This is a genomic window from Allobosea sp. FG18 (genome assembly GCF_057809495.1).
On record NZ_JBMDKB010000002.1, the window covers coordinates 275,531 to 331,273 of the forward strand.

At 67.3% G+C, this 55,743-nt stretch carries 54 protein-coding genes and 1 tRNA gene (2 of these 55 only partly in view); 29 read left to right on the top strand and 26 right to left on the bottom strand.

Features of this window, described 5'->3' with window-relative positions; translation table 11 throughout:
* The 6 genes in view from ACODTJ_RS03505 to ACODTJ_RS03530 are tightly spaced (at most 26 nt apart) and all read right to left on the bottom strand, a layout consistent with a single transcriptional unit that may run on beyond the window.
* Window positions 1–160, bottom strand: the 5' portion of a protein-coding gene (locus ACODTJ_RS03505) for a hypothetical protein (protein WP_454655843.1). 134 nt of this gene lie to the left of the window's left edge; the window shows 160 of its 294 coding nt (coding positions 1–160); its start codon is at window positions 158–160; its stop codon lies beyond the left edge, outside the window.
* The gene (locus ACODTJ_RS03510; RefSeq protein ID WP_454655844.1) at window positions 157–435 is read right to left on the bottom strand and encodes a copper-binding protein; all 279 of its coding nucleotides are present in this window, start codon (window positions 433–435) and stop codon (window positions 157–159) included. Before ACODTJ_RS03510 ends, ACODTJ_RS03505 begins: the two co-directional genes overlap by 4 nt.
* 25 nt (window positions 436–460) lie before the next feature.
* Window positions 461–943: a cupredoxin domain-containing protein gene (locus ACODTJ_RS03515; protein ID WP_454655845.1), complete on the bottom strand. Its 483-nt coding sequence runs from the start codon at window positions 941–943 to the stop codon at window positions 461–463.
* Between the two features lie 26 nt (window positions 944–969).
* Window positions 970–2,406: a multicopper oxidase family protein gene (locus ACODTJ_RS03520; protein WP_454655846.1), complete on the bottom strand. Its 1,437-nt coding sequence runs from the start codon at window positions 2,404–2,406 to the stop codon at window positions 970–972.
* A gap of 14 nt (window positions 2,407–2,420) precedes the next feature.
* Entirely contained in the window at window positions 2,421–3,947 is a 1,527-nt protein-coding gene (locus tag ACODTJ_RS03525; protein ID WP_454655847.1) for a TolC family protein, read from the bottom strand.
* Window positions 3,944–4,162, bottom strand: a complete 219-nt coding sequence (locus ACODTJ_RS03530; RefSeq protein ID WP_454655848.1) for a hypothetical protein — start codon at window positions 4,160–4,162, stop codon at window positions 3,944–3,946. The genes ACODTJ_RS03525 and ACODTJ_RS03530 overlap by 4 nt, the downstream gene beginning before the upstream one ends.
* A 178-nt stretch (window positions 4,163–4,340) precedes the next feature.
* Between ACODTJ_RS03530 and ACODTJ_RS03535 the strand changes: the two genes are divergently transcribed.
* The 9 genes from ACODTJ_RS03535 (at window position 4,341) to ACODTJ_RS03575 (ending at window position 14,993) form a co-directional block, all read left to right on the top strand.
* The gene (locus ACODTJ_RS03535; RefSeq protein ID WP_454655849.1) at window positions 4,341–5,105 is read left to right on the top strand and encodes a response regulator; all 765 of its coding nucleotides are present in this window, start codon (window positions 4,341–4,343) and stop codon (window positions 5,103–5,105) included.
* On the top strand, window positions 5,102–6,484 hold the full coding sequence (locus ACODTJ_RS03540; protein ID WP_454655850.1) for an ATP-binding protein: 1,383 nt from the start codon (window positions 5,102–5,104) through the stop codon (window positions 6,482–6,484). The genes ACODTJ_RS03535 and ACODTJ_RS03540 overlap by 4 nt, the downstream gene beginning before the upstream one ends.
* Before the next feature lie 64 nt (window positions 6,485–6,548).
* The gene (locus ACODTJ_RS03545; RefSeq protein ID WP_454655851.1) at window positions 6,549–7,448 is read left to right on the top strand and encodes a LysR substrate-binding domain-containing protein; all 900 of its coding nucleotides are present in this window, start codon (window positions 6,549–6,551) and stop codon (window positions 7,446–7,448) included.
* A 106-nt stretch (window positions 7,449–7,554) separates the two neighbouring features.
* Complete coding sequence (locus ACODTJ_RS03550; RefSeq protein WP_454655852.1) at window positions 7,555–8,526, top strand: ABC transporter permease; 972 nt, start codon at window positions 7,555–7,557, stop codon at window positions 8,524–8,526.
* Complete coding sequence (locus ACODTJ_RS03555) at window positions 8,526–9,446, top strand: ABC transporter permease (RefSeq protein ID WP_454655853.1); 921 nt, start codon at window positions 8,526–8,528, stop codon at window positions 9,444–9,446. The genes ACODTJ_RS03550 and ACODTJ_RS03555 overlap by 1 nt, the downstream gene beginning before the upstream one ends.
* A 3-nt stretch (window positions 9,447–9,449) precedes the next feature.
* Window positions 9,450–10,421 (top strand): ABC transporter ATP-binding protein, encoded by a 972-nt coding sequence (locus ACODTJ_RS03560; protein WP_454655854.1) that lies wholly within the window; start codon window positions 9,450–9,452, stop codon window positions 10,419–10,421.
* Entirely contained in the window at window positions 10,418–11,443 is a 1,026-nt protein-coding gene (locus tag ACODTJ_RS03565; protein WP_488847560.1) for an ABC transporter ATP-binding protein, read from the top strand. The genes ACODTJ_RS03560 and ACODTJ_RS03565 overlap by 4 nt, the downstream gene beginning before the upstream one ends.
* A gap of 14 nt (window positions 11,444–11,457) precedes the next feature.
* On the top strand, window positions 11,458–13,065 hold the full coding sequence (locus tag ACODTJ_RS03570) for an ABC transporter substrate-binding protein (protein WP_454655856.1): 1,608 nt from the start codon (window positions 11,458–11,460) through the stop codon (window positions 13,063–13,065).
* A gap of 11 nt (window positions 13,066–13,076) precedes the next feature.
* Window positions 13,077–14,993: a CocE/NonD family hydrolase gene (locus ACODTJ_RS03575; RefSeq protein WP_454655857.1), complete on the top strand. Its 1,917-nt coding sequence runs from the start codon at window positions 13,077–13,079 to the stop codon at window positions 14,991–14,993.
* An 83-nt stretch (window positions 14,994–15,076) separates the two neighbouring features.
* Here ACODTJ_RS03575 and ACODTJ_RS03580 read toward each other — a convergent pair whose 3' ends face one another.
* Window positions 15,077–15,820, bottom strand: coding sequence for a creatininase family protein (locus tag ACODTJ_RS03580; protein ID WP_454655858.1), 744 nt, complete (start codon window positions 15,818–15,820; stop codon window positions 15,077–15,079).
* 106 nt (window positions 15,821–15,926) lie between these two features.
* Here ACODTJ_RS03580 and ACODTJ_RS03585 point away from each other — a divergent pair, with 106 nt between their 5' ends.
* Window positions 15,927–16,076: a hypothetical protein gene (locus ACODTJ_RS03585; protein ID WP_488847562.1), complete on the top strand. Its 150-nt coding sequence runs from the start codon at window positions 15,927–15,929 to the stop codon at window positions 16,074–16,076.
* A gap of 57 nt (window positions 16,077–16,133) precedes the next feature.
* Here the strand turns inward: ACODTJ_RS03585 and ACODTJ_RS03590 are convergent.
* The 3 genes from ACODTJ_RS03590 to mnmA all read right to left on the bottom strand — a co-directional run bounded on the left by ACODTJ_RS03590 (window position 16,134) and on the right by mnmA (window position 18,161).
* Window positions 16,134–16,210, bottom strand: a tRNA-Met gene (locus ACODTJ_RS03590).
* A gap of 67 nt (window positions 16,211–16,277) precedes the next feature.
* A complete protein-coding gene (locus ACODTJ_RS03595) occupies window positions 16,278–16,934 on the bottom strand; it encodes a class I SAM-dependent methyltransferase (protein ID WP_454655859.1) in 657 nt (218 codons plus the stop codon).
* A 39-nt stretch (window positions 16,935–16,973) separates the two neighbouring features.
* Complete coding sequence (gene mnmA / locus ACODTJ_RS03600; protein WP_454655860.1) at window positions 16,974–18,161, bottom strand: tRNA 2-thiouridine(34) synthase MnmA; 1,188 nt, start codon at window positions 18,159–18,161, stop codon at window positions 16,974–16,976.
* A 252-nt stretch (window positions 18,162–18,413) separates the two neighbouring features.
* On the opposite strand from mnmA, the gene ACODTJ_RS03605 reads away from it, so the two are divergent.
* The 8 genes from ACODTJ_RS03605 (at window position 18,414) to flbD (ending at window position 26,407) form a co-directional block, all read left to right on the top strand.
* A complete protein-coding gene (locus ACODTJ_RS03605; RefSeq protein ID WP_454655861.1) occupies window positions 18,414–19,892 on the top strand; it encodes a flagellar hook-length control protein FliK in 1,479 nt (492 codons plus the stop codon).
* 15 nt (window positions 19,893–19,907) lie between these two features.
* A complete protein-coding gene (locus tag ACODTJ_RS03610; RefSeq protein WP_454655862.1) occupies window positions 19,908–20,570 on the top strand; it encodes a flagellar hook assembly protein FlgD in 663 nt (220 codons plus the stop codon).
* A gap of 107 nt (window positions 20,571–20,677) precedes the next feature.
* Window positions 20,678–20,953 (top strand): CtrA inhibitor SciP, encoded by a 276-nt coding sequence (gene sciP, locus ACODTJ_RS03615; protein WP_038359348.1) that lies wholly within the window; start codon window positions 20,678–20,680, stop codon window positions 20,951–20,953.
* Between the two features lie 302 nt (window positions 20,954–21,255).
* Window positions 21,256–22,953, top strand: coding sequence for a flagellar basal-body MS-ring/collar protein FliF (gene fliF, locus ACODTJ_RS03620; RefSeq protein WP_488847568.1), 1,698 nt, complete (start codon window positions 21,256–21,258; stop codon window positions 22,951–22,953).
* A gap of 104 nt (window positions 22,954–23,057) precedes the next feature.
* A complete protein-coding gene (gene fliG / locus ACODTJ_RS03625; RefSeq protein ID WP_454658954.1) occupies window positions 23,058–24,047 on the top strand; it encodes a flagellar motor switch protein FliG in 990 nt (329 codons plus the stop codon).
* Between the two features lies 1 nt (window position 24,048).
* Window positions 24,049–24,639, top strand: coding sequence for a FliH/SctL family protein (locus ACODTJ_RS03630; protein WP_454655864.1), 591 nt, complete (start codon window positions 24,049–24,051; stop codon window positions 24,637–24,639).
* Between the two features lie 11 nt (window positions 24,640–24,650).
* On the top strand, window positions 24,651–25,001 hold the full coding sequence (fliN, locus tag ACODTJ_RS03635) for a flagellar motor switch protein FliN (RefSeq protein ID WP_454655865.1): 351 nt from the start codon (window positions 24,651–24,653) through the stop codon (window positions 24,999–25,001).
* Window positions 25,002–25,042: 41 nt separating this feature from the next.
* On the top strand, window positions 25,043–26,407 hold the full coding sequence (gene flbD, locus ACODTJ_RS03640; protein WP_488847572.1) for a sigma-54-dependent transcriptional regulator FlbD: 1,365 nt from the start codon (window positions 25,043–25,045) through the stop codon (window positions 26,405–26,407).
* A gap of 12 nt (window positions 26,408–26,419) precedes the next feature.
* Here flbD and ACODTJ_RS03645 read toward each other — a convergent pair whose 3' ends face one another.
* Entirely contained in the window at window positions 26,420–26,734 is a 315-nt protein-coding gene (locus tag ACODTJ_RS03645; protein WP_454655866.1) for a hypothetical protein, read from the bottom strand.
* 397 nt (window positions 26,735–27,131) lie between these two features.
* Here ACODTJ_RS03645 and flhA point away from each other — a divergent pair, with 397 nt between their 5' ends.
* Together flhA and ACODTJ_RS03655 are read left to right on the top strand one after the other, a co-directional pair.
* Complete coding sequence (gene flhA / locus ACODTJ_RS03650; protein WP_454655867.1) at window positions 27,132–29,261, top strand: flagellar biosynthesis protein FlhA; 2,130 nt, start codon at window positions 27,132–27,134, stop codon at window positions 29,259–29,261.
* A 79-nt stretch (window positions 29,262–29,340) separates the two neighbouring features.
* Window positions 29,341–30,228 (top strand): DMT family transporter, encoded by an 888-nt coding sequence (locus tag ACODTJ_RS03655; RefSeq protein ID WP_488847576.1) that lies wholly within the window; start codon window positions 29,341–29,343, stop codon window positions 30,226–30,228.
* Between the two features lie 57 nt (window positions 30,229–30,285).
* Here the strand turns inward: ACODTJ_RS03655 and ACODTJ_RS03660 are convergent, their stop codons facing one another.
* Together ACODTJ_RS03660 and copM are read right to left on the bottom strand one after the other, a co-directional pair.
* Complete coding sequence (locus ACODTJ_RS03660; RefSeq protein ID WP_454655869.1) at window positions 30,286–31,323, bottom strand: lysylphosphatidylglycerol synthase transmembrane domain-containing protein; 1,038 nt, start codon at window positions 31,321–31,323, stop codon at window positions 30,286–30,288.
* A gap of 157 nt (window positions 31,324–31,480) precedes the next feature.
* Window positions 31,481–31,867, bottom strand: coding sequence for a CopM family metallochaperone (gene copM / locus ACODTJ_RS03665; protein ID WP_454655870.1), 387 nt, complete (start codon window positions 31,865–31,867; stop codon window positions 31,481–31,483).
* 196 nt (window positions 31,868–32,063) lie between these two features.
* Here copM and ACODTJ_RS03670 point away from each other — a divergent pair, with 196 nt between their 5' ends.
* Window positions 32,064–32,678 carry a GNAT family N-acetyltransferase gene (locus ACODTJ_RS03670; RefSeq protein WP_454655871.1) on the top strand — a complete coding sequence of 205 codons (615 nt, stop codon included), beginning with the start codon at window positions 32,064–32,066 and terminating at the stop codon, window positions 32,676–32,678.
* Window positions 32,679–32,733: 55 nt separating this feature from the next.
* On the opposite strand, the gene fliJ is transcribed toward ACODTJ_RS03670, so the two are convergent.
* On the bottom strand, window positions 32,734–33,138 hold the full coding sequence (fliJ, locus tag ACODTJ_RS03675) for a flagellar export protein FliJ (protein ID WP_047574070.1): 405 nt from the start codon (window positions 33,136–33,138) through the stop codon (window positions 32,734–32,736).
* A 234-nt stretch (window positions 33,139–33,372) separates the two neighbouring features.
* Here fliJ and ACODTJ_RS03680 point away from each other — a divergent pair, with 234 nt between their 5' ends.
* Window positions 33,373–34,578, top strand: coding sequence for an MFS transporter (locus ACODTJ_RS03680; RefSeq protein WP_488847580.1), 1,206 nt, complete (start codon window positions 33,373–33,375; stop codon window positions 34,576–34,578).
* Between the two features lie 7 nt (window positions 34,579–34,585).
* Here ACODTJ_RS03680 and ACODTJ_RS03685 read toward each other — a convergent pair whose 3' ends face one another.
* Window positions 34,586–34,939: a DUF1304 domain-containing protein gene (locus ACODTJ_RS03685; RefSeq protein WP_454655873.1), complete on the bottom strand. Its 354-nt coding sequence runs from the start codon at window positions 34,937–34,939 to the stop codon at window positions 34,586–34,588.
* 36 nt (window positions 34,940–34,975) lie between these two features.
* Window positions 34,976–36,322, bottom strand: coding sequence for a flagellar protein export ATPase FliI (gene fliI, locus ACODTJ_RS03690; protein WP_454655874.1), 1,347 nt, complete (start codon window positions 36,320–36,322; stop codon window positions 34,976–34,978).
* A 435-nt stretch (window positions 36,323–36,757) separates the two neighbouring features.
* Here fliI and ctrA point away from each other — a divergent pair, with 435 nt between their 5' ends.
* Window positions 36,758–37,459 (top strand): response regulator transcription factor CtrA, encoded by a 702-nt coding sequence (gene ctrA, locus ACODTJ_RS03695; protein WP_038359314.1) that lies wholly within the window; start codon window positions 36,758–36,760, stop codon window positions 37,457–37,459.
* Window positions 37,460–37,772: 313 nt separating this feature from the next.
* Here ctrA and ACODTJ_RS03700 read toward each other — a convergent pair whose 3' ends face one another.
* The 6 genes from ACODTJ_RS03700 to chpT all read right to left on the bottom strand — a co-directional run bounded on the left by ACODTJ_RS03700 (window position 37,773) and on the right by chpT (window position 44,141).
* Window positions 37,773–38,666 carry a CheR family methyltransferase gene (locus tag ACODTJ_RS03700; protein WP_454655875.1) on the bottom strand — a complete coding sequence of 298 codons (894 nt, stop codon included), beginning with the start codon at window positions 38,664–38,666 and terminating at the stop codon, window positions 37,773–37,775.
* Window positions 38,663–39,784, bottom strand: coding sequence for a chemotaxis-specific protein-glutamate methyltransferase CheB (gene cheB / locus ACODTJ_RS03705; protein WP_488847583.1), 1,122 nt, complete (start codon window positions 39,782–39,784; stop codon window positions 38,663–38,665). The genes ACODTJ_RS03700 and cheB overlap by 4 nt, the downstream gene beginning before the upstream one ends.
* A gap of 97 nt (window positions 39,785–39,881) precedes the next feature.
* Window positions 39,882–40,247 (bottom strand): response regulator, encoded by a 366-nt coding sequence (locus tag ACODTJ_RS03710; protein WP_038359309.1) that lies wholly within the window; start codon window positions 40,245–40,247, stop codon window positions 39,882–39,884.
* Between the two features lie 30 nt (window positions 40,248–40,277).
* Window positions 40,278–40,778: a chemotaxis protein CheW gene (locus tag ACODTJ_RS03715; protein ID WP_454655877.1), complete on the bottom strand. Its 501-nt coding sequence runs from the start codon at window positions 40,776–40,778 to the stop codon at window positions 40,278–40,280.
* Window positions 40,775–43,405 carry a chemotaxis protein CheW gene (locus ACODTJ_RS03720; protein WP_454655878.1) on the bottom strand — a complete coding sequence of 877 codons (2,631 nt, stop codon included), beginning with the start codon at window positions 43,403–43,405 and terminating at the stop codon, window positions 40,775–40,777. Before ACODTJ_RS03720 ends, ACODTJ_RS03715 begins: the two co-directional genes overlap by 4 nt.
* Before the next feature lie 94 nt (window positions 43,406–43,499).
* Window positions 43,500–44,141, bottom strand: a complete 642-nt coding sequence (gene chpT, locus ACODTJ_RS03725) for a histidine phosphotransferase ChpT (RefSeq protein WP_454655879.1) — start codon at window positions 44,139–44,141, stop codon at window positions 43,500–43,502.
* A gap of 126 nt (window positions 44,142–44,267) precedes the next feature.
* Between chpT and ACODTJ_RS03730 the strand changes: the two genes are divergently transcribed.
* A complete protein-coding gene (locus ACODTJ_RS03730; RefSeq protein ID WP_454655880.1) occupies window positions 44,268–45,101 on the top strand; it encodes a 3'(2'),5'-bisphosphate nucleotidase CysQ family protein in 834 nt (277 codons plus the stop codon).
* A gap of 11 nt (window positions 45,102–45,112) precedes the next feature.
* On the opposite strand, the gene ACODTJ_RS03735 is transcribed toward ACODTJ_RS03730, so the two are convergent.
* A complete protein-coding gene (locus ACODTJ_RS03735; protein WP_454655881.1) occupies window positions 45,113–45,658 on the bottom strand; it encodes a YHS domain-containing (seleno)protein in 546 nt (181 codons plus the stop codon).
* A gap of 360 nt (window positions 45,659–46,018) precedes the next feature.
* Between ACODTJ_RS03735 and ACODTJ_RS03740 the strand changes: the two genes are divergently transcribed.
* From ACODTJ_RS03740 to ACODTJ_RS03755, 4 genes are all read left to right on the top strand, one after another.
* Entirely contained in the window at window positions 46,019–46,540 is a 522-nt protein-coding gene (locus tag ACODTJ_RS03740) for a DUF1134 domain-containing protein (protein ID WP_454658955.1), read from the top strand.
* Between the two features lie 115 nt (window positions 46,541–46,655).
* The gene (locus ACODTJ_RS03745; RefSeq protein WP_454655882.1) at window positions 46,656–47,900 is read left to right on the top strand and encodes a coiled-coil domain-containing protein; all 1,245 of its coding nucleotides are present in this window, start codon (window positions 46,656–46,658) and stop codon (window positions 47,898–47,900) included.
* Between the two features lie 124 nt (window positions 47,901–48,024).
* Window positions 48,025–48,963 (top strand): sugar kinase, encoded by a 939-nt coding sequence (locus ACODTJ_RS03750; RefSeq protein ID WP_454655883.1) that lies wholly within the window; start codon window positions 48,025–48,027, stop codon window positions 48,961–48,963.
* On the top strand, window positions 48,963–49,823 hold the full coding sequence (locus ACODTJ_RS03755; RefSeq protein ID WP_454655884.1) for a TIGR01459 family HAD-type hydrolase: 861 nt from the start codon (window positions 48,963–48,965) through the stop codon (window positions 49,821–49,823). The genes ACODTJ_RS03750 and ACODTJ_RS03755 overlap by 1 nt, the downstream gene beginning before the upstream one ends.
* A 9-nt stretch (window positions 49,824–49,832) precedes the next feature.
* Here the strand turns inward: ACODTJ_RS03755 and ACODTJ_RS03760 are convergent, their stop codons facing one another.
* From ACODTJ_RS03760 to ribA, 3 genes are all read right to left on the bottom strand, one after another.
* Entirely contained in the window at window positions 49,833–51,362 is a 1,530-nt protein-coding gene (locus tag ACODTJ_RS03760) for an MFS transporter (protein ID WP_454655885.1), read from the bottom strand.
* Window positions 51,363–51,463: 101 nt separating this feature from the next.
* Complete coding sequence (locus tag ACODTJ_RS03765; RefSeq protein ID WP_488847590.1) at window positions 51,464–53,827, bottom strand: glycosyltransferase family protein; 2,364 nt, start codon at window positions 53,825–53,827, stop codon at window positions 51,464–51,466.
* A gap of 31 nt (window positions 53,828–53,858) precedes the next feature.
* Window positions 53,859–54,986, bottom strand: a complete 1,128-nt coding sequence (ribA, locus tag ACODTJ_RS03770; protein WP_454655887.1) for a GTP cyclohydrolase II RibA — start codon at window positions 54,984–54,986, stop codon at window positions 53,859–53,861.
* Window positions 54,987–55,241: 255 nt separating this feature from the next.
* Here ribA and ACODTJ_RS03775 point away from each other — a divergent pair, with 255 nt between their 5' ends.
* Window positions 55,242–55,743 carry the 5' portion of a cytochrome b gene (locus ACODTJ_RS03775; protein WP_454655888.1) on the top strand. 62 nt of this gene lie beyond the right edge of the window, so only the first 502 of its 564 coding nucleotides appear in the window; it begins with the start codon at window positions 55,242–55,244; the stop codon falls past the right edge of the window.

Sequence of the window (55,743 nt, forward strand, 5' to 3'; positions counted from 1 at the left end):
CGATCCGCGGCTCGAGGCAGCCCAGGTCGAGCAGGACCTTTTGCAGATCGCCATCGGAGGCCAGGGCCGCGGTGCCGGCCGCCAGCCCCCCGAGGATAACCGGAATGGTGTGGGCGAGGCGGGCACGCCGGACGCGCCCGTCTCGTCCGGGTGGCGTCATTTGGCGGGCTGGAGCTTGGTGACGGTGAGCTGGCCGTTGACGCGGTCGACGTCGAACTTGACCTTGGTCCCAGCTTTGAGACCCTTGAGCATGGCCGGGTCGCCGGCGCGGAACACCATGGTCATGGCATCCATGTCGAGATTCTTGATCGGGCCGTGATTGATGGTGAGCTTGCCCTGGGCCTCGTCGATCTTGGTGACGGTGCCGTTGACGGACTGGGCGGCGGCCGGCAGCGCGGCAACGAGGAAGGCGAGGGTGGCGGCGGTCTTCAGCATGGCGGGTTCCTTTCGCTGAAATCGTTCACTTGACGATGATCTTGCCGGTCATGCCGGCTTCCCGATGGCCGGGGATGAGGCAGGAGAAGTCGAACTCGCCCGCCTTGGTGAAGGCCCAGACGATCTCGCCGGTCTTCTTCGGCGCGAGCCGCTTGGCGTTCGGATCGTCATGCTCCATGTCGGGGTTCTTCTGCATCTCGACGGCGTGCTTGAGGTTCTCCTCCAGCGTGGCCAGCACCAGCTCATGATCGAGTTCGCCGTTGTTGCGCAGCTGGAAGCGGATCTGCTCGCCGCGGCGGATCTCCAGCCGGTCCGGGATGAAGGCCATCTTGCCGTCGCGCTCGCTCATCACGACCTGGACGATGCGGGCCGGCTTCTTCGGATCGCCCGCCTTGCCATAGGCGGTCTCGTCGCCGTGGCCATGGCCGGCGCCGCCGGGACCCGCCAAGGCTGCGCCGACTGAGAGGATGACCGCAATCGCGGCGAGCTTGGATGCTGCTATGCCCATGAGGCTCTCCTGGCCGAAGTGGCGTGTCAGTGGTTGGAATGCGGTTTCTTGGTCGCGGGGCGGGGCTTGCCGTCCGGCCCTGGGCTCGGCTTGCGCGGGTCCTTGGCGCGCCATTCCGCGGCCTTGACGCCGCTGTCGGGCGAGATCGCGCGCGGCGCTTCGCCGAGCTTCGCGCCCTTGAGCTCGTAGGCGACGGTCCCCTCGGGATGCTTGAACCAGCCGGGGTCCTTGTAGTCGCCCTTCGCCAGGTCATCGCGGACTTTCACGACCGAGAACATGCCGCCCATCTCGACGGGGCCGAACTGGGCGAAGCCGGTCATCATCGGCAAGGTATTGTCGGGCAAGGGCATCTCCATCGATCCCATCTCGCCCATGCCGTTGGAGCCCATCGGCATGTAGCCTGGCGCGATCTTGGCGATGCGTTTCGCCAGATCCTTCTTGTCCACGCCGATATAGTTCTTCACCGAATGCCCCATCGCATTCATCGTGTGATGCGACTTGTGGCAGTGGATCGCCCAGTCGCCCGGCTCGTCGGCGACGAAATCGAAGGCGCGCATCTGGCCGACGGCGACATCGATCGAGACCTCGTCCCAGGCCGCCGCCGGATCGACCCAGCCGCCATCGGTGCAGGAGACCTTGAACTCGTAGCCGTGCATGTGGACAGGGTGGTTGGTCATGGTCAGGTTGCCGAAGCGGATCCGGACCTTGTCGTTCAGGCCGACGACGAAAGGATCGATGCCCGGGAACACGCGGCTGTTCCAGCACCACATGTTGAACTCGGTCATCTCCGCGACGCGCGGCACATAGGAGCCGGGCTCGATGTCGAAGGCATTGAGCAGGAAAACGAAATCGCGGTCGACGCGGCGGAAGGCCGGGTCCTTCGGATGGACGACGAAGAAGCCCATCATACCCATCGCCATCTGGACCATCTCGTCCGAATGCGGGTGGTACATGAAGGTGCCGGAGCGCCGGAGCACGAACTCGTAGACGAAGGTCTTGCCCGAGGGGATATGCGGCTGCGTCAGCCCGCCGACGCCGTCCATGCCGTTTGGCAGACGCTGGCCGTGCCAATGCACGGCCGTGCTCTCCGGCAGCTTGTTGGTGACGTAGATGCGAACCTTGTCGCCCTCGACCGCTTCGATCGTCGGCCCCGGCGACTGGCCGTTATAGCCCCAGAGATAGGCCTTCATGCCGGGTGCGAGTTCGCGCACCACCGGCTCGGCGACGAGATGGAATTCCTTCCAGTCGCCGTTCATCCGCCAGGGCAGCGACCAGCCGTTGAGGGTCGCGACCGGCTGGTAATCCGGCCCGGTGGTCGGCACGAGCGGCGCCTGCGTCGTAGCCTCCGTCATGGTCGGCGCTTCCGGCACCGCGGCGAAGGCGCTGCGGCCCGAGACCGCTGCAGCGCCGGCCAGTACCAGCCCGGACGAGCCGATGAAGCCTCTGCGGGAAAGAGATGTCATGTCCGTCAGCTCCTTCAGTGGCCAGCGCCGCCGGCATCGCCGCCGCCAGCCGCCGCCACGGTGGCCGAGCCGCCGCCCGCGCTGCCGCCGCCGATCAGTGCGTGCTTGAAATCGGTGTGGGCGATCCAGAAATCGCGGCGGGCATTGATCGCGGCGACGTTCGAGAGGATGCGGCTGCGCGCATCCGCGATCAGGTCCGTGACGTCGTTGAGCATGCCGCTGTATTGCAGCAGTGACTGCTCCTGGATGATCTTGCGCAGCGGCAGGACATTGGTCTGATACTGGCGCGTGATGTCGTAATTGGCGCGGTAGGCGGTGTAGGCCTCGCGGGCTTCCGAGCGGATATTCACCGCCTTCTCGGCCAGCTTGTTGGCGGCCTGCATGTAGGTCTGCTCGGCGAGCGCGACCTTGGACTGGCCGAAATCGTAGATCGGGATGTCGATCTCCAGCTCCAGCGTGCGGCTGCGGCTGGATTCGCGCTCGACATGGCCGTGGTCGTTGATGCTGCGGCTACGATCATAGGTGCGGCGGCCGAGCAGATCGACATCGTCGACGAAGCGCGTCGCCTGGGTAAGGCCCAGCGACTTGGCGAGCGTGTCGAGCTCTGCCCGCGCGATCCGGAGGTCGACGCGTTTGCGCAAGGCCTCGGCCTCGATCGCCTTGACCGATTGCAGGCGCGGCAAGGGCGGCAGGTTGCCGACCCGGAACTTCAGGTCGTCGCCCCAGAGCCCGAGCTGGCGGACGAGGCGCTCGCGCTCCTGGCGCTGCTGCTGGCGGGCCTGCGCGAGCTGCACGGTCAGTTCCGCCTCGAAAGCGAATTCGCGGGCCTGGTCGATCTTGTTGACGCCGCCGGATTCGCCCAGCCGCTTGAACAGTTCGGACGCCGCATCGGCGGAGCTTTTCGCCTCCTGATAGAACGCGACCTGCGCATTGGCGGCGGCCGCGCGATAGTACTGGCGGCGCGTGTCGGCTGCGAGCTTCAGCACGGTCTCGGCCGTCCGCATCTGTGCGGTCTGGAAGCGGTCGCGGGCGATCTCGGCCCGTGCCGGCAGGGTCGCGAGCGCCAGCAGGCTGCCGACGATCTGGCGCTCGATCTCGAGCTCGAAGCGGCCGGAGAGCTTGGAAATGCCGAAGCGCGGGTTGGGCGGGAGGCTCGCCGCGACCATCTGCGCTTCGGCCATGCCGAGCTCGTTGAAGGCAGCCTGCAAGCCGCGGTTGTTGAGCAGCGCGACCTGCACGGCGGCATCCGCCGTCAGCGGCTTGCGCAGGAGCTGGTCGACGCGTCCCTTGGCGGTGAGAGCCGCCTGATCATCGCCGATCTTGGTCACGTCCTTGCCGATATCGGCATAGGTCGCGCTCTGGATCGCGCTCATGCCGCCATCGGCGGAGAAGCCTGCGCAGCCGCCCAGCAATGCGGTGGCGCCGGCAAGCAGGGTCCAGCGCAGCAGGCGGCTAGCCTTCGGAACAGGAGATGAGGTCAAGGCCGATCCCTGGATGGTGGCGCCCGAGGACGCGGCGAGAGGATTGTTCGGCAGCGTCATGATTTCGGCCCGACCCGGCGGTTGAGATCGCGCCAGTCCCTGGGCTCGGCCGGGCGGAAGCTGGCGGCGCCGTCCGTCACGCTGCGATAGGCGAGCGCGGGAACGCGGACATTCGGATCGGCCGGCCGGGCCAGATGGTCTGGAACGGCGGCGACCGAGCAGGCACCGAGTGCCAGACCGATCGCCCCCAGGAACGGCAGCTTCACCAAGCTCACGACTCACGGCTCCCCTGTTGCGGTGAAGCAGGGGTAGCAACGCCGATCCGCGGGCGTCCGTTACAAATTGTTTCAAAGCGATGCGGGCAGCCGGGCCGCGCACGCGCTATGGTCGGTTCGCACAGAGGAGAGCCGGCGCTCGCACGGCATGGTGATGTCGGGAAACGCAGAACACGAGATGGATCAGGCGCCTGTCGTGCCGATCGCCGACGATCACGGCCATATCCTGGTGGTGGACGACGATCCGCAGATCAGGCTCCTCGTCGCGCGCTTCCTGCAGCGGCACGGTTACCAGGTGACCGGCGCGCCGGATGGCCGGGCCATGATGGAGGCGCTGGCGCATAGCGCTATCGACCTGATCGTGCTCGACCTGATGCTGCCCGGCCGTTCGGGCGTCGAATTGTGCCGCGACGTGCGCGCGACTTCCCATGTCCCGATCGTGATGCTGACGGCCCGCAGTGAGGAGAGCGACCGCATCACCGGCCTCGAAGGCGGGGCGGATGATTATGTGACCAAGCCGTTCAGTCCGCGCGAATTGCTGGCCCGCATCCGGGCCTTGCTGCGCCGGGCACGGGCGGGGCAGGGCGCGGCCGTCTCGCAGGCGAGCACGCTCGTCACCTTCGACGGCTGGCGCATGGACCTTCGACGCCGCGAACTGCAATCGCCGGCCGGAACATTGATCGATCTCTCGACCGGCGAGTTCGACCTGCTCGTCGCCTTCGTCGAACATGCCAACCGCGTGCTGTCGCGCGAGGCGCTGATGCAATTCGCCAAGGCCCGGATGAGCGACGATCCGTTCGACCGGACGATCGACGTTCAGATCAGCCGCCTGCGCCGCAAGCTCGATGCCGATGCCAGCGGCGGCCAGTTGATCAAGACGGTGCGTGGCGCGGGCTACATGTTCGCCTCCACGATTGGGCATGACGAAGGACTGACCGCTTGACGAGGCTGCCCGGACGTTTCTGGCCCGATACCGTGGCAAGTCGCGCGATCCTGATCCTGGTCGCGGCGTTGCTCGCTTTCCACGTGCTTGGCTACTGGGCTTTCCGCGTCGGCGTCGAAAACTTCGCCTCTGCCGGGCGCGACGGCGGCCTCGCCGAGCGCATCGTCTCGATCAAGCGCGCCATCGCCAGCATCCCGGATGGTGCGGAGCGGGACCGCGTCGCGCATGATTTGTCGAGCGCGAGCCTCGAAGTCCATTGGAGCAAGGTCAGCCTCGTCCTCGGCAATGTGCCGGCGACCGAGCGGACGCGCGAGATGGAAGCGCGGTTGAAGCAGTTCGCTCCCGATCTCGCGGCCGAGTCCTTCCGTGTCGGACTGGCCGATGACGGCGGGACCGTGACCGACCGGCACCTGATGCTGGTCTCGATCCGGCTCGAAGACGGGAGCTGGGTCAATTTCTCGTCGTCGACGCTTGGCGCCGCGCAGCATCTCGACTGGAACCTGACCGCGATCATGATCTGCTTCGCCGTCGGGATCGTCGTGGTCGCGCTGCTGCTGCTGCGCTGGGCGACCCGGCCGCTGCGCGACCTCGCTCTGGCGGCAGAGCGCTTCAGCCTCGATCAGGTGCCGCAGCTCCTGCCGGAAGACGGCCCGGCCGAGGTCCGCCGCGCCGCGCGCGCCTTCAACACCATGCGCGAGCGCATCCAGCGCCTCGTCGCCGAGCGCATGCAGGCGATGGCCGCGGTCTCGCACGACCTGCGCACGCCGATCACCCGGCTTCGTTTGCGCTCCGAGCTGCTCGACGACGACGCGACGCGGCGCCTGATCGATGCCGATCTCAGCGAGATGGAGGAGATGATCGATTCGACGCTGGAATATCTGCGCGCCGGCGTGTCGAGCGAGGCGGCCCGGCCGATCGACCTCGCCTCTGTCGTCGAGACCATCGTCGACGAGCATCTCGACCAGGGGCATGAGGTCAGCCTGTCGGGCCTGAATTCGGCCCCGATCCTGGGCCGCGTCCTGCCGCTGAAGCGGGCCTTCTCGAACGTCATCGGCAATGCGGTCAAATACGGCGCGGCGGCGGCGGTCCGCATCGCGGAGACCGGGGGGCAGGTCGTGGTCACGATCGAGGACGAGGGACCGGGCATCCCGCTGGCCGACATGGAGCGCGCCTTCCTGCCCTTCGTGCGGCTGGAAGAGTCACGCGGACGCGAGACCGGGGGCTCCGGGCTCGGCCTCACCATCGCCCGGGCCGTCGTCGGATCGCATGAGGGGAGCGTCGTGCTGGAGAACCGAGCGGAGGGCGGCCTTCGCGTCACGGTCTCCCTGCCGCGGCTCGGTCGCCCGGCGCCGGAAAGAAGTGTTGGCGGGGAGGGGTGATCCGATATTGGATCATGCCATTGGTCGATGACCTGGTACCGACACATCGCGAGACTTCTGATCGATGAAGATACGGCAGATCGAAATCTTCCGCGCCGTCATGGCCGGCGGCTCTACCACTGCCGGTGCCGTTACGCTCGGCCTGTCGCAATCGGCGGTCAGCCGGCAGCTCACGCAGCTTGAGGAGGAGCTGGGCTTCGAGCTGTTCGAGCGCAGCAACGGCCGCCTGCTGCCGCGGCCGGAGGCCTTCGCGCTGATGGACGAGGTCGGTGAACTGGCCTCGCTCGTCGCGCGGCTGAAACGCTATACCGAGGACCTGCGGGCCGGGACTGTCGGCCAGCGCTTCCTCAAGGTAGCCGTGCCGCATTCCTTCATCGCGACCGTGATGCCGGAGGTGATCGAGACCTATCTGGCGGAGCGCCATGACGCCTCGATCGAGCTGATCGGGGGGCATTACGATGCGATCGAGCAGATGGTGCTGGCGCGCGTCGCCGATCTCGGCTTCGTCAGCCTGCCGCCGCGCAACAAGGGCTTCGAGGCCCGCGAGATCGTGCACTCCGAGTCGGTCTGCATCATGCCCGCCGGACACCCGCTGGCCGACCGACCGAACCTGACGCCGCGCGACCTGTCGGGACATCACCTGATCATGCTCGGCCGCCAGCGGCCGGCGCGCCTCGCCTTCGAGCGTCAGTTGCGGCGGGCGGGCGTCTTCCCGATCGTGCGCATCGAGGTGCATTCGGTCGAGGCCACTTGCGGGCTCGTCGCCCGCGGGCTCGGCGTCGCCGTGGTGCCCGAGTTGATCGCCGGGCTCTACCGGCACCTGCCGATCGCGCAGCGTCCGTTCAGCCCCTGCATCCACGGTGCCTACGGCATCGTCACGCTGAAGGGGGCACCGTTGTCGCGCTCGGCGGAAGCCTTCACCGAGATCCTGAAGAGTCGGCTGGAGGCGCAGGGCAGCACATAGCCCGATGCGCTTTGCGCATAAGGTTGCGGGGGCTTCCGGCGCCGCTCATGGTCGGCGCGACAGGTGAACGGCGATCACGCCGCCCTGCCGTAGCCGGGAGCCATCGATGACCGTCTTCGTCATTCGACGATTGATGCAGAGCCTGCTGGTGCTGGCGGCGACCGCCGTCATCGTCTTCGTCGGGGTCTATGCCATCGGCGATCCCGCGGAGATGCTGATCGCGCCCGACGCCACCCCGGCCGAACGGGCCCAGGTCGAGGCCTCGCTCGGCCTCGACAAGCCGCTGCCGGTGCAGTTCCTCGCCTTTCTCGGCAATGCGCTCAAGGGCGATCTCGGTCGCTCCTTCGTCTTCAACCAGCCTTCGATCTCGCTGATCCTCGAGCGCCTGCCGGCGACGCTGGAGTTGGCGCTGGTCGCGATCCTGATCGCGCTCGTCATCGGCATCCCGCTCGGGCTGATCGCCGGTCTGAAGCCGCGCTCCGTCGTCGACGAGACGATCATGACCGGCTCGATCCTCGGCTTCAGCCTGCCGAATTTCTGGCAGGGCATGATGCTGGTGATGATCTTCTCGGTCTGGCTGGGCTGGCTGCCCTCCAGCGGGCGCGGGCCGACCGGGCAGATCCTCGGCATCGAGACCAGCTTCGCCTCCTGGGAGGGCATCCGCCACCTGATCCTGCCGGCGACCAACCTCGCCTTGTTCAAGCTCTCGCTGGTGATCCGGCTGACGCGGACCGGCGTGCGCGAGACCATGCCGCTCGACTTCGTCAAGTTCGCCCGCGCCAAGGGGCTGACCGAACGCCGGGTCGTACTCGTGCATGTGCTGAAGACGATCATGATCCCGCTCGTCACCGTGATCGGCATGGAGATCGGTTCGCTGATCGCCTTTGGCGTCGTCACCGAGACGATCTTCGCCTGGCCCGGTGTCGGCAAGCTCCTGATCGACTCGATCATGCGGCTCGACCGGCCGGTGGTGGTCGCCTACCTGCTCGTCGTCGTCAGCCTCTTCATCGTGCTCAATTTCGCGGTCGACGTGCTCTACTCGATCCTGGATCCGCGCATCCGGCTGGGGCGCAACTGATGGCTCTTGCGAAACCCGCCCTGTTCGCGGCCTTGCGCCCCGATGCCGACAGCCTGCTGGCGCGCTCGCTCGCCGGCATCCTGAAGAGCCCGAAGGCGACGATCGCCGCCGTCGTCTGCATCCTGCTGATCCTGACCGCCGTGTTCGGTCCGGCGCTGGCCCCGCAGGACCCCTACGACCTCTCGACGCTCGACATCATGGACTCGAAGCTGCCGCCCGGCGCGGAGAGCATGAGCGGTGCGACCTACTGGTTCGGCACCGACGTACAGGGCCGCGACATGCTCTCGGCCATGATCTACGGCCTCAGGACCTCGCTCTTCGTCGGCGTCCTCGCCGGTCTCGTCGCGCTCGTCGTTGGCACGGTGCTCGGCCTCTCGGCCGCCTATTTCGGCGGGCGCGTCGACACCGTGATCATGCGGCTGGTCGACCTGATGCTGGGCTTTCCGACCCTGCTCGTCGCGCTGATGCTGCTCGCCATCCTCGGGCAGGGCGTCGGCAAGGTGATCTTCGCGCTGGTGCTGGTGCAATGGGCGATGTTCGCCCGCGCCGTCCGCGCCGCGGCCCTGGTCGAGAAGGGCAAGGACTATATCGAGGCGGCCAAGATGCTGGGCCTGTCGCGGCCGCGCATGCTCTTCGGCCATCTCCTGCCGAACTGCCTTTCGCCGCTCATCGTCATCGGCACGCTCCAGGTCGCGAATGCGATCTCGGCCGAGGCGACGCTGTCCTTCCTCGGCATCGGCCTGCCGATCACCCAGCCCTCGCTCGGGCTGCTGATCGCCAACGGCTATCAGGTGCTGCTCTCCGGCCAGTACTGGATCAGCGTCTATCCCGGGCTCTTGCTGCTCACCCTCGTCTTCAGCATCAACATCGTCGGCGACCGGCTGCGCGAGGTGCTGAACCCCCGTCTCGCGGAGCGCTGAGCCATGACCCCGGTGCTCGTCGTCGAGAATCTCGAAACCCAGTTCGCCAGTTCGGCCGGCCTCGTCCGCGCCGTGGATGGCGTCTCCTTCAGCGTCGATCGTGGCGAAATCCTCGGACTTGTCGGCGAGTCCGGCTCGGGCAAGTCGATCACCGGCTTCTCGATCCTCGGGCTGATCGAGCCGCCCGGGCGGGTCGCGGGCGGGCGCATCCTGTTCCAGGGCGAGGATCTCGTCGGGCTCCCGACCGAGCGGCTCAGGCGCCTGCGCGGCAAGAAGATCGCGATGATCTTCCAGGACCCGATGATGACGCTCAACCCGGTGCTCTCGATCGAGACGCAGATGGTCGAGGCGGTGCTCGCCCATGACACGGTCTCGCGGGAGGAGGCGCGGGTGCGCTCCCGCGATGCGCTCGGCCTCGTCGGCATTCCCTCGCCCGAGGAACGCCTGAAGGCCTATCCGCACCAGTTCTCGGGCGGCATGCGCCAGCGCGTCGCCATCGCGATCGCGCTGCTGCACAAGCCCGACCTGATCATCGCCGACGAGCCGACGACCGCGCTCGACGTCACCATCCAGGGCCAGATCCTGTTCGAGGTGCGCCGGCTGGCGAGCGAATTCGGCATGGCGCTGATCTGGATCAGCCATGATCTCGGCGTCGTCGCCAGCCTCGCCGACCGGATCGCGGTGATGTATGCCGGCCGCATCGTCGAGACCGGCGCCACCGACGATGTGCTCGACCGGCCGGCCCATCCCTATACGCGCGGCCTGATGGAGGCGCTGCCGGCCAATGCGGCACGCGGCGAGCGGCTGCATCCGATCCCCGGCCTCTCGCCTTCGCCATTGGCCCGGCCCGCCGGATGCGCCTTCCGGACACGCTGCTTCGCTGCGAGCGAAGTCTGCCAGCAGGAACCCAAGCCGCAGGGCGTGAGCCACAGCTTCCGCTGCCACCACCCGCTCTTGCCCGGAGTCGCAGCATGACCGGAGCCCTGATCGAAGGACGCGGTCTCGTCCGGCGCTTTTCGCGCGGCCTCGACGCGGCGGAGAAGCTAGCCCGTGTCCTCGGCGCGAACATCTCCGAGGAAACCGTCCATGCCGTCGAAGGTGTCGACATCGCCATCCGGCAGGGCGAGGTTCTCGGCCTCGTCGGCGAATCCGGTTGCGGCAAGTCCACGCTCGGCCGCCTGCTGGCAGGGTTGCTGCCGCTGACCGAAGGCACCTTGCTCTGGCAGGGCAAGGACGTCGCCTCGCTCTCGCGCAGCGAGGCGCTGGAGATGCGGCTCGCCGTGCAGGTGATCTTTCAGGACCCGATGTCCTCGCTCAATCCGCGCAAGCGTGTGGTCGACCTCGTCGGCGAGGCACCGCGGGTGCATGGCCTCGTCCGGGCCGGCGAGGTCGACGATTATGTCGCCGAGTTGCTCGAGAAGGTCGGCCTCGATCCCTCCTATCGCAAGCGCTACCCGCATCAGTTCTCCGGCGGCCAGCGCCAGCGCATCGGCATCGCCCGGGCGCTCGCGGTCAAGCCGCGGCTGATCGTCTGCGACGAGTCGGTCTCGGCCCTCGACGTCTCGATCCAGGCCCAGGTCATCAACCTGTTCATGGATCTGCGCGAGGAGCTCGGCCTGACCTATCTCTTCATCAGCCACGATCTCAGCGTGGTGAAGCATATCAGCGACCGGGTCGCGATCATGTATCTCGGCCGCGTGGTCGAGACCGCGCCGGCCGATGCCTTCTTCGCCGCGCCGAACCATCCCTATACCACCGCCCTGCTACGCGAATTGCCCTCGGTGAAGGAGCGCCGGCGCGCCTTCACCCCGATCCGCGGCGAAATTCCCTCGCCGCTGCACCCGCCCTCCGGCTGCGCCTTCCATCCGCGCTGCCCGCGCATCTTCACGCCCTGCGCCCAGGCGCGGCCGCCTCTCGAACCGATCGCTGAGGGACATCTCAGCGCCTGCCATCTCAATGCCGCCGCCGTATCGCTCACGGCCGGCGGCAGCGCCTGAAGAGGAGACACCGCATGACCTCCAAGCTTCGCACGACCGCCAAGCCCCGCCTCACCGCGCTCCTGCCCTTGCTGGCCAGCGCCGCCTGGCTCGGCATCGCAGGCCTCGCCAACGCCGCCGACCTCGTCATCGGCACGGCGAGCGAGCCCTCGGCGATGGACCCGCTGTTCTCCCGCACCGGGCCGAACCAGAACATCGCCATGCAGATCTTCGACCGGCTGGTCGAGACCGACGCGCATCTGCGCATGCAGCCCAGCCTGGCCGAGAGCTGGGCGGTGGTCGACCCGACGACCTGGCGGATCAACCTGCGCAAGGATGCCCGCTTCCAGAGCGGCAAGCCGGTCACCGCCGATGATGTCGCCTTCTCGCTGGAGCGCGCCCGCAACGTTCCCAACAGCCCGGCGCCGTTCTCCAACAACGTCTCGGGCGTGATCTCGGCCAAGCCGGTCGACGCCACGACGCTGGAGGTGAAGACCGAGGCGCCGACGCCAGACCTGATGGAGCGGATCGGCTTCGTCTACATCCTCGAGCGCGCCTCCGCCGAGGGCAAGACGCTGCAGGACTACAACAAGGGCGACGGGCTCGTCGGCTCCGGCCCCTACAAGTTCAAGGAATGGGTGCCGGGCGACCGCGTCATCCTGACACGCAACGAGGGCTACTGGGGGCCGAAGCCAGCCTTCGAGACGGTGACGATCCGCTTCATCGCCAATGACGCGGCCCGCGTCGCGGCGCTGCGCTCGGGCGCGGTCGACCTGATCGACGGCGTGCCGCCGGCCGACCTGCCGGTGCTGGAGAAGACGGCGGGGATCAAGGTGCATGCGATCCCCTCGGCCCGGCTGATCTATCTCGCCCTCGACACCGCGCGCGAGGAAAGCCCCTTCGTCACCGACAAGGATGGCAAGCCGCTGAAGCCCAATCCGCTGCGGGACCTGCGGGTGCGGCAGGCGCTGGCCAAGCTGATCAACGTGCCGGCGATCGTCGAGCGACTGCTCAACGGAGCGGGCGTGCCGGCCGGCCAACTCGTGCCTGAGGGCGTCGCCGGTTTCGATCCCGCGCTCAAGCCGGTCGTCAATGACCTTGCCGGCGCCAAGGCCCTGCTGCAGCAGGCCGGGCTGAAGGACGGCTTCGGTATCACCATCCACTCCTCGAACGACCGTTTTGCCGGCGACAAGGACATCGCCCAGGCGATCGGCCAGATGTTTTCGCGCGGCGGCATCAAGGTGAACGGCGTGATGACGCAGCCCTATAACGTCTATGCCAGCGCCGCGAGCCGGCAGAGCTTCTCCGCCTTCATCTTCTCGCTGGGCACGACGACCCCGACCGCGGGGCCGGGCATGCGCAACCTGTTCATGACCGCGGATTCGAAGGCCGGCACCGGCGGCTTCAACCGGGCGCGCTATTCCAACCCGGCCTTCGACAAGGCGCTCGCCGAGGCGCTGACACAGTTCGACGAAAGCAAGCGGATCGCCGGCATCCAGGCCGCAGCCCGCACTGTCTTCGCCGACCTGCCGGTGATTCCGCTCTACTGGCAGAAGATCGCCTGGGCCTCGAAGGCCAACATCACCTTTGAGGCCAACATGGCCGAGGACACCACCGCGGCGCGGGCGGGGCTGGCGAAGTGAGCCCGCAATCGATGAAGGCCGTGAGCCCGGCCCCTGCCCCGGAAAGCGGCCATGACATCGTCACGCTGAAGGACGTCATGGTGACGATGCGCGACGGCGTTCGGCTGGCCACGGATGTCTATCTGCCGGCGCAAAATGGGCAGGCGCTTCCCGGTCCTTTCCCGGTCGTGATGGAGCGCACGCCCTATGGCAAGGCGGAGCGCTCGCGCTCCGAGATTGGCCGCGGCGAGGCCAAGCCGATGGCTCGCGCCGACGTCGCCGCGCATTTCGTCCACGCCGGCTACGCGGTGGTCTATCAGGATTGCCGCGGTCGCTATGGCTCGGAAGGCGAATTCGTCAAATACGTCTCCGATGCCGAGGATGGCTACGACACCTGCGCCTGGATCGTCGCGCAGCCCTGGTGCAACGGCCGGATCGGCACGATGGGCCTGTCCTATGCCGCCCATACCCAGGCGGCGCTGGCCTCGCTGACCCCCCCCGGTCTCGCCTGCATGATCCTCGATTCCGGCGGCTTCTCGAACGCCTTCTCGTGCGGTATCCGCCAAGGCGGCGCCTTTGAATTGAAGCAGGCGACCTGGGCCTATAACCGGGCGCAGGAAAGCCCGGATGCGCTCGCCGACCCCGTCGTCGCCGCCGGGCTCGCGGCGGAGGACCTGCATGCCTGGTTCCGCGTGATGCCGTGGAGCGAGGGGCGCTCGCCGGTGCGCTGGGTGCCGGAATACGAGACCTATCTGCTCGACCAATGGCGCGCCGGCACCTTCGGCCCGGAATGGAAACGGCCGGGCCTCTGGCTGGAGGGCTTCTACGACGCCGTGCCCGACATCCCGATCCTGCTGATGTCGAGCTGGTACGACGTCTATGTGAAGACGACCTTCGACAATTTCGCGGGGCTCGGTGCCTCCGGTCGTCGGCATCTCAACGTCATCATGGGGGCCGGCCTGCACGGCAACCGCCAGTCGACCTTCGCCGGCGACACGTCCTTCGGCGAGGCCGCGCCCTTCGACGGCAATGTCGGCACGAACTGGCTCGATTTCCGCAAGCGCTGGTTCGATCGCTGGCTCCGGGACGAGCCCAACGGACTGGAGGCCGACCCGACCTTACGCCTGTTTCTGATGGGCGGCGGCTCGGGCGAGAGGGATGCCGACGGGCGCCTCATCCAGGGCGGACGCTGGATCCAGACCTCGCACTGGCCGCTGCCGGATACCGACCAGCAGGACTGGTACATTCACGGCAATGGCCGGCTCTCGCGCGACGCGCCGGCTGTCGATGCCGCACCCCTGACCTATGATTTCGATCCGGCCGATCCCGTGCCGACCATCGGCGGCGCGCTGACCAGCGGCCAGCCGATCTTCGAGGGCGGCGGCTTCGACCAGCGCGAGGGGCCGCGCTTCTTCGGCTCGCGCGATGCCGGCATGCCCTTGATCGCCCGGCGCGACGTGCTCGCCTTCGAAAGCCTGCCGCTGGAGGAGGACATGGCGGTGATCGGGCCGATCACGGTCGAGCTCTGGGTCGCCTCCGACGCGCCCGACACGGATTTCACCGCCAAGCTGGTCGATATGCACCCGCCGTCCGCTGATTATCCGACCGGATTCGCGCTCAACCTGACCGACGGCATCTTCCGCTGCCGCTATCGCAAGTCCTGGGAAAAGCCGGAGCCGATCGAGCCGGAGGTCCCGTTCCGGATCACCATCGAACCTTTCGCGACGGCGGCGTTGTTCAAGGCCGGGCACCGGATCAGGCTCGACATCTCTTCGTCGAACTTTCCGAAATTCGACGTGAACCCCAATACGTTTGACCCGGAAGGGCAGGGGCGCCGGCGGCAGATCGCCCGCAACACGGTGTTCTGCGACGGCGCGCGCGCCTCCCGCATCGTCATTCCGGTCGTGCCGGTGGCTTCGCTGTCGAATCTGGCAGGCGTTGCAGGCTGATCGAGAGCCGCCTGCCGGCTGCATCTGAACGGCCCGGCGCTTCCTCGCGCCGCCGGGCCGCGTGTTTGGCTATGGCTCGTGGCTCAGGCCATGAATGTACGATAGGCGTCGGCCATGTCCTCGACGGCAGCGGCAAACAGCCTTTCACCGTGCTGCGGTGTCGATAACGACGGATCGGAGCCGATCCGGCCATCGGGGTAGCGCCTGCGATAGTCAAAGCAGTCGAAGAACGAGGTGCTGGCGGGCGCGACCTTGGGCGACATCTGGGCCTGCTTGATCGCTTCCGGGTGGTAGAACTGCGCGAGCGAAACCTCGGCCGCCGTCGCATGCGAGCCATTGACGCCGGGATAGAGCTCGTCCGCGATGGCGGTCGCGCGGGTTCCGCCCGACCACATCACCATTCGGCAGCGTATCGGGGAAGGCTTGCCGTTCGGCTGGAGTGACAGCGACGTGTAGACCTCATCGAACGCAGCCGTGACGGTCGCGATATTGCCGCCGTGTCCGTTGATGAAAAAGAAGCGCTCAAATCCATTGCGGGCCAGGGAGCGTACGATGTCGCCCACCATGGCGATCATCGTCGATGGGCGCAGCGTCACGGAGCCCGCGAAGCCCAGATGATGCTGCGACATGCCATAGGCGAGCGTCGGAGCGACCATCGCGCCAATCTTGTCGCCCACGCCCTTGGCGATGAACTCGGCGTCGAGATGATCCGTTCCGATCAGGCCGTTGGGGCCGTGCTGTTCTGTGGAGCCAACGGGGACGATAATGCCGCGCGATGTCTGCAAGTATTCTTCGACTTCGTGCCAGGTAGCGAGAGCCAGTTGCATGACCCAGTTTCTCCAACGCCGCGGAATGACTCCGCCGATCCGGGTTCAAAACTAGGAAGCGGGAAAGTCGAGGGTCAACCGCCTGCGCGTACCTGACGGCTATGCATTGGCCGAGGCGGCGGTCGTCGCGCTGCATCCCGCTGCGGTGGAAGACGATCGCTGTGATCTCTACGCGCTGCCGCAGCGGATCGGAGCCATGCAAGCGATCATGGCAAGGAGGCGCGCCGTGGATTCCGCGCGCTCGTTTCAGACATGATCGTTTGAGTAAGAGGTCGGCTCTCGGCCAACCCGTCGCCGCCCATGCCGGGGGAAATGGTAGCGGGAGAGGGACTTGAACCCCCGACACGCGGATTATGATTCCGCTGCTCTAACCAGCTGAGCTACCCCGCCACAGGGCCGAGGCCGGCAGAGCCGGCTCGTCTTCGAGGCGGGGTATAGGCGGCACGGCGGGGCGGCGTCAAGCCTTGGATTGCGCGTTATCGGCAGAAGCCTGCTTGCGCAGCCGGACGACCTTGAAATAGCCGCGCCCGACATGGACCGTCTCGTAGCGACCCGTCGCCTTCGCCCAGTCGGTCAGGCGGCTGACCTTGAAGTCGGAGCTCCAGCCGATCGCCTTCGACAAGGGAGCGACCGCGCTCCAGAACGGTGCCAGCAGGCCGCCATCGTCAACGAGGCGGCTGGAGATGATGATCTCGCCGCCGGGCTTCAGGACACGGTCCATCTCCGCCAGCGCCTGCTCCGGATTCGGAACGAGCGTGATGACGAACTGCGCCGTGACGGCGTCGAAGCGCTCATTGCCGAAGCCGAGCCGGCAGGCATCCATCACCATCAGCCCGCGGACATGGTCGAGCTTCTGGCTCTCGACCTTGCGGTGGGCGACCTTGAGCATGTCGAGCGAGAGGTCGGCGCCGAGCACGCGCGAGTCCGGCGTGAAATAGGGCAGGGTGAGCCCGGTGCCGACGCCGATCTCGAGGATATCAGGCCCGCAGGCGCAGGCCGCTTCCACCGCCTCGCGCTGCGGGCGGGCCAGCATGTGCTGGTAGATCCGGTCGTAGAATTTCGCCCAGGTCGCGTAGACGCGCTTCTGGCCGTCGAGATCGTAGGTCACCGGCATGGTCTGGAATCCGCGCGGAAGGGCTTGAGCCTGAACGGGTCAGGACAGGGCGAGGGCGGCCGGCGCGGACGCGGCCGGCAGGGCGAGCGGGCGCCGCAGGATGGTGCCGCCGCCGAGGACGCGGGCACCGGGGCCGGCATCGGCGTAGATCACGCAGGCCTGGCCGGGCGAAACGCCTTCCTCGTCGCTGGCGAGCTCGATGCGCAGGCCGTCCTCGTCGCGGAAGAGCCGGGCCTCGCGCGGCGCGCGGGTCGAGCGGACGCGCACGGCGACATCGAGCCCTTCCGGTGGCAGCACATCGAGCGGCATCTCGCCGAGCCAGTTGAGGTCGCGCAGGCGGATCTCGCGCACACTCAACGCCTCGCGCGGGCCGACGATGACGCGGGCGTCGTCGGCATCCAGGCGCAGCACATAGAGGGGTTCGCTTGAACTGATGCCGAGGCCCTTGCGCTGGCCGACGGTGTAATGGAGCACGCCGTCATGATGGCCGAGCACGCGGCCGTCGAGATGGACGATCTCGCCGGGGCGGGCCGCACCGGGTTTCAGCCGCTCGATGACATCGGCATAGCGGCCGTTCGGCACGAAGCAGATGTCCTGGCTGTCCGGCTTGTCGGCGATGGCGAGGCCGAGCTCGGCCGCCAGCGCGCGGGTCTGCGCCTTGTCGATATGGCCAAGCGGGAAGCGCAGCAGGTCGAGCTGCTCCTGCGTCGTGGCGTAGAGGAAATAGCTCTGGTCGCGGCTGGCATCCGCCGCGCGGAACAGGCCGCGATGGCCGTTGCCGAGATCGCGGCTGAGCACATAGTGGCCGGTGGCGAGGGCGTCGGCGCCGAGCTCCTTGGCGAGATCGAGCAGGTCGCGGAACTTCACGGTCCGGTTGCATTCGACGCAGGGGATCGGCGTCTCGCCCGCGAGATAGCTCTCGGCGAAGCGTTCGATCACGGCATCGCGGAAGCGGCTTTCGTAATCGAGCACGTAATGGGGAATGCCGATCGTCTCGGCGACGCGGCGGGCGTCGTGGATGTCCTGCCCGGCGCAGCAGGCCCCGGTGCGGTGGACGGCCGCGCCATGATCGTAGAGCTGGAGCGTGACGCCGACGACATCGTAGCCCTCGCGCTTGAGCAGGGCCGCGACCACCGAGGAATCGACGCCGCCGGACATCGCCGCGACGACGCGTGTCGCCGCGGGCGGCTTGGCGATGTCGAGGGAATTGCGGAAGGGCGCGGTCATTCTCGGCTGTGTCGTCGCTGGTTCGGTGCTCGAAAGGCGGCTTCGGCGCGTCTGCCGGCTCTATACCGGCTTTGCTCCGAGGCCGCCAGCAGGATCGGCAAATCCTGCCGGCCTGGGCGCGTGGAACCGGGCTCATATTGCCCGCTCTTAAGATGAGGTGGTGCTAAGGCCTTGATTCAGCAAGGGGTGTTTCTGGCTTGCAACTTGCTGGACAGGACCGGGCGCGTCGTTGCCCGCGTCACGGAACCGTTCATGTCGATCCAGTCTGCGTTCACCAGCCAGCCTCTTGCGGAAGCGCCGGTTGCCCGGTCGCGCGCCGGTCAAACCGAGCCGCGCGAGGGTGGCGAGGTCTTCGCGCTGCCCGAGGCGGGGCCGGATGCTGCCGGGCAGGCCAAGGCCGGTGCAACCGGGAAGATGGCTGCCTCGGGAGAGGCCGTAGCCGCCAAGGAAGCCGCTGCCGCCGTGCAGGCCGTCGACCCCGCCAAGGTGAGTGCGCAAGTGGACAAGTCTCTGGCGGCTGCCGAGCCGGTTGTGGCGTCGGCTCCGGCCAACAAGCCCGAGCCGCAGACGGCGAAGGTTGAGGCGAGCGGGATCGCGTTCCTGATCGCGATGGCCGCCGCCCAGACGGGCACCCAGACCGAGACTGTCGGAGAGGAGCCGGCGACGAAGCCGGGCGAAGTCGGCGAGGGCGCGGCGAAGAAGGACGGCAAGGCCGCCGTCGAAGGTGAAGGCGAGGCCGGGGTGGCGGCTGCGGTTCCGATGGCCGAAAGCCAGGCGGCCGCGCCGGTGCCTGTTCCGGTCATGACCCTGTCGCCGATGGTTCTGCCGCAGGGGCCGCTGCTTGCGGCCGATGCGGCTGCGGGTGATGTTGCGGAAGCGATGACGGCCGAGGGCGGAGGGAAGAAGGACGTCGTGAAGCCGGCCCTCGCAGCTGCAACCGTCGGGCTGCCGCTCGTCGCGATGGCGACGCCGGACGTCGCTCAGGCGGGGATCGCCGGAGCGATGGAAGGCAAGGCTGCGTCCGGCACCGTGCATGCCGCCGGAACGGCGGGCCGGGGCGCGCAGGAGTTTGCGGATATCCTCGCCAAGGCCGACCAACCGGCGGCAGCCGGCGCCGCTCCGGCTCCCGCCGAGGCCAAGGCGCTCGACGCCCTCCAGCAGCAGCCGGCGACGCCGTTCGATCTCTCGACCTTGCTGCAGCAGGCGCCCGGAAAGGCCGGGCATGAGCGCCTGATCCAGCCGTTCGATCCGAATGTGGCTTCCGGCGCGCCGGGGCAGGGCACGGCGAGCGGCCAGCCGACGCCGATCCATGTCGTGCCGATCGAGATCGGCCTGCGTGCGATGTCCGGCTCGCGGCAGTTCGATATCCGGCTCGATCCCGACGAACTCGGCCGCGTCGACGTCAGCCTGTCGATCTCCGACAAGGGCGAGGTCAGCGCCAGGCTGGTCGTCGACCGGGTCGAGACCCTGCATCTCCTGCAGCGCGATGCGCGCACGCTGGAGCGCGCCTTCGAGCAGGCTGGACTCAAGCCGTCCGATGGCGGCGTCGACATCACCTTGCGCGATCCGTCCGACCAGTCGGCCTTCCGCCAGAACCGCCAGCAGGACGAGGCGCCGCAGCGCTCGCGCCAGCCTGACGGCAGCGATCTGGCCGACGACGCCCCCCTTTCCATCGACCCCGCCCCACAGCGCCGTCTCATCCGGCTCGGCGGCGTCGATCTCAGCATCTGAACGAGGATCAGCACCATGGCGGTTTCGGGAACGAACGGCACATCGGGTACCAGCAACAGTGCCGTGACCGGCACCAAGAGCGGGATCGCCAATAATTTCGACCAGTTCCTGACGCTGCTGACGACGCAGCTCAAGAACCAGTCGCCGCTGGACCCGCTCGACACCAACCAGTTCACCCAGCAGCTCGTGCAGTTCGCGGGCGTCGAGCAGCAGCTCAGGACCAACGAAACGCTCGGCTCCCTGCTCAGCCTCAGCGCCGCCGGGACGGCGACGAACGCAGTCGGCTTCATCGGTTCCACGATCACCGCCGACGGCGCCACGGCACGGTTGACCGGCGGCAAGGCCGAGTGGAAGGTCAACATGCCCGCCGCGGGCTCGGCGACGATCACGATCAAGGATGCCAAGGGCAACGTCGTCCAAACGCAGACCAGGGCGCTGACCGCCGGCGACCAGACCTATAGCTGGGACGGCACCACGTCGACCGGCACGAAGGCGGCGGAGGGCGAGTACACCATCACGATCGACGCCAAGAGCGTGGCGGGGGATGTCATCACGGCGAAGACGCAGATCAGCGGCGTGGTCGACGGGGTCGATTTCACCTCGTCGATCCCGGTTCTCAAGATCGGCGGCATCAGCGTCCCGATCGACAAGGTGAAGAGCGTGGTCCGCAGCGATTGAGCGTGAGCGAATCAGTCGTGGACATCCGAGGCGATCGTTTTAGCCAATTCTTAAAGCCGCCCGCCTATGCTGCCCTCAGTAGCTCTGTTGAGTTGTGTGAGAGTACCATGACCGAGCCATTGCGACCGCGGGTGAAATACGTGATCGGACCGGACGGAAGTCCGCTGACGATCGCGGATCTCCCGCCAATGAATACCAGGCGCTGGGTCATCCGGCGGAAGGCCGAGGTGGTGGCCGCCGTGCGCGGCGGGCTGCTCAGCCTCGAAGAGGCGTGCCAGCGCTACACGCTGACCGTCGACGAGTTCCTGAGCTGGCAGATGTCGATCGATCAGCATGGCCTCGCCGGCCTGCGGACGACTCGGATTCAGCACTACCGCCAGTAAGAAGCAGAGATTTCGGTTTCTTTTCAAAGGCGTCGGCCCTGACAGGGCCGGCGCCTTTGGCGTTTGCGCTGCCAGAGCGGTTCCGCACTCCTTCGGAACGCCGAATCGCTCCAAATTCTTGTTTGGCGCATTTTCTTCACGCGAACCGGAGTCCACTTCGCTTGAAAATGCTCTAGCCCGCGAGAAAGATTAACGACCCGCCCCCAAAAATTAACCGACCGCTAACCATGCGCTGGGAAAAACTTGCCTAGTGGGTCGGAGCAGGTGCGCCGTCCCTGCGATTCTGTGGGACGGATGGCGGCGTGAACGGCCTGATCGAGCAGTTTGCCAAATTCGGAGCGGCGCGCCTGGCAGCCATGCTGGCCGTCACGCTGGTGCTCGTCGGCTTCTTCGGCTTCGTCATGCTCAGGATGTCGCAGCCGGCGATGAGCGTGCTGTTCTCGGACCTGGGTAGCCAGGACGTCAGCGCGATCCTCAAGGATCTCGATGCGCGCGGCATCAAGTACGAACTGCGCGGCGACGGGCAGACGGTGCTGGTGCCGAAGGCCGACGTGCCGCGCCTGCGCCTCGACCTCGCCAGCAAGGGCATCCCGGCCGGCGGCGGCGTCGGCTACGAGATCTTCGACAAGGGCGATGCCTTCTCCTCGACCAGCTTCGTCCAGAACATCAACCATCTGCGCGCGCTCGAAGGCGAGCTCTCCCGCACCATCCGCTCGATCGGGCGGGTGCAGGCGGCGCGCGTCCATCTCGTCATCCCGGAGCGGCGCCTGTTCGAGCGCGACCGCGAGCCGCCGCGCGCCTCGATCGTGCTCAAGCTCGCGGGCGATCTCGATGCCGCGCAGGTCCGGGCCGTGCGCCATCTCGTCGCCTCGGCTGTCGATGGCCTGAAGCCGGAGCGGGTGTCGATTGTCGACGAGCGCGGCCGGCTGCTGGCGGACGGCGCCCAGAGCGACCAGGGCCTGATCGGGCTCGGCATCGAGGAGCGGCAGACCGCGATCGAGAAGCGCCTCAAGTCGCAGGTCGAGGATATCGTCGCCAGCGTCGTCGGCTATGGCCGGGCGCGGGTGCAGGTCTCGGCCGCGCTCGACACCAACCGGGTCGAGAGCCGCTCCGAGAGCTACGATCCGGAAGGCCGGGTGCTGCGCTCCAGCCAGAACCGCACCGAGGCCTCGACCACGAGCGAGGGCGGCAATGGCACGGTGACCGTCGGCAACGAACTGCCGGGCGCGCAGCAGACGCAAGGCGCGCAGCAGAACCAGCGCGAGAACTCCCAGAAGAACGAGGAAGTCTCCAATTACGAGATCTCGCGCACCACCCGCACCGAGGTGCTGGAGGGCGGACGGGTCAAGAAGCTCTCCGTTGCTGTCCTCGTCGACGGCAATTACACGCGCAGCCCGGCCGGCGAAATGTCCTACCAGCCGCGCAACAACGACGAGCTGGAGCGCATCGGCGAGCTCGTGCGCACCGCCGTCGGCTTCGACCAGGGCCGCGGCGACAAGGTCGAGGTCGTCAACCTGCGCTTCGCCGAGGCGCCCCCGGCGCCGGCCGAGCTCACCGAGCAGTCGTTGATGCAAAAGCTCACCTCCTTCACGAAGGAGGATGTCATCCGCTTCGCCGAACTCGGCGTCATCTCGCTGCTCACGGTGATCGTGCTGATGACAGTGGTGCGTCCGCTGCTGAAGCAGGTTCTGGCCGCCGACAACAGCAATGTCCGGGCGATCCCCTCCTTCATGCGCAATGGTGGCGCCGCCCTGGCCGGCCCCCCCGGGTCGACCGGCGATCCGGCCGGCAGCGGGCGGGCGGTGACGGTCGGCCCAGACGGCGAACCGCTTTCCGTGGACGTGGACGCCGGGCCGTCCGAGCGGATGCTCGCCATCGCTCAGGTCAAGGGCCAGCTCAAGGCGCAGTCCGTGGAAAAGATCGGGGTCCTCGTCTCGCAAAATCCGTCCGATTCGGTCGCGGTGCTGCGGAGCTGGATCCACGAGAAGTCCGCTGCGTGACGGGGCGCTGAGACATGGCTGAGGCCCGATCCATCGCTACGCGAACCCCCGGTCTCCCGGACGCCATCGAGGGCGGCGGCTTCGGCGTGACCACCGTCGCCGAAATGACGGGTCCGCAGCGCGCCGCCGTCATCCTGCTCGTGCTCGGCGAGGAGCACGGACGCAAGATCTGGCAGGAATTCGACGACGACGAGATCCGCATCATCACCCGCGCCATGGCAGAGCTCGGCACGGTCGATGCCGACGAGGTCGAGCGCCTGATGCTCGATTTCGTCGGAAAGCTCTCCAGCGCCGGCGCGGTGACGGGGTCGTTCGACCGCACGATCTCGCTGCTCGAGAAGATCCTGCCGACGGATCAGGTCGCGCTGATCATGGAGGAAATCCGCGGGCCTGCCGGCCGCAACATGTGGCAGAAGCTCGGCAATATCGATGCTGTCGTGCTCGCGAACTTCCTCAAGAACGAATACCCGCAGACCATTGCGGTGATCCTGTCGAAGATCCGGGCGGAGCATGCCGCCAATGTGTTGCGCAACCTGCCGAACGATCTCTCGATCGAGGTCGTCGGCCGCATGCTGCGGCTGGAGTCGGTGCAGAAGGAAGCCCTCGACCATATCGAGAATACGCTGCGCACCGAGTTCGTCTCGACCCTGACCCAGACGCGCCGTCGCGATCCGCACGAAATGATGGCGGAGATCTTCAACGGCTTCGACCGGCAGACCGAGATCCGCTTCCTTTCTGCACTGGACGCCTCGAACCAGGACGCGGCGGAGCGCATCCGCGCCCTGATGTTCACCTTCGAGGACCTCGCCAAGCTCGATCCGGCCGGCCTGCAGACGCTGGTGAGCCAGGCCGACAAGAGCACGCTGGCGCGTGCGCTCAAGGGCGCCAGCCAGCCGATGCGCGACTTCTTCCTCGGGGCGATGTCGCAGCGCGCCGCCAAAAACATGCAGGACGACATGGCTAGCATGGGTCCCTTGCGCCTCAAGGAGGTCGACGAGGCCCAGACGACGCTCGTCCAGATGACCAAGGAGCTCGCCGAAAAGGGCGAGATCGTGCTGTCCAAGGGCAGCTCCGAAGACGAGTTGGTGTACTGAGATGACGTCCGCCAAGAAATTCCTGTTCGGGACGGATTTTCGCGAAGGCAGCCGCAAGGCCGCCGGCGAGGCCGAGCTCACCGCGGCCCGCGCAGAGGGCTTCCATGCCGGGCAGGAACAGGCGCATCGCGAAGCGCAGTCACAGCTCGTCGGCCTGACCGGCCAGCTCGCGCGTTCGGCCGAGCGGCTTTTCGCGCAGGAGGCTGCCCGCACCGCCGCGATCGAGGAACATGCGGCCCATGTTGCGATCGTGACGGCGAAGGCGCTGGCCGGGGCCGCGCTGGCCGAGAAGCCGCTGGCCTCCCTGGCGGGAGCCATCCGCGAGTGCCTGAACCATGCCCGCACGGCGCCGCATCTCGTGCTGCGCGTGCATGAGAGCGTGGTCGAGGCAGCCGAGGAGCTGGTCCGGAAGCTTGCGGCCGAACACGGCTTCTCCGGCAAGCTGATCGTGATCGGGCAATCCGACATCGCGCCGGGCGACGGGCGTATCGAATGGGCGGAGGGCGGCTTCGTCCTCGACAGCCAGCAACTCACGGCTCTGGTCGAGCAGGCGGTCGCCCGCGTGTTCGGCCATGGCCATGCAGAACCATGAAGGTCTGAGCCATGAGCCAGGAAAGCGATCTCAATCTGCCGCCGCTGAACCAGGCCGACCTGTCCTTCGATCAGGGCGAGATGTCGGTCGCCCGGTCGGGCCCGGTGCCGGTCAAGACGGCCGAGGATCTCGAACAGGTCTTCGACGTGCCGGTCACGGTGTCCGCCGTGCTCGGCTCCTCCAAGGTCGCGGTCGGCGACCTGCTCCAGATCGTGCCGGGCGCCGTGCTCGAGCTCGACCGGCGCGTCGGCGAGGCCATCGACATCTTCGTCAACGAGCGGCTCGTCGCGCGCGGGGAGGTCGTCGTCGTCGAGGACCGGCTCGGCGTGACCATGACCGAAATCATCAAGGCAGACCGGTGACGGCCCGCCCCATGACATCGACGAACAGAAGGACCTGAGCCATGCGCCTCATCATCGCCGGCGGTCTCAAGGGGCAGATCATCGCAGCCGCCAAGATCGCCATGTCGCATGGCGCGGCCGTCACCCATACCGAAAGCCTCGACCAGACGCTCGCCGTGCTGCGCGCCAAGGGTGCCGACCTGCTGATGGTCGATGTCGCCCAGCCGATCGCAGGGTATGTCGCGGCGCTGGAAGCCGAGCGCATCCGCACGCCGATCGTCGCCTGCGGTACCTCGACCGATACGCGCGCCGCCGTCGCGGCGATCCAGGCCGGCGCCCGGGAATATGTACCGCTGCCGCCCGATCCGGAATTGATCGCGGCGGTGCTGGAGGCGGTCGCCGCCGACCAGTCCAGCCTGATCTGGCGCGATCCGGCGATGGAGCGCGTCGTGCAGCTCGCCACGCAGATCGCGCGCTCGGAAGCGCCGGTGCTCGTCACCGGCGAGAGCGGCACCGGCAAGGAGGTGATCGCACGCCATCTCCACCAGAAGTCGGGCCGCAAGGACCGCCCGTTCGTCGCGGTGAACTGCGCGGCCATCCCCGACAACCTGCTCGAATCCGAACTGTTCGGCCATGAGAAGGGCGCCTTCACCGGTGCCATCGCGCGCCGCATCGGCAAGTTCGAAGAGGCCAATGGCGGCACGCTGCTGCTCGACGAAATCTCGGAGATGGATGTCCGCCTGCAGGCCAAGCTCCTGCGCGCGCTGCAGGAGCGCATGATCGACCGGGTCGGCGGCACGCAGCCGGTCAAGGTCGATATCCGGATCATCGCGACCTCGAACCGCAACCTGGCCGATGCCGTGCGCGAGGGCTCATTCCGCGAGGACCTGCTCTATCGCCTCAATGTCGTGCATCTGCGCCTGCCGGCGCTGCGCGAGCGGCCGGGCGACATCCTGGTGCTGGCCGAGCATTTCGCCAGGAAATATGCGGATCTGAACGGGCTGCCAGCGCGGCCGATCGCGACCGACGCACGCAAGTTGCTTTTGGCCAGCGCGTGGCGCGGCAATGTCCGCGAACTGGAAAACACGATGCACCGGGCGGTGCTGCTGGCGAGCGGGCCGGAGATCGCCGCTTCCGCCGTGCTCAGCCCGGAAGGCGAGGCGCTTTCACCGGCTCCGTCGCGCGATCCGGCCGCACGGGCGGCCCAGACGGCGGAGGCCATGACGCGTTCGCTGGTGGGCCACACGGTCGCCGATGTCGAGCGCGAACTCATCCTCGATACGCTCGATCACTGCCTCGGCAACCGGACGCATGCGGCCAAGATTCTGGGAATCTCGATCCGCACGCTGCGCAACAAGCTCAGCGAGTACACCTCGTCCGGCATTACCGTGGCCGAGCCGGGTCAGACGCGCATCAGCGCCGCCTGACCCGCGGATCCGTCAGTAGTAGCGCCGCCGATAATAATAGCGCGGGCGGGCGTAATAGCGCGGCCGGTAATAGTAGCGCGGGCGCGCATAATAGCGGGGGCGCGCGTAGTAGCGCGGCCGGCGGTAATAGTAATACTGGCTGAATTCGGCGTCGCTCTTGTCGAGCGCCTCCTTCATCTCGGCGGTCACGGCCTCGTCGCCCTTGGTGGGCTCTGCGTCCGGCACCGGTACCAGCTTGGGCTGGGCCGCTTCGGCGGCGGCGATGCCGCCCATGCCGGCTGCGGCAAAGCCGCCGACCAGTGTCATCAGGAATGAGCGTCTGTCCACGACGGCCTCCAGGCTGTTGTCACCACATCTCCCGCGGCATTCTTAGGCAAGGAATGCCAGCATGGAATAATGCATTTAAATGACGCTTTGTTCCATCGGGCCGGTTTTTGCGGGGCACGGTTGCGGATGCAGCCTCGTCACTCGACAGCGTTGAGTGGTCGCGCCATGCTTTCGAGCGGCTTGCGCGCGGCCGGACGTGCGAAGCGCACGGCGATGGCGACACAGCCGCCATGCGCATGGCGTCGGGAAGCAACGGTGCCCGGCCGAAAAGGTTCCGGTGGAGCATTCGGGGACAGGCTCCCGAGAGCCGGTTTAACCAATCATTCACCATACGCCCGGCAAGAATTGCCGAGCTGCGCCCTGCTTCGGGGCGCGCAGGCGTGGGGCGGTGCGGTCGATGACCGATATGACGGCAGGGCAGGGCAGAGGCTTTACCGTTCCCGATCGCGGGGCGCTCGGCAAACTGTTCAACCGTCCCGACCTCTTCCTCGCCATCGGCGTCATGGGCATCCTGGTGGTGCTCATCTTCCCGATGCCGGCGGTGCTGCTCGATCTCTTGCTGGCGCTGTCGATCATCGTCTCGGTGCTCGTGCTGATGACCGCGCTCTTCATCGAGGAGCCGCTGGAGTTTTCGGCCTTCCCGACGGTGTTGCTGATCGTCACCATGTTCCGGCTGGCGCTGAACCTCGCCTCGACGCGCCTGATCCTGGCCCATGGCCATGAGGGCACGGCGGCCGCCGGCCATGTCATCGAGGCCTTCGCCGGCTTCGTGATGAGCGGCAATTTCGTGATCGGCGTGATCGTCTTCACGATCCTGATCATCGTGAACTTCGTCGTCATCACCAAGGGCTCGGGCCGCATCGCCGAGGTCGCGGCTCGCTTCAGCCTCGACGCCATGCCCGGCAAGCAGATGGCGATCGACGCCGACCTGTCCGCCGGCCTGATCGATCAGGAGACCGCGAAGGTCCGCCGCAGGGCCCTGGAGGATGAGTCCTCCTTCTTCGGCTCGATGGACGGTGCTTCGAAATTCGTGCGCGGCGACGCCATCGCCGGCCTGCTGATCACCTTCATCAACGTGCTCGGCGGCATCGTCATCGGCGTGGCGCAGCAGAACCTCAGCTTCGGCCAGGCGGCGACGAACTACACGCTGCTCACCGTCGGCGACGGCCTCGTCAGCCAACTGCCGGCGCTGATCGTCTCGACCGCGGCCGGCCTGCTCGTCTCGAAGGCGGGCGTGCGCGGCGCGGCCGACAAGGCGCTCGGCAAGCAGCTCTCCGGTTATCCCAAGGCGCTCGGCATGTCGGCGGCGGTGATGTTGCTGATCGCGGTGCTGCCGGGCATCCCGATGCTGCCCTTCCTCGTGCTGGCAGCTGGCGCAGGCTTCATGGCCTACCGTTTCGGCAAGGCGGCCAAGGCCCGCGAGGCCGAGCAGGGCATGGCCGATCCGACGCAGCCCGGCGGTGCGGTCTCTGCGGATGGCACGCAGCGCGAGGAGACGCTCAACGACCTCCTCAAGATGGACGAACTCAAGATCGAGATCGGCTACGGGCTCCTGCCGCTGGTCAACGCGCCGAGCGGGCAGGACCGCCTGACCGATCAGGTCCGGGCGCTGCGCCGCCAGCTCGCGGCCGAGCTGGGCTTCGTCATGCCCGCCGTGCGCATCGTCGACAACGTCCAGCTCGAGGCGAACCACTACTTCATCAAGATCAAGGAGATCGATGCCGGGCAGGGTATCGTCTATGCTGGCCAGTACATGGCGATGGACCCGATGGGCGGTGCCGTGAACCTGCCGGGCCACAATGTGCTGGAGCCGACCTTCGGCCTGCCGGCGACCTGGATCGACGCGGCCTTGCAGGACGAGGCGCAATTGCGCGGCTACACCGTGGTCGACGCCGCGACCGTGATCTCGACGCATCTCACCGAGGTGCTGAAGTCCAACATGCCGGAACTGCTCTCGCATTCCGAGGTGCAGAAGCTGCTGCGCGAGCTGCCGAAGGACCATGCCGATCTCGTCAAGGAGATCGTGCCGAGCCAGATCTCGACCACCGGTATCCAGCGCGTGCTGCAGCTCCTGCTCTCCGAGCGCATCTCGATCCGCGACCTGCCGACGATCATCGAGGGGATTGCCGAGGTCTCGTCGGGCATGCGCAACCCGCGCGAGATCGCCGAGCATGTTCGCGCCCGGCTCGCCCGCCAGATCTGCGCCCAGTTCTCGAACATGCAGGGCGTGCTGCCGATCATCACGCTGTCGCCGGCCTGGGAAGGCGTCTTCGCCGAGTCGATCATCGGTCAGGGCGAGGACCGTCATCTCGCCATGCAGCCCTCGCGCCTGCAGGAATTCGTGCATCACGTCCGCGACAAGTTCGAGGATGCCGCGCGCATCGGCGAGATGCCGGCGCTGGTCACCTCGGCCATGGCCCGGCCCTTCGCCCGCCAGATCATCGAGCGCTTCCGCAGGGAGACGCCGGTGCTGTCGCAGGCGGAGATCCATCCGCGCGTGCGCCTCAAGACGGTCGGCAGCGTCTGAGGCTTCTCTCCGGTTTCCACGGGGCGCCGATGCCTACCGCGCAATGGTCAGCCTAGCGGCCTGTGGCTAAGCGGAGAGCATGTCGCGCAACACCGCCCTTTTCGCCGTCATGTGCCTCGTCTGGGGGCTGACCTGGCTGCCGGTCAAGGTCGGCTCCATGCATGTCCCTCCGGTCTTCCTGGCGGCGGCGCGGTTCTCGATCGCCGGCCTGCTGATGCTGCTCTGGGCCGGGCGCGACGTGTCCAAGGTGCCGGGCGGCGCCTGGCCGCGATTGATCGGCACGGCGCTGCTGCTCAACACCGCCAATTACACGCTGCTGTTCTGGGGCACGAAGCCCGCGCCGAGCGGGCTCGCCGCCATCGTCAATTTCGCGACGATCCCGATCTATACGCTGCTGGCTAGCCGCGTGATCGAAGGCGTGCGGATCGACGGGCGCAAGATCGCGGCGATCGCGCTCGGCACCGTCGGCCTGGGCTTCCTGTTCGCAACGCGGGCGATGGGCGGGCTCTCCGCTGCGCATGGCGATCCGCTCGAGGCGATGGGGCTCGCGGCCGTGGCGGCTGGGACCTTGTTCTATTGCGTCGGTGCCGTGCTCTCCAGGCCGATCGCCGGGACGATGCCGACATTGACGCTGGCCGGCTGGCAGACGCTGATCGGCGGCATCGGGCTGACCGCGGTCTCGCTTTCGCTGGAGCCGGTCGGCCTTGCCGATGTCCGGGCGCTGGCGAGCTGGCCGGTGCTGCCGGCGGTGCTCTTCCTGATCGTCGGCGGCTCGCTGATGGGTTTCACCATCTATATGCGGCTGCTGCGCGACTGGGGTGCCTTCCGCGCCGGGCTCTATGCCTTCGTCAGCCCGGCCATCGCGGTCGCGGTCGGCGTCGTCGCGCTCAGCGAGCCCTTCGGCTGGTCGGAAGCGGTCGGCGCGCTCCTGATGTTCGGCGCGGCTGCGATCGCGCTCAAGCGCTGACAGGCTTTCTGCGCATCGGCTTGGCTCGAAAACCGGTTCCCAGTTTGCGGGCCGATGCTAGGGCGGCGGAGCGATGCGGGTGCTGCGCTTGAGCTGCGCCCGCTCGAAGGCCAGCACGATCGGCAGCGAGAAGACCAGCGGCAGGATGAGGTAGAACATCCGCCAGATCAGCAGCGCGGCGAAGACGGCTGGCGCCGGCACGCCCGGCATGACAGCGAGGAACACCGCCTCCATCACGCCGACGCCGCCCGGCACCTGGCTGAGCAAACCGGCCGAGAACGAGAGCAGGAAGGCGCCGAGCACGATCAGGAAGCCCGGATTGCCCTGGTCCGGCAGCGCGAAATAGATGATGCCAGCCGCGCCCGCGAGTTCGAGCGGCGCCGCCAGATATTGCCTGAAGACGATCGGCAGGCGCGGATAGATGATCTCGAACTTGCCGATTTTCAGCGGCTTGAAGCGCAGCCACGAACCGATGGTGTAGAGCGCGACGAAGGCGAGCATGCCGAGGCCGATCAGCCGCGCGGTATTGTCTGATATCGCGAACCATTTCGACATCCGTTCGAGCGGATGCAGGATCTGCGGCTCGTAGAGCAGCACGAGCCCCATCAGGAAGATCGTGCCGAAGGCGAAGGTGAAGGAGCAGAGCGCGACGAGGACTGCGACCTCGCCCGCCGTCAGGCCCTTCGCCGTATAGGCGCGGTAGCGCACCATGCCGCCCGAAAAGACCGAGGCGCCGATATTGTGGGAGAGTGCATAGGTGACGAAGGAGCAGAGCGAGATATAGGGCCAGGAGATGCCCTTCTCCTTGCCGAGATGGATCAGGGCGATGCGGTCGTACCAGGCGAGCGCGGCATAGGCTACGAGGGTCGCCAGCCCCGCATGGAGGAAGGCTTCCGGCGGAATCACCGCGATCTTGTGGCCGATGCGGTGGGCGATGATCTTGATGCTCTGCCAGAGCCCGGCATCGGCGAGCAGCGCCTTGATGGCGGCGTCCGAGCCAGCCTCGGCCTTGAGCTTGTCCCAGAGCAGTTCGACGGACCAGACGACGGCGACGAGCCCGATGATCGGCCAGAGATAGTCGAGATAGCGTTTCATGGAGGCCGCGGGTTCGGAACAAGATGGTGACGGGTAGGATGGCCCACGTCGTCACCGCTGCGGCGCGAACCTTTCCCCTCTCTGCCAGTGGGGAGGAGCGAGGGCAAGCGCCTGAGCTTGCTCGCCCTGGCCCAAGGTCAGGGGCGTGAAGCGGAGGTCACTTGCCGTTCTTCTTCAGCCAGTCCCGCATCATCGCGACTTCCTTCTCCTGGTCGCGGATGACGTTCTCGGCGAGTTTGCGGATTTCCGGATCCTTGCCATGGGCGAGGACGATCTTGGCCATGTCGATCGCGCCCTGATGATGCGGGATCATGCCGCGAACGAAATCGGCATCGGCATCGCCGGAATAGGGGATGTCCATGTCCTTGTGCATCTTCGTGTTGGCGTCGCGATAGGCCTTGGTCGAGGCGCTCTCGCCGGGCTTTGCCGTCGCAGCAGAGACTCCGTGGCCGGCATGGCCGCCATGGGGCTGCTGGGCCTGGGCCGTGCCGGCAAGCAGGCCGGCGGCGAGAAGGGCGGCCAGGACGGTGGCGGTGCGGTTCATCTCGTCTCATCCTCGATCGTACGTGAAGGCGGATCGCGCCTCGCCGGCGGTTCGATCCATCGTGATGTCCGGCCGGGGAGGCGGGACGGGGCGCGATGCCGTGACGCCGGGCATGCATCGGCATGCGGTGATCTTTCGACCCCGATCATGTCATGATCGCGGCAGATTCCCTTATGAGCCGATCGAACAGCCCTTCATGACCCAGAGCCTGACCATCACCCTGACCGGAACGACCGACCTGCCGCCCGGGAAGATTGCGACCATCGTGACTTCGCTGGAGATGTTCGAACGGCCGCCGGAGCGACCTGACCCGGCCGGGATCGTGGGTTTTTCGCTTGATGCGATCGGACGCTCCGATGTCGAGCGCTATCTCGCCGTCTACCGGCTGCTCGGCGAGCGCTGGATGTGGTTCAGCCGCCTGACCAAGCCGCGCGCCGAGATCGAGGCGATCCTCGCCGACCCGGCCGTCGAGCTCTACGCCGTTCGCTTTGAGGGGCGCGATGTCGGCCTGCTCGAGCTGGATTTCCGCGTGCCGGGCGAGGGCGAACTTGCCTTCTTCGGGCTGGACGAGGCCGTGGTCGGGAAGGGCGCCGGTCGTTGGCTGATGAACCGGGCGCTCGCGCTGGCCTGGGCTCAGCCGATCACGCGCTTCTGGGTGCATACCTGCACGCTCGACCACCCCGCCGCGCTCGCCTTCTACCAGCGCTCCGGCTTCACGGTGTTCAAGCGCGGGGTCGAGGTCGATGACGATCCGCGCCTGACCGGCAAGCTGCGGCGCGACTCCGTCGAGCACCATCCCATCATCGCATGAAAAAGGGCGGCGCCCTTCCGGACGCCGCCCTCTTGTCTGAACTCTGATTGCGGCCTCAGACGCGCGAGCGCAGCCCGATCGCGTCCATGGTGGCCTGGTCGCGGGCGGCCTCCGCCGCGCGCTCCGAGGCGCGCTCGCGGTCGTCGAGAATCTCGACCTTCTTCATGTCCTCGAAGGCTTCCTGCAGCTCGGCCTTGGCCTCGTCGAGCTGGCCCTTCAGGTTGTCGGCCGACTGGCGCAGGTTGTCGCGGCGGCCGAGCGCTGCCTTGGCATAGGTCGGATAGGCGAAATGGGCGGGGTCCGCGATGCCGGCGCGCGATTCCTCGGCCTGGATCTCGCGATCGAGATCGCTCGCCATCCGATGAAAATCGGCGATCATCATCTCGATCTGGCTTACCCGGCGACGCTTTTCGTCGACCTGGAAGCGCTTGAGCCGAAGAAGCGTCTCTCGCGACTTCATATCGTTTTCAACTCCTGATTACGCATCGGCGCTGCCGACCCCTCGGCGCGCGCCGGAACTCCATCCGCGAGACGAGGAGCAACATGGCGCAAGGAGGTTGACCTTTCCTTACCGGAACGGGCTGCCTTTGACGCATGATCCGCCCGCGTCGCGGTTGCTGCCGCCGGCTGTCGGGATGATCTAGTGACGTCGGACGCAAGGCCATTCGGCCTCCTGCTCCGCGGATATCCTGTCTTGGCTGCCTCTTCTCGTTTCGGCGGGCACGGCCCCCTGCTTCTCGGCCTGGCCATGACCCGCATCATCGGCTGGGGCTCGACCTTCTATTCGCCCTCGGTTTTGGTCGGCGCGCTCGATCGCGAGATCGGCCTCAATGCCGAGATCGTCTTCGGCGGCATCACCATCCTGCTCGTCACCGGGGCCTTGGTCGCACCCGCGATCGGGCGCGTGCTCGACCGCGAGGGCACGCGGCGCTCGATGTGCATCGGTGCAGTGATCTGCGCGCTCGGGCTCGGCGTCCTGTCGCAGGCGCAGGGGCCGGTTAGCTATCTCGCGAGCTGGTTCGTGATCGGGCTCGGCCATGCGATGTCGCTCGCCAATACCGGCAACGTCACGATCTCCCAATTGATGGGGGACCGGACGCGGCGGGTGATCGGCCTGATGATGCTGGTTACGGGACTGGCTTCCAGCGTGTTCTGGCCCCTGACGGCGGTGCTGATGAACGCGTTCGGCTGGCGGATGACGTTGCTCGTTTTCGCGGCCATGCAGATCGTCATCGTACTGCCGGTTTATGCGTCGATCCCGCGCTATCGGCATCTGCCTGCCCGCGCGGCCAAGCCGGAGGCGGCATCCGTCGGCGAACGCGGGCGCGTCGCGCCCGAGGCCCGCAGGGCGGCGTTCTGGCTGGTGGCGCTCGCCTTCTCCGCCAGCGGGCTCGTCTCATGGGGCCTGCCGCTGCATCTGATCAGCCTGTTCCAGGAAGCCGGGCTGACGCAGGCCGAGGCTGTCTGGGTCGCGACGCTCAGCGGCCTGGCGACGCTGGCCGCCCGCGCCATCGACGCGACTTTGGGAGAGCGGCTTCCGGCCGAGAAGGTGGCGCTGTTCGGCCTGCTGCTGGGGCCGATCCTGTGCCTGACGCTGCCTTTCGTGACGATGACGATTACGGCGGCTGCGATCTTCATCGTGCTGTTCAGCGCGGCGCTCGGCGTGATCTCGATCGCGCGGGCGACGCTGCCGCTGGCGCTGTTCGGGCGCAACGGCTTCGCGTCGATGCTCGGCAAGCTCACCGTGCCGCAGAACATGACCTTCGCCGCGGCGCCGCTGCTCTTCGCGGTGATGGTCGAGCGGCTCGGCGCCAGCCCGACACTGGTGATCTCGGCGGCCATTCAGGCCATCGGCTTCGCCGCGATGTTCGCGCTGGTGCGGATGGTGGCGCGGGCCTGAAGCGGGATCAGATCCGGGCCAGCAGGGCCGCGATTGCGAGCGCCGCGGGCAGCGCCTGTATATAGAGGATCTTGCGGCTGGCGGTTGCTGCGCCAAACAGTCCGGCAACGAGGACGCAGGCCAGGAAGAACAGCTTGATCGCGAAGCCTTCCGGGCCGAGCCAGAGGCCCCAGGCGAGGCCGGCTACGAGGAAGCCGTTATAGAGCCCCTGGTTGGCGGCGAGCACTTTCGAGCGCGCGGCGAATTCCGGCGTGAGGCCGAAGGCCTTGTGACCGCGCGGCGTGTCCCACCAGACCATCTCCAGAATGACGATATAGACGTGGATCAGCGCGACGAGGCCGATCAGGAGCGCTGCGATCATCGTCGGACATCCTGCGGTGGGAGATATCGGCGACCATCAGACCGTCCCGCTCATGATGGCGGCAAGGCGCGCGTAGCATTCCTGCAGTGGGGTTGCGTCGTCCTTGGCCTGCTTGAGGAAGGCTTCCAGCGCGGGATGCAGGCGGATCGCCTCGTCCACCTCGGCCGAGGCGCCCTGACGATAGGCGCCGAGGCGAATCAGTTCTTCCATGTCGGCATAGGTCGCGAGCGTCGAGCGCGCCTTCTGCACCACCGGATAATAGGCGGGGTCGCAGGAACGCGGCATCGTGCGCGAGACCGATTTGAGGATGTTGACCGCCGGATAGCGTCCGCGCTCGGCGATGGAGCGTTCCATGACGATATGGCCGTCGAGAATGCCGCGCACCGCGTCGGCGACCGGCTCGTCATGGTCGCCGCCGTCGACCAGAACGGTGAAGAGGCCGGTGATGGCGCCGTCGCCGGTGCCGGGGCCGGCGCGTTCGAGCAGGCGCGGCAGTTCGGCGAAGACGGTCGGGGTGTAGCCCTTCGTGGTCGGCGGCTCGCCGGCGGCCAGGCCGATCTCGCGCATCGCCATGGCGAAGCGCGTCACCGAATCCATCAGGCACATCACCTGGAGGCCGCGGTCGCGGAAATATTCGGCGAGCGTCAGCGTGGTGAGGGCCGCCTGCTTGCGCATCAGCGCCGGCTCGTCCGAGGTCGCAACGACGACGATCGAGCGGGCGAGGCCCTGCGGCCCGAGATCCTCCTGCAAGAACTCCTGCACCTCGCGGCCACGCTCGCCGACGAGGCCGATTATGTTGACGTCGGCCTGGGCATAGCGGGCGAGCATCGAGAGCAGCACGGACTTCCCGACGCCGGAGCCGGCGAAGATGCCCATGCGCTGGCCGATGCAGCAGGTCAGGAAGGTGTTGAGAGCTCGCACGCCGAGATCGAGCGGGCGACCGACCCGGCGCCGCTTATGGGCGTTCGGGGGATCGTTGCGATAGGCGAAGAGCGTGTCGCCCTGCGGCAAAGGCGGGCCGCCGTCGACCGGACGGCCAAGCGCATCGACGACCCGGCCGAGCCAGGCCGGGGTGGGGCGCAGGCCCGGCTGCGCCTGGTCGACATGGACGGGGCAGCCGCGGCGGACGCCGTCGAGCCCGCCGAACGGCATGACCAGCGCCTTGTCACCGGAGAAGCCGACGACCTCGCAGGGAACGCGCGTGCCCGGCGCGATCTCGATGCCGACGCGCCCGCCCAGGCTCATCGTGCCGATCGGCCCGGCGACCTCAACCAGCAGGCCGCGCACGCCGATGACGCGGCCATAGATGGTCACGCTTTCGATATGCTCGATGGCGGTCGCCAAAGCGGAGAGGCGGTCATGGCCGTGGGACGGGGAATTCATCGGAGTGATTCAACTTCGCCGGCAGTGTACGGGCAACCGAATTCGCGGCCGGCCCGACCTGTGGATGATTTGGTAAGAGTTCCTAACAAATTGCGCTCATTTACCTGCTGTTAAGCTCTGTGATTAACACTGCGGATTGAGGCTGCCACGTGTCGCAGAGCCATTATGGCGCTGTTTCCCGGGGCAACCCTCCGCGAGAGGCGCTTTCGCGGCCGAGAAGTTCAGCGATCCGTGTCAAATTCGACTCACCTCGACAAGGATCGTTCACTTTCTCCGAGGAAGCGCTTGCGCTCGGGAATCACGGTTTGTTAACCAGTTTCCTCGTAGCGTGTCGCGTGGCGTTTCATTGGGCAAGTGCGTCGTCGTCCGGGGCCGAACGGTCCGGGCGGAAACAACGGTCAAACCTGCCCTGCGGGCGAAATTGGGGACGTGGACATGCGGGTTCTGCTGATCGAGGACGATAGCGCGACCGCTCAAAGCATCGAGCTCATGCTCAAATCGGAGAGCTTCAACGTCTATACGACGGACCTCGGCGAAGAGGGCGTCGATCTCGGCAAGCTCTACGACTACGACATCATCCTGCTCGACCTGAACCTCCCCGACATGTCGGGCTACGAGGTTCTGCGCTCGCTTCGCGTGGCGAAGGTCAAGACGCCGATCCTGATCCTCTCCGGCCTCGCCGGCATCGAGGACAAGGTGAAGGGCCTCGGCTTCGGTGCCGACGACTATCTCACCAAGCCGTTCCACAAGGACGAGCTGGTCGCCCGCATCCATGCGATCGTGCGCCGCTCGAAGGGCCACGCCCAGTCGGTCATCACCACCGGCGATCTGGTCGTCAATCTCGACACCAAGACGGTCGAGGTCGATGCCGCCCGCGTGCACCTGACCGGCAAGGAATACCAGATGCTGGAGCTGCTCTCGCTCCGCAAGGGCACGACGCTCACCAAGGAGATGTTCCTCAACCATCTCTATGGCGGCATGGACGAGCCCGAGCTCAAGATCATCGACGTGTTCATCTGCAAGCTGCGCAAGAAGCTCGCCAACGCGTCGGACGGCAAGAACTACATCGAGACCGTCTGGGGCCGCGGCTATGTGCTGCGCGAGCCGTCCGATGTCGAGGAACGCATCCCGGCCTGACGCATTTCCGTCGCCCGCCCGTCATCGGGCGGTCATGAAGCGACGCCATACCAGTTCTTGACCTGATCGTCGGATGTACACGACAGGTCGACGGGGACCCCGCCGAGAGGCGGGGTTTTTGTTTGTGCGGTGATGAAGTGGCCAGCCTCCGCCGGGAGCGGCTTTTGGCCCGTCTGAAACGCCTTCCCGTCATTGCGAGGAGCGAAGCGACGAAGCAATCCAGGAGGACTGGGCTGAAGCGTTCAACCCAGTCCTCCTGGATTGCTTCGCTGTGCTCGCAATGACGAGGCCGGTTCTTCGAGACGCTGGCGGCTCAGCCGCGCAGTGCGGAGGCGGCGATGGCGGGCCGCGGCCGCAGGCCTGGCGCAGGGGAGGCGGTAACGGGCGCTGCCGCCATCGCGACGTGCCGGTAGAGGCCGCGATGCTGCGGATCACAGGTGAGCTTCGTTGCCAGCCCCAGCACGGTTTCGGCGGCGCCGAGCACGAAGGCTCCATCCGGCACGAGGCGCGGCGTCAGCAGTTCGAGCACCCTCACCTTGGTCGGCACGTCGAAATAGATCAGGACGTTGCGGCAGAAGATCACGTCGAACCGACCGAATTGGTCGTTGCGCTCGAGCAGGTTGTGCTGCTTGAACGTGACCATCGAGCGGATGCGCTCGGAAACCTGCCATTTGTCGCCGATCTGCTGGAAATGCTTCAGCAGCATCTGGATCGGCAGCCCGCGCTGGATTTCGAACTGGCTGTAGATGCCGACGCGGGCCTTCTCCAGAATCTCCGCGGAGATATCGGTTCCGAGGATCTCGATCTTCCAGCCGGCGAGCCGGTCGCCGAGCTCGTCGATCAGCATGGCCAGAGAAAAGGCTTCCTGGCCGCTGGAGACGGCGGCGCACCAGATCCGCAGCGACCGGCTGGCGGCATTGGCGGCGAGCCGCTCGGGCAGGATGACGTCCCGGAACAGATTGAACGGTGTCTGGTCGCGGAAGAACAGCGTCTCGTTGGTGGTCATGGCGTCGACCACGGCGCTTTCGAGAGCGAGGTCACGCGAGAGCCTGAGTTGGCGGACGAGCGCCTCGATATCGGCGATGCCGCGCCGACGGCAGAGGATGCCGAGCCGGCTTTCGGCGAGGTAACGCTTGTCCGCGGTCAGCGACAGGCCGGAGCGCTGCTGCAGCAGAAGGCGGAGGAAGGCGAAATCGGCTTCGGTCATGCCGTTTGCACCCCCCGCACGAGGCAGCGGATCGAGGCGCCGATCTCGTCGAGCGCGATGACGGCACTGGCACGGCGGGCGCGCACGACCGAACCGGGCATACCCCAGATCGTGCTGCTCGGCTCGTCCTGGGCGATGACGGCGGCGCCGGCCTTGCGCAGCGCGCCGGCGCCAGTGGTGCCGTCGCTGCCCATGCCGGTGAGGACGAGGCCGAGTGCGGCCGGACCGAGATGGCGGGCGGCTTCGCTGAACAGGACATCGACGGCCGGGCGGCAGAAATTGACGGGCGGCTCGTCACCGATGCGCGCGACGATATGGCCGAGCCGGCGGTCGATGCCGAGATGGCGTCCGCCGGGCGCGATGTAGACGGTGCCGCGCATCAGGCGCTCGCCGTCGAAGGGCTCGCGGGCGGGAACCCCGATATGGGCGGCGACCTGTTCGGCGAAGGAGGCGGTGAAGAGCGGCGGCATGTGTTGGACGACGACCGTCGTCAGGTCGTTGAGACCTTCGCCGATGTCGAACAGTACCTTGGCGACGGCGCGAGGACCGCCGGTGGAGGCGCCGATCACGAGATAGCGCGGCATCACCGAGACGAGCGGGCGCAGGTTCGTCGGCCCGGCATGCGGCAGATCGGTGTCGATCTCGGGCGGGAGCGAGCCGGGCCTCACCGGCGCCTGGACGATGTTGCCGAGCTTGAGCAGGAACTCGCTGCGGAAATCCAGCGACAAGGTCATGCCGCTGCGGCTGTCCGGTTTCGAGACCACGTCCATCGCGCCCCGCGTCATGCACTCGAGGGCGAGGCGGGTGTTGCGCTCGTTCAACGTCGCGGCGAGCAGGATACCCGTGTTCGGGCTTTCCCTGAGGATCTGGGGCAGTGCCGTGGCACCGTCGACGCCGGGCATATCGAGGTCGAGCACCATCACGTCGGGCTTGAAGCGGGTGGCGTGGGCGACAGCGGTCTCGCCGTCCCCGGCGACCGCGACGACGTGGAAATTGCCGGCCTCACCCAGCCAGCGCGCGAAGAGCCCGCGCACGACGACGGAATCGTCGGCGATCACCACGGTCTTGTGCCGCGATGCGGGGCTTGCTGGAAGCGCGCGAGGAGACAAGGTCGGCATGTTTCTCACCGGGGCGGCGGCGTAGGTGCAGGCATCTTGAGCGTAGGCATCCTCGGCGAAGCGATGCCGATGCGCTGCCGCATCGGGACGCGCTCGCTCAGAGCAGGCCGACCTGATGGAATTTCGAAGCCACGATCTCCTTGTCGAAGGGCTTCATGATGTACTCGTCGGCACCGGCATGCATGGCGCGCGCGATATGGGCGATGTCGTTCTCGGTGGTGCAGAACACCACCTTGGGGCGCTTGCCGCCCGGCATCTGGCGCAGCGTGCGCAGGAACTCGTAGCCGTCCATGATCGGCATGTTCCAGTCGAGCAGCACGGCGTCCGGCATCTCGCCCTTGCAGGCGTCGATGGCGCGCGCGCCGTCCTCGGCCTCGGCGATGCGGAACTGCAGCCCCTCCAGAATACGGCGGGCCACCTTTCGGATCACCGCTGAGTCGTCGACGACGAGGCAGTATTTCATGACTGGGTCTCCAAAACTGTGGCGCGGCCGTCAGGCCGCGCTGCGAAGGTCGAGATCGAGGACGGCGTCGAGATCGAGCACCACGAGAAGCTCGTCAGCAAGGCGATGGATGCCCGTCGCCAGCGCCGCCCAGACGCGATCGAGATGAACCGGAAGCGGCTCGAAGGTGGACCGGTCGAGCCGGATCACCTCGCCGACCGCGTCGACGATGAGCGCATAGGCCTCGCCGCCGTGGTCGATGCCGATCGCCGTCAGTTCCTGGCGGCCCTGGCCGTCGAGCTTGAGCTCGACCGGACGCCCGAGCCGCTTGCGCAGGCAGATCGCGGTGACAATGCGGCCGCGCAGGTTGATCAGGCCGACGATCTCGTCAGGCGCACGCGGGACGACCGTGATGCGGTTGGCGATGAAGACGTCCTGGACGCGGCCGATCGGCAGACCAAGAAGCTGCTCGCCGATACGAATCGTCACATAGTCGAGCGAGTCGCCGAAACCGGACGCGGAGGAGGGGGCCTGTTGTTCGCTCGACATCATGCCGCATGCCTCAGGTCGGCGCCCGCCGTATTGAGCTCGCTCAGCAGGGCGCGGCGGTCGAATTTCGCGATGACGTCGTCGAGGCCGGCCTGGACCGCCCGCATGTGCAGGTCGGGCGTGGCGCAGGTCGTCAGGCCGAGGATGCGCAGGCGCTCGCCCTTGGCGCGCTCACGCAGGAGGGCGGCGAAGGCGAAGGCGGCCTCGCTGTCGCGGTCGAGATCGAGCAATGCGGTCAAGATCGGCTCGCCTGCCGTGGCCAGGGCTGCCTCGGTGAAATCGGCGATCGGCGCGATGATCCGCCCGGAGGCTCTCAACACCGGGCTCAGCATGTCGCGCAGGAAGTCGGAGGGTTCGACCAGCAGGATCCGGCCGGGAAGCTCCGCGCTACGCCCGGCCGCGAACCAGCCGGGCTCGTTCAGCGGCAGGTAGTGGGCGAGATCGAGGATGTCGGTGGCACGGCCTCGGATCATGGCCGAGCCGATGATGCCGCGTGCGTCGGCCGCTGCCATCTCGAGCTCGAAAGTATCCTCGACGATATCGACGATCGCCTCGACGGCGAGCGCGACGGTCAGGTCGCCGTTCGAGACGATGACGAGCGGCTGGATGCCCTCGGAGCGCAATTGCGTGCCCGCGACGGGCGTCACCGGGACGAGGCGCCCGCGATAATGCAGCAGGGTGCGGCCGCCGCTGCGCTGGAACTCGCCGGCCTCGATCTCCTCCAGCCGCGTCACGAGCGACAGGGGCAAGGCCTGGAGGCTGCCGGCGCCGGCTCTGAAGACGAGCATGGTCGCGCGCTCTCCGCGATGCACCTGGACCGCCGCCTCGCGCGGCTCCTCCTCCGCGTCCTCGGACGTCGTCGCGCCGACCAGGCGGGCGACGCCGTTGGGGTCGACGATGAGGACGACGGTGCCGTCGCCGAGGATGGTGTTGCCGGAGAACAGGTGGATGTGGCGAAGCTTGCTCGACATCGGCTTCACCACGATTTCCTCGGTGTGGAAGACGCTGTCGACGAGGATGCCGAACTGCCGCTCGCCGATCTGGGTGACGACGATAAAGCCTTCGCCATCCACACGCTTGGCGGTTTCCCGGCCCGGACAAGCCATCAGCCCCGGCAACGAGACGATCGGCAACAGGCGCCCGCGCAACCGCAGGACCGGCGCTCCGTTGATCTCTTCGATGCGATTGTCGTCGCCAGCCTTCGCCCGGACGAGTTCGCGCACCGCGATCTGGGGGATCGCATAACGATCCTCGCCGGCGACAACGATGAGCGCCGAGATGATCGCGAGCGTGAGCGGGATCTTGATGGTGATGGTCGTGCCGAGGCCCGGGCGGCTGGCGACGTCGACCGTGCCGCCGATCGAATCGACATTCGTCTTGACGACATCCATGCCGACGCCGCGACCCGAGACCGCTGTGACATTATCGGCGGTGGAGAAGCCGGGATGGAAGATGAAACGGCCGATCTGCGCGTCGCTGAGCCTTTCCAGCTCGGCCTCGGTCGCGAGGCCCTTGGCGATGGCCTTGCTGCGGATGCGCTCGATATCGAGGCCGCGCCCGTCATCGGCGATCGAGATCGTGACCGAACCACCCTCATGATAGGCGGCGAGGCGGATCGTGCCGTGATCGGGCTTGCCGGCCTGGCGCCGGTCGGCCGGCAGCTCGATCGCATGGTCGGCGCAGTTGCGGACCATGTGGATCAGCGGGTCCTTGATCAGGTCGAGGATCTGGCGGTCGAGCTCGGTCTCGGCGCCTTCGGTCAGAAGCTCGATGCGCTTGCCCAGTTCGGCGCTGAGATCGCGCACGATGCGCGGCAGCTTCGACCAGGCGTTGCCGATCGGCTGCATGCGCGTCTTCATCACGCCGTCCTGCAGCTCGGCGGTGATCAGCGAGAGACGCTGGAGCGGGGCCTTGAGCCCGGCATCCTCCTGTCGCCTTGCGACTTCGAGAAGCTGGTTGCGGGTCAGCACGAGCTCCGAGACCATCGTCATCAGATGCTCGATCGTGTCGACATTCACGCGCAGCGTGGCCGGGCCGCCGCTGCGCGACGGACTTGGGGAATCCTCTGTCGCCGCGGCCGCGGGTTCGCTGCCTTCGATGCGGCCATCGCGCCCGCGCTGCGGGCCGGGTGCGCTTTGGAAGACGACGTCCTCGACGCTTGCCGGGACGACAGCGGCCTGACCATGGCGGGCGAGATAGGCGGCGACCGGGTCGAGCGGCGTTTCCGTCGGAGCCTGCTGCCTGAGCTCGCTTTTGGCGTGCTCGGCCAGCGCGAACAACTCGCCGATCAGCGCTTCGTCGTTGCCCTCGGGCTCCTGCCCCTTCTCGGCGAGCTCGGCCAAAATATCCTTGATCCGGTCGATGGTCTCCAGGATTGCGGTGACGGCGATCGAATTGACGGTGGCGCCGTCGCGGAACTGCCCGATCACCGACTCGGCCGCGTGAGTCAGCGCCTCCAGCCGCGGAAGGCCGATGAAGCCGCAGGTACCCTTGACCGTGTGCACCAGCCTGAAGATGTTCCTCAGGATGTCGCGGTCGTTCGGGGCCTGCTCGAAGCGAACGAGCTCCCGATCGACCGTGTCGAGATTCTCGCCGGTCTCCGTCAGGAACTCTTGCAGCAGCTCGTCCATGCAGAAACTTCACTCAACGCGGAACGCTGCAGGAACTAAAGCAGGAGAACGGTTTATGATCGGTTGAGATCGCGTCTCGACCGGTAACGATCGTTCAGGCGGCCTTGGTGGCCTTGATCGTCACCGTATCGCCGTCGATCGCGAAGGTGATGTCCATCCCGGCTGCGCGGGCGACCATGCCGGTATAGAGCGGCTGGACGGCATGAGCGTCGATCGTGCCGGTTTCCGAACGCCCGGCCAGCAGTTCCTCGACATGGGCCGGAATCCGGGCATGCGAGCCGGTCGCCGTGATGTCGAACGTGCCCTGCTCGCCTTCGACCTTCGCGCGCGAGACGAGCTTGCCGCCGCGCGGCACGGCCTGCGTCGCGATGACCAGCAGGTTGAGCAGGAGCTTGACCTGGTTCTTCGGGAGAAGCGCGCGCGGGGCGTCCCAGTCGAGCGAGAGCTTCTCGTCGTTGAGGAAGCCGTTCGCGACATTGCCGGCATCGCCGAGATCGATCATCGCGCCGGCCGAACCGGCGGCGCCGAAGGCAAGGCGGGCGAATTGCAGACGGGCCGAGGCGGCCCGCGCGCTCTTCTTGATCAACTCCAGCGCGAAATCGCGCATCGACGGATCGTCTTCCTCCAGAACCTCGAGAGCGTTGACAATCGCGCCGACCGGGCTGATCACGTCGTGGCAGACGCGGCTGCAGAGAAGCGCAGCCAGATCGAGCGGCTCGAGCGAGATGTCGGTCATGGGGGCGAGGTCCTGGAAACGGGGATGCGCCGGAATTGAGGCGTCGTTGTCACTCGATATGCTGCTATCTTGGTTTTCATGTGGTTAATCGCCATATCGGGGCGGTTATGAGAAGGATGGGCCGCGATGATCGGCCATGACGATCCCCGCCTGCGCGACCGCGACGGGCTGGGGCGCAAATTGGCGGAAGCTGCCGGATTGAGTGCGGCCGTCCTGCTGGCGAAGCGGGCAGCGCGCGATGTCACGCTCAAGAGCGACGGCTCGCCGGTATGCTCGGCCGATCTTGCGGCCGATCACGCCGCCAAGGAAGCGTTGATGCGCCTGCTGCCCGGTTTTCCGATCGTCAGCGAGGAGACCGCCCAGAATCCGACACCCGGCGCGATCTTCATTCTGCTCGATCCGCTGGACGGCACGCGCGAGTTCCTCGCGGGCGGCGACAGCTATTGCGTTGCGATCGCCGTGGTCCGTGACGGCCGGCCGATCGCGGGCGCGATCGCGGCACCGGCCACAGGGCGGCTCTGGTTCTCCGGCAGCCATGCCTATGAACAGGATTTCGCCCCGGACGGTAGCCTTTTGGGCGAGGCGCGCCGGACGAGCGTTCGCGCGGTGCCGAACGAGGGGCCGGTCGCGCTGGTCAGCCGTTTCCACGGCGACGGCCGCAGCGACGGCATCGCGGCGGTGCTCTGCTGCAGTGAGGGGATTCCGGTTTCGTCGGCGGTGAAGTTCGGCATGATCGCCTCGGGCGAGGCCGATATCCATGTCCGTTGCGGCCAGACGATGGAATGGGATATCGCGGCCGGGGACGCCATCCTTTCGGCAGCGGGCGGGATCATCCTGACTCTGGACGGTACCTTGCCCGATTACGGCCGCAGCGAGCGGCAGTTCCGTAACTCACCCTTCGTGGCGGCTTCGAGCGAAGCGCTGGCGCGGCAGGCGATCGCCGGGGATTGCGGCGGCTGAGCCGCAGCGCTCTAGCGGGCGACGAAGCGCAGCACCGCGTTCCAGCGGCTTTCGGCCTGTGCCAGCAAGCCGGCTTCCCGCAGGAAGCGCTGGCGGTTTTCGGCCGAGCGGAACAGGTAAAGCCGCGATCCGATCACCGCGAACTGGCTGGGATCGCTTTCGACGGCGGCGCCATTGGCGACGCCGGTTGGGTCGAAACCGCCGAAAGCGGGCGCGTAGACCTGCGGAGCGTCGCGGAAGGCTTCGAGATTGGCCTGCGAGGCGAAGCGCCAGACGAACCGATCCTGGATCAGCTCGTATTCGGCGCGCCCGGCCATGGGACGCGCGCCGAGCCGATAGGAGACCGGGTCGAAGCCGCTGATGGCCAGCCCGTTGTGCAGGTCCCGCTGCATCACCTCGCCGAGCGAGGGCAGGTCCGGCATGGCCGGGAAGGGCACGGGTATCGCCGCAGCCGGCACCGCCGAAGGCGTGCTGGCGCGGGCAGCCTGCCCAGCCACGGAGAGCGAGAGGAAGGCGGCGGCAAGCGAGATCCAACGCTGCCTTGTTGCGGCCTTCATCGCATCAAATCCTCATTGAGGTCCCATCCCGGGCCGAACGGCTCTCCGGAATCTTCACGCCTTGGATAGATTTGCGGCGTATCAAATCCGTTACCGAATTGATTCGCATTCGCTGATCGTCGTGATTCGACGTTCGGTCGGGCGGCGGATGGCCCAGGATCGGCCTGCCCCCCGGCCCGTATCGCATCCATCCCGAGCCGGCTGCCGTGCAGCCGCCACCGGTGCCGAGCGGACGGACGATCGAACCGCCCCGGCGCTCTGCCTTGTCTGGCGCCCTGCCTGGAGATGTCGCTGATGACCCAGACCCGCCGCAACCTGATCACGGGCGGTCTCGCCGTGGCCGGCGCGAGCCTGAGCGGGATGCCGCTTCCGGCGCTCGCCCAGAAATACAATGAGCAGCAGTCGTTCAGCCAGAACGAACTCGTCGGCTCCGGCCACAAGTTCTTCGGCAACGTCTCGCGCGGTCTCGCGCTGACGATCGAAGAGGCGGTGCGCCGCTGGGGCGAGCCGAACGGCTATGTCCTCGGCCAGGAAGCATCGGGCGCCTTCGTCGGCGGGCTGCGCTACGGCGAGGGCCAGCTCTATACGCGCAATGCCGGCGACCGCCGCGTCTTCTGGCAGGGACCTTCGATCGGCTTCGATTTCGGCGGCGAGGGCGCCCGCACGATGATGCTGGTCTATAACCTGCCGGTGGTCGATGCGCTCTATCAGCGCTTCGCCGGCATCGACGGCTCCGCCTATTTCATCGGCGGCTTCGGCTTCACCGCGCTGACGGCGGGCGGCATCATGGTCGTTCCGATCCGCACCGGTGTCGGCTGGCGTCTCGGCGTCAATCTCGGCTATCTCAAGTTCACGCCGCAGGCGACCTGGAACCCGTTCTAGTCGCGGCGATTGCTTGGGCAGGACATAGCGCCGTCACGTCCGGGCGACGCTCTCTGGCCATGACGCCGCCGCCATGGCAGATTCGACCTCAGCCCTCAGCCGGGAGTTCTGAGACTTGATCGAAGCCGCCATGCTGTTCGCGCTCGGCTTCCTCTGCGCCGCTCTGCTGGCCCTGGCGGCCGTGCCGGCGCTGGCGCGGCGGGCCGACAGGCTGGCGCGCAAGCGGGCCGAAGCGGCATTCCCGCTCTCTCTTGCCGAAATTGCCGCCGATCGCGACCATCTGCGCGCCGAGCTTGCCCTGCGCATGCGCTCAGTCGAGCAGGATGCCGAGCGCGGCTTCGCCGCGAGGGCCGGCGCGATGCAGGAGGTCGGCCGGCGCGACATGACGATTGGCCGGCAGGAACGCGAACTCGGCGAGCGCGACAGCCGCATCGGCGGGCTCGAAACCGATCTGGCGACGACATGCAGCGAGCTTGCCGACACCAGGGCCGCGCTTGCGAGCGAGCGCAGTGGCCATGGCGAAACGACGGCCACTCTGGAAAAGCGTGTGGCGGATCTCGCGAGCCTCGAACGCAGTCTGGAAGAGACCCGTTCGGCTTTGACCGGCACCGGCGCCGATCTGGTGGCGCGGAGCGGCGAACTGGATCGGGAGCGCGAGACCGTCGGGCGGATCGAAACCCTGTTGGCCGAGCGCGAGCGGGAACTGGCCGAAAGCCGCAGCGGCGCCGAGAAGCTGCGCGTCGCGCAGGTCGAGGACGGAACCCGCATCATGGTGCTGCAGACCAAGGGCGACGAACTCGCCGGCAAGCTCGCGGCGACCGAGGAGCGTCTCGCCGGCAGCGAGGCGAAACTTCGTGCGATGACCGGCGAGCGCGATGGCGAGCGGGTGCGGGCCGATGCCTACAGCGCGAGAGCCGCACAGGCCGAGGCTGGACTTGCCGCGGCCGATGCCCGTGCCAGCGCGACGGGCGTGGCGGCGCAGCAGCTCGAAACGCGGCTTCGGCAGGAAGAGGCCGAACACGCCGTTACCAGGGACGCACAAGAGACGCTGGAACAGGCGCTGGCCATGGCGAAGGATGACCATGAGGCCGCCAAGCGGCGAAACCGGGAGGAGGTCACGGCCTTGCAGGATGCCCAGAATGAACGCGAGAGCCAGGTCGAGATGCTGCGGGCCGAGCTTCAGACGCTTCAGGGCGCGCTGACCCAGGCCCGCGCCGATCGCACCCAACTCATGGACGAGATTTCGGCCCTGCGCCGTGCCGGAGGCGAAGGGCTCGACCACGCGGCCTTGCGCCAGGAGATCGTCTCTCTGGCCGACAGGCTCATGAGCGCGGCCCCGAAGCGGGAAGCGGCGGAGTAGGTGGTTGAGGCCGGGCATTCCCGGCTGCCGAACTCTTCGCCGACAACCGGATTTCACTTTGCCATTCGATGCTCTAGGAAGACGGTGCTCCCGGCGTTCCCGCGCCATCTGAATGGTTTGAAACGTGACCGACAGCCGCTTCGATCTTCTTTGCCTCGGCGAACCGCTCGGCGAGTTCAATGCGACCCGTGCCGAGAGCGGCGCCTTCCTGTTCGGCCATGGCGGCGACACCTCGAACTGTGCGGTCGCGGCGGCGCGCCAGGGCGTGTCGGTCGGCTATCTCGGTGCACTCGGCGATGACAGCGCCGGCCATTCGATCCGCGGCCTGTGGAAGCGCGAGGGCGTCGATGACAGCCATGTCGCGACCCATCCGAGCGCGCCGACCGGCCTCTATTTCGTCGATCACGGCCCTTCCGGCCATGTCTTCTCCTATCTGCGCGCCGGTTCGGCCGCGAGCCTCTACGGCCCGCGCGACCTGCCGCGCGACCTGATCCGCTCCGCCCGGATCATCCAGGCCTCCGGCATCAGCCAGGCGATCTCGGCCAGCGCCTGCGATGCCGTGTTCGACGCGTTCGATACCGCGCGCAAGGCCGGCGTGCTCACCGCCTACGATACCAACCTGCGGCTCAAGCTCTGGCCACTGACCCGCGCCAGGGCGATCATCCATGCCGCCTGTGCCATGGCGGATATCATCCTGCCCGGCCTCGACGATGCGACGCAGCTCACCGGCCTGAACAATCCCGATGCCATCGTTGATTTCTATCTCGGGCTCGGTGCGCGCGTGGTCGCGCTGACGCTCGGCCATGAGGGCTCGCTGGTGGCGACGCCGGTGCGGCGCGAGCGCTTCCGGCCGATCAAGGTCGATGCGATCGACGCGACTGGCGCGGGCGATTGCTATGACGGCGCTTTCCTCGCCGAATACCTGCGGACGGGTGATGCCTTCGCCGCTGGTGCCTACGCCAATGTCGCAGCCGCCTTGTCGACGCTGGGCTATGGCGCGGTCGCGCCGCTGCCGCGCCGTGCCGATGTCGAGGCGCGCATCGCCGCGGAGGCGCGTTCCTGATGAGTGTTCCGGTTCTGAAGCAGGCGGGCGATCTCCTCGCCCGCTACGATGTGCTGATCAGCGATGTCTGGGGCGTCGTGCATGACGGGCTCTGGGCGCTGGAGCCGGCCTGCGAGGCGCTGATGGCCTATCGCGAGCGCGGCGGCGCCGTGGTCCTGCTCTCGAACGCGCCGGGGCCGTCGCAGCAGGTCGCCGGGCTGCTCGACGCCAAGCGCGTGCCGCGAGAGGCCTGGGACCGGCTCGTGACCTCCGGCGACGTCACGCGCGCCCTGATCGCTCAGAGCCACCACAACCAAGCCTATCATATCGGCTGGCAGAGCGACCGGGCCGTGTTCGACGGGCTCGATGTCACGCTCGTCGATGAGGACGAGGCCGATATCGTCGTCGCGACCGAGCTCAACGACTACCGCACCGAGACGCCGGAGCAGTACCGGCCGCTGCTCGAGCGTTTCGCCCGGCGCGGCCTGCCCTTCATCTGCGGCAATCCCGATCTCGTCGTGCATGTCGGTGAGGACCTGTTGCCCTGTGCCGGTGCTCTCGCGACGATCTACGAGGAGCTCGGCGGTTCCGTCGCCTGGGCCGGCAAGCCCTATCGCCCCGCCTATGACCTTGCGCTGGCGGGTGCTGCCGATGCGCGTGGCGGCCGTTCGGTCGAGCCCGCCAAGGTGCTGGTGATCGGCGACGCGGTTCGCACCGACCTCGCCGGGGCGCGCCTGATGGGCTTCGACAGCCTGTTCATCGCCGGTGGCATCCACCGCGACGAAACGATGCGCGGCGGGGAGGTCGACGCGCCCGGCCTCGCCAAGGTGCTGGACGGACTGCCCGTCCAGCCGATCGCGGCGATGGGCGCGCTGGCCTAAGACCAGTTTTCAGTGCGCGTCGCCCGTGCGGGCGTCGCGCAGGGTCGTCAGCGTGATGACCATGCAGAGCAGCATGCCGATGATCGAGAGTACGGCGGCTGCGCGGAAGCCGACCATGAAGGCTTCGCTGGCGCGCGCCAGCATCGGTCCGGCCTGATCGGGCGAGAGCCCCGTTGCCAGCGCCAGCGCACCGCCCAAAGTCGAGCGTGCGGGAGCCAGCGCATCCGTACTGACGCCGGACACCGCGACATCCGCCATGCGGCTGCGATAGAGCGCGGCACCCAGGCTGCCGAGCACGGCGATGCCGAGCGCACCGCCGAGTTCGGCCGAGGTTTCCGACATGGCCGAGGCCGCGCCGGTGCGCTCGGGCGGGGCCGAGCCGACGACGATGCCGGTCGTCAGCGTGATCACCGGCGTGAAGCCGATCGAGAACACGACCGAGGCCGCGACGATCTGGATCAGGCTCGGCGCGAAGACGAGCCAGACGAAGCCGAGCGCCGAGAGCGCCATGCCGCCGGCCATCAGCGTCGCCGGCTTGTAGCGCCCGACCAGAGCCGGCGTCACGAAGGAGGCGAGCGTGAAGGCGACCGCCGAGGGCAGCGACCAGAGCCCGGCCTGCAGCGGCGTCAAACCGGCGACGAGCTGGAAATACTGCGCCAGGAAGATGAAGCTACCGAACATGAAGAGGATGCCGGCGAGGTTGATCGCCAGCGCCGCCCGGAAAGCCGGGATGCGGAACATGGCGAGATCGACCATAGGGTCGGCAAGCCGCTTCTGGCGGCGGATGAAGATCAGGACGAAGGCGAGGCCGACGAGGATGGCTGCTGCGGCCAGCCAGTCGAAGCTCTCGGCTGCCCAGTGCTTGATGCCGTAGACGAGGCTCAGCACGGCCGCGAGCGAAAGCAGCGCGCTGAAGACATCGAGGCTACCGGCGTTGGGAGCACGATATTCCGGCAGCAGGATCGGCCCGATCGCGAGCAGCAGGAGCATCGGCGGCACGGCGATCAGGAAGACTGAGCCCCACCAGAAATACTCGATCAGGAAGCCGCCGACGACCGGGCCGATGATGGCGCCGGCCGAGAAGCTGGCGATCCACATCGAGATCGCGAAGGTGCGCTCCTTCTCGTCGGTGAACATCACCGTGATCAGCGAGAGGGTGGAGGGCGCCAGCGTCGCGCCGGCGATGCCGAGCACGGCGCGCATCGCGATCAGCATTTCCGCGCTGTTCGAGAAGGCGGCGACCGTCGAGGCCACACCGAAGAAGGCGGCGCCGATCATCAGCAGGCGGCGGCGGCCGATGCGGTCTCCCAGCGTGCCCATGGTCATCAGGAAGCCGGCGACCATGAAGCCGTAGATGTCGATGATCCAGAGGAGCTGGCTGGCGCTCGGCTTCAATTCACGCGTCAGCGTCGGCACGGCGAGGTTCAGCACCGTCAGATCCATCGAATAGATCATGCAGGGCAGGGCGATCGCGATCAGGCCGAGCCATTCGCGCCGTGTCGCCTTCTCGCTTCGGGTCGAAGCGGATGCCGTCGTCATCGTCGTCTCGCAAGTCTGGTTGTCAGGCGGGCTCTCTGCCACGACAGCGCGGCGGAAATTGGCAGGAGAGGCGATTCTCGCCTCTCGCTGGGGCCGGCGGGCTAACCGGGCTGCGTTGCCGGAGGCTTGCGCAGATGTGCCCCGATGTCGTGCCAGAGCCCTTGCAACGGGCGGAAGACGAAGCGCACCGTCGATTTGCCGGGCGGCACGACGACGGCTCGGAACAGAACATTGGCGCGCAGCAATTCCGCCGGCTGGCCGTCGATCTCGACCTGCCACCAATGATGCCAGACATCGTTGAGCACGAGATAGCCGCCCCGCGCCGTCTCGGCCGCGAGCGTCACGGTCGTGGTGCCGTAGTCGCGGATCGCGACGCTGTTCGGCCCGAGCGGCCCGGTGGGCAAGGGCGGGGGATCGCGGTCGAGCAGGACGGTGCGGCGCGGGTCGAAACCTTGAGGCCATTCGCCGGTCTTGAGGATCGCGTCGAAATCCGCTTTCCGGGCATCGGTCAGCAGCAGCACGCGGGGCAGGGCGCGCGGGTTTTCGTAGACGAAGGCGTCCTTGGTCCGGGCGATCTGCTTGAGGTCGCCGGGTTTAAGGTGCTTGTCGATCTGCTCGACCGGCACTCCGGTCGCGATGAAGCGCAGGCCCAGCATGTCGGCAAGCAGCGAGCGGTAACTCGGCATCAGCGGGGAGAAGGTGCGTTGATCGGGCAGGGCGACATGATCGCCGGCGCCGGTCGCCTTGCTGTAGAGGCCCAGCCGCAGCGGGTTGTAGCCCAGCGTGTTGTCGAGATCGTGGACGAGGCTGGCATTCGGCCAATGGAAATCGATGGCCGCTAGCTCGATCCGGTCGCGCCGGTCGGGGGCCATGGTGCCAGCGGTCTCGCGCTTCAGCAGGGCGATGGTGTCGTTGCTGCTGTCCCGGCGCAGCACGTCATAGGTCGATGCGGGCAGGGCGGTGGATTCGCTCGGGCCGTTATTGACCGCGAGATCCATGGTCAGCGTTGCGGCCAGCACCAGGGTGGCTGCGAGGGCCGCGCCTCGCCCCGCGAGCCCGCGTGCGGCAATGAGGCCGCCGAGCGAAAGCATGCCGCAGAGCGTCGCGATGACGAGCGGCACGGTCGCGACCGGGATGCGCCCGACCGTCCAGGCGAGCCAGAGAGCGAGAGCGAGAGCGCCGGCAAAGATCAGCGCTTCGAGCGCGATCTGCCAGGGCCGTGCCTTCGGGGCAGTGCCGGTCATGACGAGATGGGTCAGGTAGCCGCCGAGCAGGGCAAGCAGCGCGCCGAGGATGAAGAGCGCGTCGGCCGGGCGGCGGTAGAAGCTGATGCCGGGCAGTTCGAACAGCACGCGGAAGGCCGGGGTGTAGCGGCCAAGCGCGAAGAGCAGGATAATGATCGCGGCGATGGTGAGCGGGACGATCTCGCGCCGCCAGAGCGCGCCGCGGACGAGGCCCACCGTGAGGATCAGGCCCATCGGCAGCAGGCCGAGATAGAGCTGGCTCATGTTGCGGGCGAGGAAGAGGCCGAGCGGGCCGAAGCGCGCTTCCCATGCCGGGCTCGGCGCGCCCCAGAAATCCGCGAGCGGACCGGCCGCGCCATAGAGATTGGCGAAGAGCCCGGTGAGGAGGGCCGCCGGATGCAGCGAGCCCTTGCCGGCCTCGACGAAATCGATGACGGGCCGGTTCGATTCCTGCGCGATGAAGGCGGTCAGCAGGATCGGGACGGTCGCGACGAGGACGGCGCCGAGCGTGCCGGCGATGAGCGGCGGCAAGCTGGCGCGGAAGGCGCGCCATGGGCTCTGCGCCATCAAGATGGCGGCGATGGTGAGTCCGGCGAGCACATAGACGCCCAGCAGAGCAACCTGATCGCGGCCCAGAACCATGAAGCCGGAGACGATGCCGGCGGCGAAGCCATAGCCGATCGAGCCGCGCTCCAGCGCTCGCGAGAGCAGGAAGAGCGTCACCGCGAAATAGCCGAGGCTGAGCACCTGCCCGACATGCTGGATGCGCCAGGCGGCGGCCGCGCCGAAGGCGAAGGAGAGGGCCGCGACCACGGCACCGGCCGGATGCCAGCCGCGGTCACGGAAGATCAGGACGATGGCAAGCGCCCCGAGCAGCAAGGTGCCCAGCACGGCGCCGTCGCTCCAGCGGAAGTCGGGGGCCGGGTTCAGCGCTGCGATCAGGGCGAAGGACGGCGAAAAGATCAGGGATTGCGGATCGGCGACCTGCGGGGAGCCGGAGAAGACATAGGGCGTCCAGAACGGCGAGAGGCCCTTGTGGAAGGCATCGGCGAGGAACTGGAGCTGCGGGTGGAAATGCGCCTTGGCATCCCAGGGAATGGTGAGCGTGCCTGACAGCCACGGCCAGGACAGGGCAAGCCAGGCGATGAACACGATTGCGCAGACACTGGCGAGCGGCCAGCGTGCGGGACTGTCGGGCGAGGTGCTTTCGGGCGCGGGCATCAGCCTGGCCTGATCACGGGCGGGAACGCGGTCAATCCGTTGGGGCGGCGCGCGCCATCAGCGCGTCCATGTCGATGAAATGGCCGGCACGGTCACGCTTGGAGGCGAGATAGCGGACATTATGCGCATTCGGGCGCCCGAGAACCCGCTGCGTCGCGGCGACCTCGAGTCCGGCAGCCTCGATCGCGCCGATCTTCTGCGGGTTGTTGGTGAGAGCCACGACGCTGGCAACGCCGAGCTGCTTCAGCATCGTCGCGGCGAAGTCGAAATGGCGCTGGTCCAGATCGAAGCCGAGCACCTCGTCGGCGTCATAGGTGTCCCAGCCCTGGCTCTGCAGCTTGTAGGCGCGCATCTTGTTGGAGATGCCGTTGCCGCGCCCTTCCTGGTCGAGATAGAGCAGAATGCCGCCTTCGTTCTCGGCCATCCACTGCACGGTCTCGCGGAGCTGGTCGCCGCAATCGCATTTCAGCGAGCCGAACAGGTCCCCGGTCAGGCAGGCCGAGTGGAGGCGCACCGGTACGGCAGCCGACAGATCAGGCTTGCCGACGATGATCGCAACCTGGTCGCGCAGGCCTTCGCCGCCGCGGAAGACGACGAATTCGGTCTCCGGCGCGCCTTCGAGCGGCACCGGCGCGCGGCCGACGATCTTCAACGTCGCCGCCTGCTCGGCGCGGTAGCCGTTCACGGCGGCGATCCCGATCTCGATCAGCGGCTCGCCGGCGACAGTCTCAGCGCTCACGGGGACGATGATGACAGCCGGCAGCACGAGCGAGAGGCGCGCCAGCTCAAGCGCGGCTTCGTCGAGGGTGGAGGCTGGGGCTACGGGCGCATCCATGCGGCTGTCGATTTTGAGCGCGAGCGTCTCGATGCGGCCGGTATCGATGGTCGGCAGCGCGAAGATGCCGGTCTCCAGGCGCCCCTTGGCGCCGAGGCGGCGCAGGCGCGCGGCGCTCAGTACGAGATGGCCGCGGCCCTGCGCCAGCGTGTCGAAGCGACGGGCGAGGTCGGCGTCGGCGAGCTCGGCGGAGAGGGCCAGCGCAAGGCGCTCGCCATCTCGGAACAGGACCGGGCGGCCGGCGCGGAACTCGGCGATCACCCGTTCGACCTTCACCAGATCTGTCTTGAGGGATGGGCCGAAGAGCGTACGCGACTCAGGCATCGAAAAGTCCGTCAGATTGGGCCGGCGACCGGCCGAGGGGCATCCAGGGCACCATCGGGTCTCGATATAGGGCCTCGCTGCCCGATCCACCAGCAACGTGGCCGGCACGGAACCGGTTCCACGATCAAAACCACGTCAGATGGCTTCTGTCGGCAGGCGGGAGCGGGAACCTTCGCAGCGGATCGCCGTCCTATGGGCGCATCCGCTTGAACGTGAGATGAATGGCGTCCCGGTTGAAGGTGAGGAGACTTTCCAATGCAAGGCGAAATGCCGGCTACCCGCGTCTACAGCCCGGTCGCCCGGACGTTGCACTGGATCACGGTGGCCGCGGTCTTCGTGATGATCCCGGTCGGGCTCACGATGAGCTATCGCGGCAATGTGCTGAATATCTGGGACGGGCTGACCAACGGCCTCTACAGCGCGCATAAGCTCACCGGCTTCCTGCTGTTGTGGCTGATGGCCGGCCGACTCGCCTATCGCCTGCTGCACGGTGCTCCTCCGGACGAGCCGACGCTGGCCTGGTGGCAGAAGGCAGCCTCGCATCTGGTGCATTGGCTACTTTACGGTCTGCTGCTTGTCGTGCCGTTGCTCGGCTGGATCGGCGTCTCACTGTTCCCGGCGCTGACGATCTTCGATCTGTTCGACCTGCCGGCGCTGGCGAAGCCCAATGAGGAAGCGGCCAAGCGCGTGCTCGATGTGCATGGCAAGCTCGCGCTGGCGATCGGAGCGCTCGCCCTGATCCATATCGGCGCGGCTC

Bases quoted from the DNA above. Each gene is read 5' to 3' on its own strand.
- ACODTJ_RS03510 (WP_454655844.1), bottom strand. From the start codon at position 435: ATGCTGAAGACCGCCGCCACCCTCGCCTTCCTCGTTGCCGCGCTGCCG.
- ACODTJ_RS03515 (WP_454655845.1), bottom strand. From the start codon at position 943: ATGGGCATAGCAGCATCCAAGCTCGCCGCGATTGCGGTCATCCTCTCA.
- ACODTJ_RS03520 (WP_454655846.1), bottom strand. From the start codon at position 2,406: ATGACATCTCTTTCCCGCAGAGGCTTCATCGGCTCGTCCGGGCTGGTA.
- ACODTJ_RS03525 (WP_454655847.1), bottom strand. From the start codon at position 3,947: ATGACGCTGCCGAACAATCCTCTCGCCGCGTCCTCGGGCGCCACCATC.
- ACODTJ_RS03535 (WP_454655849.1), top strand. From the start codon at position 4,341: ATGGATCAGGCGCCTGTCGTGCCGATCGCCGACGATCACGGCCATATC.
- ACODTJ_RS03545 (WP_454655851.1), top strand. From the start codon at position 6,549: ATGAAGATACGGCAGATCGAAATCTTCCGCGCCGTCATGGCCGGCGGC.
- ACODTJ_RS03550 (WP_454655852.1), top strand. From the start codon at position 7,555: ATGACCGTCTTCGTCATTCGACGATTGATGCAGAGCCTGCTGGTGCTG.
- ACODTJ_RS03555 (WP_454655853.1), top strand. From the start codon at position 8,526: ATGGCTCTTGCGAAACCCGCCCTGTTCGCGGCCTTGCGCCCCGATGCC.
- ACODTJ_RS03560 (WP_454655854.1), top strand. From the start codon at position 9,450: ATGACCCCGGTGCTCGTCGTCGAGAATCTCGAAACCCAGTTCGCCAGT.
- ACODTJ_RS03565 (WP_488847560.1), top strand. From the start codon at position 10,418: ATGACCGGAGCCCTGATCGAAGGACGCGGTCTCGTCCGGCGCTTTTCG.
- ACODTJ_RS03570 (WP_454655856.1), top strand. From the start codon at position 11,458: ATGACCTCCAAGCTTCGCACGACCGCCAAGCCCCGCCTCACCGCGCTC.
- ACODTJ_RS03575 (WP_454655857.1), top strand. From the start codon at position 13,077: ATGAAGGCCGTGAGCCCGGCCCCTGCCCCGGAAAGCGGCCATGACATC.
- ACODTJ_RS03580 (WP_454655858.1), bottom strand. From the start codon at position 15,820: ATGCAACTGGCTCTCGCTACCTGGCACGAAGTCGAAGAATACTTGCAG.
- ACODTJ_RS03595 (WP_454655859.1), bottom strand. From the start codon at position 16,934: ATGCCGGTGACCTACGATCTCGACGGCCAGAAGCGCGTCTACGCGACC.
- mnmA (WP_454655860.1), bottom strand. From the start codon at position 18,161: ATGACCGCGCCCTTCCGCAATTCCCTCGACATCGCCAAGCCGCCCGCG.
- ACODTJ_RS03605 (WP_454655861.1), top strand. From the start codon at position 18,414: ATGTCGATCCAGTCTGCGTTCACCAGCCAGCCTCTTGCGGAAGCGCCG.
- ACODTJ_RS03610 (WP_454655862.1), top strand. From the start codon at position 19,908: ATGGCGGTTTCGGGAACGAACGGCACATCGGGTACCAGCAACAGTGCC.
- sciP (WP_038359348.1), top strand. From the start codon at position 20,678: ATGACCGAGCCATTGCGACCGCGGGTGAAATACGTGATCGGACCGGAC.
- fliG (WP_454658954.1), top strand. From the start codon at position 23,058: ATGACGGGTCCGCAGCGCGCCGCCGTCATCCTGCTCGTGCTCGGCGAG.
- ACODTJ_RS03630 (WP_454655864.1), top strand. From the start codon at position 24,049: ATGACGTCCGCCAAGAAATTCCTGTTCGGGACGGATTTTCGCGAAGGC.
- fliN (WP_454655865.1), top strand. From the start codon at position 24,651: ATGAGCCAGGAAAGCGATCTCAATCTGCCGCCGCTGAACCAGGCCGAC.
- flbD (WP_488847572.1), top strand. From the start codon at position 25,043: ATGCGCCTCATCATCGCCGGCGGTCTCAAGGGGCAGATCATCGCAGCC.
- flhA (WP_454655867.1), top strand. From the start codon at position 27,132: ATGACCGATATGACGGCAGGGCAGGGCAGAGGCTTTACCGTTCCCGAT.
- ACODTJ_RS03655 (WP_488847576.1), top strand. From the start codon at position 29,341: ATGTCGCGCAACACCGCCCTTTTCGCCGTCATGTGCCTCGTCTGGGGG.
- ACODTJ_RS03660 (WP_454655869.1), bottom strand. From the start codon at position 31,323: ATGAAACGCTATCTCGACTATCTCTGGCCGATCATCGGGCTCGTCGCC.
- copM (WP_454655870.1), bottom strand. From the start codon at position 31,867: ATGAACCGCACCGCCACCGTCCTGGCCGCCCTTCTCGCCGCCGGCCTG.
- ACODTJ_RS03670 (WP_454655871.1), top strand. From the start codon at position 32,064: ATGACCCAGAGCCTGACCATCACCCTGACCGGAACGACCGACCTGCCG.
- fliJ (WP_047574070.1), bottom strand. From the start codon at position 33,138: ATGAAGTCGCGAGAGACGCTTCTTCGGCTCAAGCGCTTCCAGGTCGAC.
- ACODTJ_RS03685 (WP_454655873.1), bottom strand. From the start codon at position 34,939: ATGATCGCAGCGCTCCTGATCGGCCTCGTCGCGCTGATCCACGTCTAT.
- fliI (WP_454655874.1), bottom strand. From the start codon at position 36,322: ATGAATTCCCCGTCCCACGGCCATGACCGCCTCTCCGCTTTGGCGACC.
- ctrA (WP_038359314.1), top strand. From the start codon at position 36,758: ATGCGGGTTCTGCTGATCGAGGACGATAGCGCGACCGCTCAAAGCATC.
- ACODTJ_RS03700 (WP_454655875.1), bottom strand. From the start codon at position 38,666: ATGACCGAAGCCGATTTCGCCTTCCTCCGCCTTCTGCTGCAGCAGCGC.
- cheB (WP_488847583.1), bottom strand. From the start codon at position 39,784: ATGCCGACCTTGTCTCCTCGCGCGCTTCCAGCAAGCCCCGCATCGCGG.
- ACODTJ_RS03710 (WP_038359309.1), bottom strand. From the start codon at position 40,247: ATGAAATACTGCCTCGTCGTCGACGACTCAGCGGTGATCCGAAAGGTG.
- ACODTJ_RS03715 (WP_454655877.1), bottom strand. From the start codon at position 40,778: ATGATGTCGAGCGAACAACAGGCCCCCTCCTCCGCGTCCGGTTTCGGC.
- ACODTJ_RS03720 (WP_454655878.1), bottom strand. From the start codon at position 43,405: ATGGACGAGCTGCTGCAAGAGTTCCTGACGGAGACCGGCGAGAATCTC.
- chpT (WP_454655879.1), bottom strand. From the start codon at position 44,141: ATGACCGACATCTCGCTCGAGCCGCTCGATCTGGCTGCGCTTCTCTGC.
- ACODTJ_RS03730 (WP_454655880.1), top strand. From the start codon at position 44,268: ATGATCGGCCATGACGATCCCCGCCTGCGCGACCGCGACGGGCTGGGG.
- ACODTJ_RS03735 (WP_454655881.1), bottom strand. From the start codon at position 45,658: ATGAAGGCCGCAACAAGGCAGCGTTGGATCTCGCTTGCCGCCGCCTTC.
- ACODTJ_RS03740 (WP_454658955.1), top strand. From the start codon at position 46,019: ATGCCGCTTCCGGCGCTCGCCCAGAAATACAATGAGCAGCAGTCGTTC.
- ACODTJ_RS03755 (WP_454655884.1), top strand. From the start codon at position 48,963: ATGAGTGTTCCGGTTCTGAAGCAGGCGGGCGATCTCCTCGCCCGCTAC.
- ACODTJ_RS03760 (WP_454655885.1), bottom strand. From the start codon at position 51,362: ATGACGACGGCATCCGCTTCGACCCGAAGCGAGAAGGCGACACGGCGC.
- ACODTJ_RS03765 (WP_488847590.1), bottom strand. From the start codon at position 53,827: ATGCCCGCGCCCGAAAGCACCTCGCCCGACAGTCCCGCACGCTGGCCG.
- ribA (WP_454655887.1), bottom strand. From the start codon at position 54,986: ATGCCTGAGTCGCGTACGCTCTTCGGCCCATCCCTCAAGACAGATCTG.